50 protein-coding genes, 1 pseudogene and 1 riboswitch (1 of these 52 cut by a window edge) are annotated in these 57,671 nt (G+C 71.3%); of the genes and pseudogenes, 26 read left to right on the top strand and 25 right to left on the bottom strand.

All coding sequences use genetic code 11. From position 1 onward, the window contains the following. Positions 1-669, top strand: the end of a protein-coding gene (locus ACFP2T_RS07785) for an aminotransferase-like domain-containing protein (RefSeq protein ID WP_377419163.1). 675 nt of this gene lie to the left of the window's left edge; the window shows 669 of its 1,344 coding nt (coding positions 676-1,344); its start codon lies off the left edge, out of view; its stop codon occupies positions 667-669. Between the two features lie 69 nt (positions 670-738). On the opposite strand, the gene ACFP2T_RS07780 is transcribed toward ACFP2T_RS07785, so the two are convergent. The 15 genes from ACFP2T_RS07780 to ACFP2T_RS07710 form a co-directional block, all read right to left on the bottom strand. Next, positions 739-1,272, bottom strand: a complete 534-nt coding sequence (locus ACFP2T_RS07780; RefSeq protein WP_377419161.1) for a nuclear transport factor 2 family protein — start codon at positions 1,270-1,272, stop codon at positions 739-741. After that, complete coding sequence (locus ACFP2T_RS07775) at positions 1,269-1,742, bottom strand: Atu4866 domain-containing protein (protein ID WP_377419159.1); 474 nt, start codon at positions 1,740-1,742, stop codon at positions 1,269-1,271. The genes ACFP2T_RS07780 and ACFP2T_RS07775 overlap by 4 nt, the downstream gene beginning before the upstream one ends. Continuing rightward, positions 1,739-2,194 (bottom strand): MmyB family transcriptional regulator, encoded by a 456-nt coding sequence (locus tag ACFP2T_RS07770; protein ID WP_377419157.1) that lies wholly within the window; start codon positions 2,192-2,194, stop codon positions 1,739-1,741. The genes ACFP2T_RS07775 and ACFP2T_RS07770 overlap by 4 nt, the downstream gene beginning before the upstream one ends. A gap of 335 nt (positions 2,195-2,529) precedes the next feature. Then, positions 2,530-3,291 carry a GNAT family N-acetyltransferase gene (locus ACFP2T_RS07765; protein WP_377419155.1) on the bottom strand — a complete coding sequence of 254 codons (762 nt, stop codon included), beginning with the start codon at positions 3,289-3,291 and terminating at the stop codon, positions 2,530-2,532. 23 nt (positions 3,292-3,314) lie between these two features. After that, positions 3,315-4,043 (bottom strand): GntR family transcriptional regulator, encoded by a 729-nt coding sequence (locus ACFP2T_RS07760; protein ID WP_377419153.1) that lies wholly within the window; start codon positions 4,041-4,043, stop codon positions 3,315-3,317. Positions 4,044-4,194: 151 nt separating this feature from the next. Continuing rightward, positions 4,195-5,397 (bottom strand): dipeptidase, encoded by a 1,203-nt coding sequence (locus ACFP2T_RS07755; RefSeq protein WP_377419151.1) that lies wholly within the window; start codon positions 5,395-5,397, stop codon positions 4,195-4,197. A gap of 49 nt (positions 5,398-5,446) precedes the next feature. Continuing rightward, entirely contained in the window at positions 5,447-6,436 is a 990-nt protein-coding gene (locus ACFP2T_RS07750; RefSeq protein ID WP_377419149.1) for an ABC transporter ATP-binding protein, read from the bottom strand. Then, on the bottom strand, positions 6,423-7,412 hold the full coding sequence (locus ACFP2T_RS07745; RefSeq protein WP_377419146.1) for an ABC transporter ATP-binding protein: 990 nt from the start codon (positions 7,410-7,412) through the stop codon (positions 6,423-6,425). Before ACFP2T_RS07745 ends, ACFP2T_RS07750 begins: the two co-directional genes overlap by 14 nt. Further along, the gene (locus tag ACFP2T_RS07740; protein ID WP_377419144.1) at positions 7,412-8,281 is read right to left on the bottom strand and encodes an alpha/beta fold hydrolase; all 870 of its coding nucleotides are present in this window, start codon (positions 8,279-8,281) and stop codon (positions 7,412-7,414) included. The genes ACFP2T_RS07745 and ACFP2T_RS07740 overlap by 1 nt, the downstream gene beginning before the upstream one ends. Continuing rightward, a complete protein-coding gene (locus tag ACFP2T_RS07735; protein ID WP_377419141.1) occupies positions 8,278-9,453 on the bottom strand; it encodes a M24 family metallopeptidase in 1,176 nt (391 codons plus the stop codon). Before ACFP2T_RS07735 ends, ACFP2T_RS07740 begins: the two co-directional genes overlap by 4 nt. Before the next feature lie 3 nt (positions 9,454-9,456). Further along, complete coding sequence (locus tag ACFP2T_RS07730) at positions 9,457-10,350, bottom strand: ABC transporter permease (protein WP_377419138.1); 894 nt, start codon at positions 10,348-10,350, stop codon at positions 9,457-9,459. Continuing rightward, the gene (locus ACFP2T_RS07725; protein ID WP_377419134.1) at positions 10,347-11,300 is read right to left on the bottom strand and encodes an ABC transporter permease; all 954 of its coding nucleotides are present in this window, start codon (positions 11,298-11,300) and stop codon (positions 10,347-10,349) included. The genes ACFP2T_RS07730 and ACFP2T_RS07725 overlap by 4 nt, the downstream gene beginning before the upstream one ends. A gap of 31 nt (positions 11,301-11,331) precedes the next feature. After that, the gene (locus ACFP2T_RS07720; RefSeq protein ID WP_377419131.1) at positions 11,332-12,969 is read right to left on the bottom strand and encodes an ABC transporter substrate-binding protein; all 1,638 of its coding nucleotides are present in this window, start codon (positions 12,967-12,969) and stop codon (positions 11,332-11,334) included. Beyond that, positions 12,966-14,168, bottom strand: a complete 1,203-nt coding sequence (locus ACFP2T_RS07715; protein WP_377419129.1) for a dipeptidase — start codon at positions 14,166-14,168, stop codon at positions 12,966-12,968. Before ACFP2T_RS07715 ends, ACFP2T_RS07720 begins: the two co-directional genes overlap by 4 nt. A gap of 352 nt (positions 14,169-14,520) precedes the next feature. Further along, positions 14,521-15,591, bottom strand: coding sequence for a hypothetical protein (locus ACFP2T_RS07710; RefSeq protein WP_377419125.1), 1,071 nt, complete (start codon positions 15,589-15,591; stop codon positions 14,521-14,523). A gap of 218 nt (positions 15,592-15,809) precedes the next feature. Between ACFP2T_RS07710 and ACFP2T_RS07705 the strand changes: the two genes are divergently transcribed. Next, the gene (locus tag ACFP2T_RS07705) at positions 15,810-16,763 is read left to right on the top strand and encodes a GlxA family transcriptional regulator (protein ID WP_377419123.1); all 954 of its coding nucleotides are present in this window, start codon (positions 15,810-15,812) and stop codon (positions 16,761-16,763) included. 16 nt (positions 16,764-16,779) lie between these two features. Further along, entirely contained in the window at positions 16,780-17,403 is a 624-nt protein-coding gene (locus ACFP2T_RS07700) for a DJ-1/PfpI family protein (RefSeq protein ID WP_377419120.1), read from the top strand. Positions 17,404-17,475: 72 nt separating this feature from the next. On the opposite strand, the gene ACFP2T_RS07695 is transcribed toward ACFP2T_RS07700, so the two are convergent. Then, complete coding sequence (locus ACFP2T_RS07695) at positions 17,476-17,958, bottom strand: MarR family winged helix-turn-helix transcriptional regulator (protein WP_377419117.1); 483 nt, start codon at positions 17,956-17,958, stop codon at positions 17,476-17,478. Between the two features lie 87 nt (positions 17,959-18,045). Here ACFP2T_RS07695 and ACFP2T_RS07690 point away from each other — a divergent pair, with 87 nt between their 5' ends. The 3 genes from ACFP2T_RS07690 to ACFP2T_RS07680 all read left to right on the top strand — a co-directional run bounded on the left by ACFP2T_RS07690 (position 18,046) and on the right by ACFP2T_RS07680 (position 21,909). After that, the gene (locus ACFP2T_RS07690) at positions 18,046-18,444 is read left to right on the top strand and encodes a hypothetical protein (protein WP_377419114.1); all 399 of its coding nucleotides are present in this window, start codon (positions 18,046-18,048) and stop codon (positions 18,442-18,444) included. A gap of 85 nt (positions 18,445-18,529) precedes the next feature. Continuing rightward, positions 18,530-20,416 carry a dynamin family protein gene (locus ACFP2T_RS07685; protein ID WP_377419111.1) on the top strand — a complete coding sequence of 629 codons (1,887 nt, stop codon included), beginning with the start codon at positions 18,530-18,532 and terminating at the stop codon, positions 20,414-20,416. Further along, positions 20,413-21,909 (top strand): dynamin family protein, encoded by a 1,497-nt coding sequence (locus ACFP2T_RS07680; RefSeq protein WP_377419108.1) that lies wholly within the window; start codon positions 20,413-20,415, stop codon positions 21,907-21,909. Before ACFP2T_RS07685 ends, ACFP2T_RS07680 begins: the two co-directional genes overlap by 4 nt. Before the next feature lie 69 nt (positions 21,910-21,978). Here ACFP2T_RS07680 and ACFP2T_RS07675 read toward each other — a convergent pair whose 3' ends face one another. The 3 genes from ACFP2T_RS07675 to ACFP2T_RS07665 all read right to left on the bottom strand — a co-directional run bounded on the left by ACFP2T_RS07675 (position 21,979) and on the right by ACFP2T_RS07665 (position 27,221). Next, entirely contained in the window at positions 21,979-24,525 is a 2,547-nt protein-coding gene (locus ACFP2T_RS07675; protein ID WP_377419105.1) for an Hsp70 family protein, read from the bottom strand. 107 nt (positions 24,526-24,632) lie between these two features. Then, positions 24,633-25,694, bottom strand: a complete 1,062-nt coding sequence (locus ACFP2T_RS07670; protein ID WP_377419102.1) for a COG1470 family protein — start codon at positions 25,692-25,694, stop codon at positions 24,633-24,635. Positions 25,695-25,721: 27 nt separating this feature from the next. Further along, the gene (locus tag ACFP2T_RS07665; RefSeq protein WP_377419099.1) at positions 25,722-27,221 is read right to left on the bottom strand and encodes an NlpC/P60 family protein; all 1,500 of its coding nucleotides are present in this window, start codon (positions 27,219-27,221) and stop codon (positions 25,722-25,724) included. Between the two features lie 174 nt (positions 27,222-27,395). Between ACFP2T_RS07665 and ACFP2T_RS07660 the strand changes: the two genes are divergently transcribed. From ACFP2T_RS07660 to ACFP2T_RS07650, 3 genes are read left to right on the top strand one after another with little or no spacing between them, the layout of a single operon-like run. Next, a complete protein-coding gene (locus ACFP2T_RS07660; RefSeq protein WP_377419096.1) occupies positions 27,396-28,019 on the top strand; it encodes a response regulator transcription factor in 624 nt (207 codons plus the stop codon). A gap of 4 nt (positions 28,020-28,023) precedes the next feature. Continuing rightward, entirely contained in the window at positions 28,024-30,021 is a 1,998-nt protein-coding gene (locus tag ACFP2T_RS07655) for an ATP-binding protein (protein WP_377419093.1), read from the top strand. Further along, positions 30,002-30,580 carry a Pvc16 family protein gene (locus tag ACFP2T_RS07650; protein WP_377419090.1) on the top strand — a complete coding sequence of 193 codons (579 nt, stop codon included), beginning with the start codon at positions 30,002-30,004 and terminating at the stop codon, positions 30,578-30,580. Before ACFP2T_RS07655 ends, ACFP2T_RS07650 begins: the two co-directional genes overlap by 20 nt. Before the next feature lie 83 nt (positions 30,581-30,663). Here the strand turns inward: ACFP2T_RS07650 and ACFP2T_RS07645 are convergent, their stop codons facing one another. After that, on the bottom strand, positions 30,664-34,377 hold the full coding sequence (locus ACFP2T_RS07645) for an eCIS core domain-containing protein (RefSeq protein WP_377419087.1): 3,714 nt from the start codon (positions 34,375-34,377) through the stop codon (positions 30,664-30,666). Positions 34,378-34,575: 198 nt separating this feature from the next. Between ACFP2T_RS07645 and ACFP2T_RS07640 the strand changes: the two genes are divergently transcribed. From ACFP2T_RS07640 to ACFP2T_RS07575, 14 genes and pseudogenes are all read left to right on the top strand, one after another. Next, complete coding sequence (locus ACFP2T_RS07640) at positions 34,576-34,908, top strand: response regulator (RefSeq protein ID WP_377419084.1); 333 nt, start codon at positions 34,576-34,578, stop codon at positions 34,906-34,908. A gap of 18 nt (positions 34,909-34,926) precedes the next feature. Further along, positions 34,927-36,540, top strand: coding sequence for a phage tail sheath family protein (locus ACFP2T_RS07635; RefSeq protein WP_377419082.1), 1,614 nt, complete (start codon positions 34,927-34,929; stop codon positions 36,538-36,540). A gap of 15 nt (positions 36,541-36,555) precedes the next feature. Then, positions 36,556-36,987, top strand: coding sequence for a phage tail protein (locus ACFP2T_RS07630; RefSeq protein WP_377419079.1), 432 nt, complete (start codon positions 36,556-36,558; stop codon positions 36,985-36,987). Further along, the gene (locus ACFP2T_RS07625; RefSeq protein WP_377419077.1) at positions 36,984-37,340 is read left to right on the top strand and encodes a hypothetical protein; all 357 of its coding nucleotides are present in this window, start codon (positions 36,984-36,986) and stop codon (positions 37,338-37,340) included. Before ACFP2T_RS07630 ends, ACFP2T_RS07625 begins: the two co-directional genes overlap by 4 nt. Positions 37,341-37,357: 17 nt before the next feature. Beyond that, positions 37,358-37,507: pseudogene (locus tag ACFP2T_RS07620) on the top strand (DUF6760 family protein); the annotation flags it as partial. Further along, positions 37,500-37,958, top strand: coding sequence for a phage tail protein (locus ACFP2T_RS07615; protein ID WP_377419074.1), 459 nt, complete (start codon positions 37,500-37,502; stop codon positions 37,956-37,958). The pseudogene ACFP2T_RS07620 and the gene ACFP2T_RS07615, both read left to right, overlap by 8 nt. Then, on the top strand, positions 37,936-39,708 hold the full coding sequence (locus ACFP2T_RS07610) for an eCIS core domain-containing protein (RefSeq protein ID WP_377419071.1): 1,773 nt from the start codon (positions 37,936-37,938) through the stop codon (positions 39,706-39,708). Before ACFP2T_RS07615 ends, ACFP2T_RS07610 begins: the two co-directional genes overlap by 23 nt. Continuing rightward, positions 39,709-40,377 carry a CIS tube protein gene (locus ACFP2T_RS07605; RefSeq protein WP_377419068.1) on the top strand — a complete coding sequence of 223 codons (669 nt, stop codon included), beginning with the start codon at positions 39,709-39,711 and terminating at the stop codon, positions 40,375-40,377. Further along, positions 40,370-42,028: a VgrG-related protein gene (locus tag ACFP2T_RS07600; RefSeq protein ID WP_377419065.1), complete on the top strand. Its 1,659-nt coding sequence runs from the start codon at positions 40,370-40,372 to the stop codon at positions 42,026-42,028. The genes ACFP2T_RS07605 and ACFP2T_RS07600 overlap by 8 nt, the downstream gene beginning before the upstream one ends. Before the next feature lie 11 nt (positions 42,029-42,039). Further along, entirely contained in the window at positions 42,040-42,438 is a 399-nt protein-coding gene (locus tag ACFP2T_RS07595) for a PAAR domain-containing protein (protein ID WP_377419063.1), read from the top strand. Between the two features lie 43 nt (positions 42,439-42,481). Then, positions 42,482-42,886 (top strand): GPW/gp25 family protein, encoded by a 405-nt coding sequence (locus tag ACFP2T_RS07590; protein ID WP_377419060.1) that lies wholly within the window; start codon positions 42,482-42,484, stop codon positions 42,884-42,886. After that, positions 42,883-44,841 carry a putative baseplate assembly protein gene (locus tag ACFP2T_RS07585; RefSeq protein WP_377419057.1) on the top strand — a complete coding sequence of 653 codons (1,959 nt, stop codon included), beginning with the start codon at positions 42,883-42,885 and terminating at the stop codon, positions 44,839-44,841. Before ACFP2T_RS07590 ends, ACFP2T_RS07585 begins: the two co-directional genes overlap by 4 nt. Next, complete coding sequence (locus ACFP2T_RS07580; protein WP_377419054.1) at positions 44,838-45,410, top strand: phage tail protein; 573 nt, start codon at positions 44,838-44,840, stop codon at positions 45,408-45,410. Before ACFP2T_RS07585 ends, ACFP2T_RS07580 begins: the two co-directional genes overlap by 4 nt. Further along, on the top strand, positions 45,400-45,990 hold the full coding sequence (locus tag ACFP2T_RS07575; protein ID WP_377419051.1) for a TFIIB-type zinc ribbon-containing protein: 591 nt from the start codon (positions 45,400-45,402) through the stop codon (positions 45,988-45,990). Before ACFP2T_RS07580 ends, ACFP2T_RS07575 begins: the two co-directional genes overlap by 11 nt. Here the strand turns inward: ACFP2T_RS07575 and ACFP2T_RS07570 are convergent. Beyond that, complete coding sequence (locus ACFP2T_RS07570) at positions 45,971-47,368, bottom strand: COG1470 family protein (protein WP_377419048.1); 1,398 nt, start codon at positions 47,366-47,368, stop codon at positions 45,971-45,973. The genes ACFP2T_RS07575 and ACFP2T_RS07570 overlap by 20 nt on opposite strands. Positions 47,369-47,559: 191 nt before the next feature. Continuing rightward, complete coding sequence (locus ACFP2T_RS07565; RefSeq protein WP_377419045.1) at positions 47,560-49,188, bottom strand: condensation domain-containing protein; 1,629 nt, start codon at positions 49,186-49,188, stop codon at positions 47,560-47,562. A 346-nt stretch (positions 49,189-49,534) separates the two neighbouring features. Between ACFP2T_RS07565 and ACFP2T_RS07560 the strand changes: the two genes are divergently transcribed. After that, a complete protein-coding gene (locus tag ACFP2T_RS07560) occupies positions 49,535-50,188 on the top strand; it encodes a phosphatase PAP2 family protein (RefSeq protein ID WP_377419043.1) in 654 nt (217 codons plus the stop codon). A gap of 16 nt (positions 50,189-50,204) precedes the next feature. Here the strand turns inward: ACFP2T_RS07560 and ACFP2T_RS07555 are convergent, their stop codons facing one another. From ACFP2T_RS07555 to ACFP2T_RS07545, 3 genes are all read right to left on the bottom strand, one after another. Further along, the gene (locus tag ACFP2T_RS07555; protein ID WP_377419040.1) at positions 50,205-51,566 is read right to left on the bottom strand and encodes a diaminopimelate decarboxylase family protein; all 1,362 of its coding nucleotides are present in this window, start codon (positions 51,564-51,566) and stop codon (positions 50,205-50,207) included. Further along, complete coding sequence (locus ACFP2T_RS07550; RefSeq protein WP_377419038.1) at positions 51,563-51,958, bottom strand: Lrp/AsnC family transcriptional regulator; 396 nt, start codon at positions 51,956-51,958, stop codon at positions 51,563-51,565. The genes ACFP2T_RS07555 and ACFP2T_RS07550 overlap by 4 nt, the downstream gene beginning before the upstream one ends. Positions 51,959-52,625: 667 nt before the next feature. Continuing rightward, complete coding sequence (locus ACFP2T_RS07545) at positions 52,626-53,438, bottom strand: SDR family oxidoreductase (protein ID WP_377419036.1); 813 nt, start codon at positions 53,436-53,438, stop codon at positions 52,626-52,628. Positions 53,439-53,729: 291 nt separating this feature from the next. Beyond that, positions 53,730-53,966, top strand: a riboswitch (cobalamin riboswitch). Between the two features lie 199 nt (positions 53,967-54,165). On the opposite strand from ACFP2T_RS07545, the gene ACFP2T_RS07540 reads away from it, so the two are divergent. Further along, positions 54,166-56,553 (top strand): ribonucleoside-diphosphate reductase subunit alpha, encoded by a 2,388-nt coding sequence (locus ACFP2T_RS07540; RefSeq protein ID WP_377419935.1) that lies wholly within the window; start codon positions 54,166-54,168, stop codon positions 56,551-56,553. Positions 56,554-56,606: 53 nt separating this feature from the next. Then, positions 56,607-57,602, top strand: a complete 996-nt coding sequence (locus tag ACFP2T_RS07535; protein WP_377419933.1) for a ribonucleotide-diphosphate reductase subunit beta — start codon at positions 56,607-56,609, stop codon at positions 57,600-57,602. Positions 57,603-57,671 lie beyond the last annotated feature (69 nt).

Raw genomic sequence — 57,671 nt, 5'->3', positions numbered from 1 at the left:
GACGTCATCAGGTCGGCCGGCGCCGGGCTGGTGTACCTGACTCCGGACTTCCACAACCCGTCCGGCATGCTCATGCCGGACGACGTACGCGAGCAGATCGCCGCAATGGCCGAGCGCCTCGACGTTCCCGTGGTTGCCGACGAGACCATGCGCGAGCTCGATCTCCGGACACCGCCGCAGCCCGTGCCGCGCCTGCGTGGGGCCCGCGTCATCACGATCGGCTCCACGAGCAAGACCATCTGGGGTGGCCTACGCGTCGGCTGGATCCGGGCGCGGGCCAGCGATGTACGGGAGTTGATGCTCAACCCGATGCAGGGGAGTCTCACGCCACCGCCGCTGGAGCAACTGATCGCCGAAGAGCTGCTCGGCGACGTGGGCCAGATTCTCACGGACCGACTGGCCAGCCTGCGAACCCAGCGGGACCACCTCGTCCAGTTGCTCGCCGGACGGGACGAGTGGACTTTCGACGTGCCGCTCGGCGGGCTCGCCGTCTGGCTGCACCTGCGACACACCACCGGACCCGCCCTGGCGGCTGCGGCTAGGCGCCGTGGCCTGGCGCTGGCGTCCGGGCCCGAGTTCTCCGTCGACCGGACCCTGACCAGGTATCTGCGGCTGCCCTTCACCGCCGCTCCCGAGGTACTGACCCGGGCCGTGGCGCTCCTCGGCTGACCCGCCGCCCACCCGCCGGTTCGGCTAACGGTGCCGATCGTGGACCCTGCCACAACCGTCCCGAAGCAGTCAGTCCAGCTCGACGCGCTCGACCCGCTCCCGTACGGCGAGCATGTCCAGGAACGCGTGGCAGCGCACAACCTGGCCGCCCCGCAGCTGCCAGACCCAGCAGTACTCGTTGTGGTACGGGATGCCGTCGATCGCCGTCGCGTCGCCCACGAAGCGGACGATCACGATGTCACCCTCGGTCCACAGATCCTGAACGGTCATCACGAGCGGCGGCACCAGCCGGTCCATGACCGGTGACGATCCCTCGGCGAGGAACTCGGCCTTCGACGTGTAGGTGCGCCCGTTGACGATCGTCCAGTCGATGTCGTGGTGGAGGATTTCGTAGAGGTCGCCGCCCGCGTTCTGCTGCTCGAACGCCCGGAGCACGGCCGCCTTGTTCCGGCGTTCCCGGGCCGACTGGCCGGAAGCCGGCCCGCCGCCATCCTCGCGCGGTCCCGCCGAGGCGGGAGCGGTTCCGGCCAGCATCGTCAGCCCGCCGGTCAGCGCTGCCGTCATGAGTACCCGTCGGCTCTGCCCCGAAGTGCCGCTCGTCATCGTCGTCCCTCTTCCGCTCGTCGGTGCGCACCGCTGCCCTCGCGGTAGAAGACGTAACCCCCGTGGTGCAGGATGTCTCCGTCGAAGGTTCCGTCCGCGGTGAATCCGGTGTCGTCGATGTAATCGATCCTGTCGCCGATGATCCGGTAGGAACCCGTGTAGGCGCTCTGCCGGTCTCCGCGGGCCTCGTCGTAGCGGCCGTTCGGGAGTAGCTCCTGACGGATGTGCCCGTCGGAGGTCACCCACATTCCGAGGTACGGATGCGGTGACGCCCCCGCGGCCTCGGTCTGCGCTGTCCCCGGGGTCGGTGTGGGCGGTGTTCCGTTCGCGGGTGGCGCGGGATCCTGCAGGTGAGGCTGCGCGGCGTCGTCAGGAACGGCGGGTCGTCCGCTGTCCGGCCCCACGGAGCACGCGGCGAGGAGCACGGCGGCGCACGCGCCGCTGAGCACGACTCCGAGGCGGCCCCTCATGAGATCCTCCCGCGCGAGTCAGCCCGGCGTTCGGGTGCCGGCGCCGCGAGCGAGCCGAGCAGGCGCAGCGCGTCGGCGGTCCGGGTGCCCTGCTGGGCGTGGTACACGATCAGTTGCTGCCCTGGCGCGGAACGCACGTCGAAGGTCTGCATGCGGAGGGTGAGTTCGCCGACCTCGGGATGCAGCAGGACCTTTGCCGCGTCGGACTTGCCCCGCGCGTCCCGTCGCCGCCACAGGTCGGTGAACTCGCGGCTGTGCTCCGTGGCCGTCCGCAGTACCTCCTGGATCCGGGGATCGTGCGGCCAGGCACCCTCGAGGAACCGCAATGCCGCGACCGCGTTCGCCGCGGCCTTTTCCCAGTCCAGCCGCCCACCCTCGGGCAGCCCGACGTCGCCTGGCTGCATCTGTTCGCGCCGGCCCCGCAGGTAGTTGCCCAGTTTCGAAGTGGCCATGACGACCAGGCTAGGTCGCCGGTGCGCCGCGAGCCTGGTCCCAGCGCTCCCAGGTAGATCGAGGCCCGTCGTTCACACCGGCCCGAGCAACCCTCTGCTCCCCGCGCCGAACAGGCTCGGGCGCCGTTGGGCCCGAGCAACTGGTCGAACTGCGCGACGAGAGCAGTGGTCTGGTGGCCCATCGCATCCTCGACCTCTGCTGCTGCCGCAGCGCCCGCCTTCGGTTGTGAGCCATGTTCTTCTTCGGCGAGGCGACATGCTCACCGAAGGCCGTCTTCGTGTCCACTCACGACAGCGCGAAACAAGAGGCGAGAGAGCCGAAGGTTAAAACAAGACTAGCCGGCGGTGCGGTAGTGGTACCCGCGTACCTCGCTGAAGCCGGTCCGCTCGTACAGCCGGACCGCCGGCACGTTGCCGCGTTCCACCTGGAGATACATCCGGTCGGCCCGGTGTCCACCGGCCCACTTCGCGAGGGCGGCGAGCAGACTGCGGGCCGCACCCCTCCCACGTGCCTCGGGCAGGGTGGCCATACCGAACAGCCCCACCCAGCCGGTGTCGGCGACCGCGCGCCCCACCGCGACGATCTCACCGCCGACCATCGCAGCCGCGTACGCGCTCGGCCCGTCCACCCGGGTGAGCATGTCCCACTCGGCGGTGCGATCGCCGCCATGGTGACCGTGCACGGCGTGCCAGACATCGAACCAGTCACCGGTCGGGCGGTCGTCCAGTCGGATCCGCAGCGAGTTGGTCGGCGCCCCGCCCAGCACCCGGGCGGTCGGGGCCGCCCGCAACGACATCGGGCTCTCCGCGCGGTAGCCACGTTCGGCCAGGACGGCGTCGAGCCCTCGGGGGCATGCTCCCGCGCTGATCTGAAACCGCGCGGCCACGCCACGGTCGGCGTAGAACTTCTCCGCGCCGGCCACCCGGCGCACCAGTTCGTCCGGTCCGGCATCACCATGTGGCAGCACCGACCGCACCCACCAGGCACAGCCCGGGGCAGAACGTAGCCACCACCCGTCGACCTTCTCGATCTGCGTGGCCGGAAGCGCTCGCGCCGCTCTCTCCTGGAGGCCCCGCACCGCCTCCGGGTCGCTCATGCCCGCCAACCCCGACACTCCGACTACGCGCCCCGGGTGATCCGCAGGGTCAGCACGTCGGTCCGGACCATGATGTGGCCATGGAACAGGGCGGTATCCTCGGCGTTGTAGCCGATCTGGGTCGCGTTGACCAGTGGATGCCCGATCGGCACCCCGAGCCGGTCGACCGCCTCCTCGTCGGCGAGCATGGCGGCGAACTCGATCTCGGCTCGGCGTACCGGCATCCCGGTCGCGTCGGCCAGGAACTCGAACATGTCCAGGTCGATGCTGACCAGACCGGACGGGTCGAGGTGGCGGTCGCCGACGCTGAGCGGCAGGTGGTCCCGGATCCAGGCGGCGGCGACGCCGTCGACGGCGAAGAGCCGGTCGACCCGCCACACCGGCGAACCGACCGGCAGCCCGAGGATCTTGGCGCAGTCGTCCGGGCAGGAGGCCCGGCTCACGGCCGCGTCCTGGAGTGCGGGGCGGTGCCCGGAGGCGGTGATCCGGTCCCGCAGGGCGGTGACGTCGCCGATCGACACCGGCACCCGCTCGGCTGGCTCGCGGACGAAGGTGCCGACACCCCAGGTCCGGGTCAGTACGCCCTCGGCGGCGAGCTGGCCGAGGACCTCCCGTACGGTGGCCCGGCTGACCGCCAACCGGTCGGCCAGTTCCCGCTCGTTGGGCAGCTTGTCACCGGTCAGGAACTCGCTGCCGATCAGGTCGCGCAGCTGACCTTGCGCGGCCTGCAGCGCGGTTTCGCGCCGAGCCATCACTCTCACCTTCCCGCTCCACGCCGCCACCGTGTTCGAGTCGGCCGCTGGGGTGCGCCCTGACCGCCGAACTCGGCGTACGGAGTGTAGTAGTTGGACACCCGCCCGATCGATCTGCGCACGGGTGCCGTCGTCACGCCGGTACCCGCCGCTACCAGACCTGCTCCAGTACCCGGATGGTGTTGCCGCCGACGACCTTGGCGATCTCGTCGTCCGAGTAGTCGTGCTTGACGAGCCAGCCGACGATGTTGCCGAACGCCTCGCCCGGGTTCTCCACCCCGGAGACGTACTCCACCCGAGGGTGCTGCGGCTTGTTGCCGGAGTCGTGGCCGTAGTTGCCGGCGTACGTCTTGTGCACCCCGACGTGGTCGCCGAACATGGTGTCCGGGCCGAACGTCACGTGGTCGATGCCGACCAGGTCGACGCAGTAGCGGAAGTGGTCCATCACCGATTCGAGCGAGTGTTCCAGGTGGGCTTCCGACAGGGTGGTGTGCGGGGCGGCCTCGATGCCGATCACGCCACCCCGCTCGGCGCAGGCCCGGATCACGTCGTCCGGCTTCATCCGTGAGGTGTTCCAGACCGAGCGGGCCCCGGCGTGGGTGATGAAGACCGGTACCCGGCTGGCCTCGATGACGTCGAGGCAGGTCTGGTCGCCGGAGTGCGAGATGTCGATCGCGATGCCGAGCTTGTTCATCCGGTCCACGGCGCGCCGGCCGAAGTGGGTCAGCCCACCGTCCCGGGCCTCGGAGAGCCCACCGCCGAGCATGTTCGCCTGGCTGTACGCGATGCCGAGCTGCCGGACACCGAAGCCGTACAGGATGTCGATCCGGTCGAGTTCGTTCTCGATCGGGCTGCTGCACTCCAGCCCGGCGACCAGGGCGAGCCGGCCGTCCCGCTTCGCGGCCCGGATGTCGGCCAGCGAGGTGGCGAGCCGGACGAAGTCCTGCTTGTAGAGGTCGCTCATCCGCATCCCGAGGGCGTAGATGAGGTCGTTCCACTTCCAGCCGTTCTCGCTGGTCACGCAGGAGGCGCCGGCCATGAAGTTGTCGAAGACGGCGGTCAGGCCGGACCGGGCCAACCCCTCGTATCCGGTCCGCTGCCGGGCGGTCCGGTTGTAGGTGCGCAGTTCGCGGACGTCCTCGGGCAGGATGACCGGGTGTTCGTGCAGCGAGATCGCGATGTGCTCGGTCAGCAGCCGGGTGACCCGCTGCCGCTGCGCGTCGGTGAGCCCGAGGTCGTGTTCGGGCACCCGACCGACCTCCGCGGCCAGGTCGAAGACCCGGTAGTCGGCATGTGGCTCCAGGTACGAGTAGGACTTGTGGCCCTGGTACCGGGACGCGGGTTCTTGCAGCAAAGCTCTCTCCTTAATGCGGGACGGTAGTCGCTGGGTGCCGGGGGCGGCGTCAAGCGGCCAGCGGGTAGTGGCAGGCGACCGCGCGGTCGTCGCCGGCCAGCGGGGGCTCGGTGGTGGCACAGGTTTCCGTCGCCTGCCAGCAGCGGGTCCGGAAGCGGCAGCCGGACGGCGGGTCGACCGGACTCGGCGGGTCACCGACGAGCAGGATCCGCTTCCGGTCGCCCCGGCCCACCGGTTCCGGCACCGGCACCGCCGACAGCAGCGCCTTGGTGTACGGATGGGCCGGTGCGTCGTACAGCGTCGTCTCGGGGCCGCTCTCCACCAGTTTGCCGAGGTACATCACCGCGACCCGGTCGGAGATGTGCCGGACCACCGACAGGTCGTGGGCGATGAAGACGTACGCCACGCCCAGTTCCCGCTGGAGTCGTTCCAGCAGGTTCACCACCTGGGCCTGGACCGAGACGTCGAGCGCGGAGACCGGCTCGTCGCAGACGATCACGTCGGGTTGCAGGGCCAGCGCGCGGGCGATGCCGATCCGCTGGCGCTGCCCGCCGGAGAACTGGTGCGGATACCGGTCGAGGTGCACGCTCGGGTCGAGGCCGACCAGGTCGAGCAGTTCCCGGATCCGGTCCAGCCGGCGTTTGCGGTCCAGCGCGTCGGGATGGATCTCGAACGGCTGGAGCAGGATCTCCCGGATCGTCCGCCGGGGGTTCAGCGACGTGTACGGGTCCTGGAGCACGATCTGGATCCGCCGGCGCAGCGCCCGCAGGTCCCGACCCCGGGCCGCGTGCACCACCGCGTCGCCGAAGCGCACCTCGCCCGAGGTCGGTCGCTCCAGCCCGACCAGCATCCGGGCCAGCGTGCTCTTGCCGCAGCCGGACTCGCCGACCACCCCGAGGGTCTCGCCCCGGCGCAGCTCGAAGGAGACTCCGTCGACGGCCTTGACCACCCCGCCGGAGGTGAACGGAAGCCGACCCTTGACCGGGAAGTGCCGGACCAGGTTCTCGACCCGGAGTACCAGCTCGTCAGTGGCTGACATGCAGCAACTCCTCCCGGTGGTGGCAGGCGCTGGCGCGGCCGGCGGGCAGCGGTTCCAGCGCGGGCAGCGTGGCCCGGCAGACGTCGTCGGCCCGGGGACAGCGCAGGTGGAACGGGCAGCCGCTGGGCAGCCGGGCCGGGTTCGGCGGGCTGCCGGGAATGGCGTACAGCTCCTCGTCCCGCCGGTCGATCCGGGGCATCGAGGCGAGCAGACCCTCGGTGTACGGATGGGCCGGGCCGGCGAAGATCTGCTCCACGGTGGCCCGCTCGACGATCCGGCCGGCGTACATCACCGCGACGTCGTCGGCGACCTCGGCGACCACTCCCAGATCGTGGGTGATCAGCAGCAGTCCCATCCCGCTGTCCCGCTGGATCTCCGCGATCAGTTCCATCACCTGCGCCTGCACGGTCACGTCCAGCGCGGTGGTGGGCTCGTCGGCGATCAGCACGTCCGGCTCCAGCGCGATCGCCAACGCGATCATGATGCGCTGCCGCATCCCGCCGGAGAACTGGTGCGGATAGTCCCGGGCCCGGTCCTTGGCGGCCGGGATGTGCACCCGGTCGATCAGTTCGACCGCGCGTCGCCGGGCGTCGGACCGGGACATCTTCCGGCGGACCCGGAGCAGTTCGCTGAGCTGGTCGCCGACGGTGAAGACCGGGTTGAGTGCGGCCATCGCGTCCTGGAAGACCATCCCGATCTCCTCGCCGCTGACCCGGTCGCGCTGCTTCGGCGCGAGGGTGAGCAGCTCCCGTCCGCGTAGCCGGACCGATCCGGCGACCCGGGCGGGCGGCACGTCGAGGATGCCCATCACCGCCTGGGCGGTGACGCTCTTGCCCGAGCCGGACTCGCCGAGGATCGCCAGCGTCCGTCCGGACTCCAGCTCCAGCGACACCCCGTTGACCGCGTGCACGGTCGTCGCGTCGCCACCGGGCCCGGGGAAGCTGACCCGCAGGTCCTCGACCTCCAGCAGGGCCATTACCGGATCCCGGCCGAATCGAGGAAGTCCCGGACGGTCCGCTGGAACAGCTCCGGTTCCTCCAGTTGTGGCGAGTGGCCGGAGTGCTCGAAGACCACCAGCCGGGCGTCGGGGACCAGGTCGGCGATGACCTGAGAGGCGGCCACCGGGGTACGCCAGTCGTGCCGGCCGACGGTGACCAGGGTCGGGCAGGTGATCGTCGGCAGCTTCGGCTTGAGGTCGTACCTCGGCATGTTCTGGCCGAACGCGGCGTTGTGGGTCCGGTAGTGGAACCGGGTCGCGGCCAGTTTCGCCGCGTCCTTGGCCGGGTCGTGTTGGTGGTCGTAGAGCGGCAGGATCGCCTTCCAGTACTCCCGGAGCTGGTCGTTGCTCTCGAACCGGCCGGTGCCGATCCGGTCGATGGCCCACTGTGGAATGACGGTCCGGTCGGTGGTCTTCGCCCGCTCGACGGCGAGGTGGTCGTGCGCGGTGTCCGGTGCGGTGTCCCGCAGGACCAGCGCGGCGACCCGCTCGGGGTGCGCGATGGCGTATTCCAGGGCAATGAAGCCGCCGTACGAGCCGCCGGCCATCACGATCCGCTCGTAGCCGAAGTGCGCCCGGATGGCATCGGTGTCGGCGACCCACTGTTCGTGGGTGAACGGCTCGTCGTCGCTGGACTCACCGGAGCCCCGCGCGTCGAAGACGATCACCCGGAACCGGTCGGCGAACGGGCCGAACGAGCGCTTCGGCTCGGACCGGGAACCGAGTCCCGGCGCGCCGTGGTGCACGATCATGGCCGGCGCGTCCTCGGGGCCGAACGCCTCGACCACCAGCTCGGCGCCGTTGATGTTGAGCCGACCCGAAAAGTTCGTCGGACTTCCGATGGTCACCGGACCTCCTCGATGATGTTGGATGCGAGATCGCGCGGATAGCCGGTCAGCCGGCGCGGGCCGGTCTCCTCCACCAGGACGGTGTCGGAGATCCGGTAGCCGGCGTGGCCCGGGACGTACACCCCGGGCTCGCTGGAGAGCAGCATCCCGGGCTCCAGCACGGTGTGGTCGCCGTCCTCCACCCAGGGCGCCTCGTGGTTCTGCAACCCGATGCCGTGGCCCTGCCGGTGCCGGATGAAGTCGCCGAGCCCGTGCCCGCGCAGCACGTCGAGGCAGGTCCGGTTGACCTCGGCGCAGGTCCGGCCGGCCCGCATCGCCTGGGTGCCGACCTCCTGGGCCTCCCGGTCCGCCTCGTAGTAGCGCTGCTGTTCGGCGGTCGGCTCACCGACCACGAAGGTCCGTTCGCTCTCCACGAACCGGCTCGCCACCGCCGCGCCCAGGGACAGGATCAGGGTGTCGCCCGGCTGGATCCGTCGCCGGGTCGGCAGGCCGTGCGGCAGCGCCGAGTTCGGACCGGCGTAGACCAGCCCGCCGGCCAGCTTGGTGGTGTAGACGACGAGGTCGTAGTCGGCGTACATCCGGTCGGTGCCGTAGCCGATGACGTGCCGGGCGATCTCGTCCTCGCGGGGGAGTTCGGTGCCCCGGCGCAGCGCGTCGGCGATCAGTTCCCGTCCGGCACCGAGCATCTCGTCGCAGATCCGCGCCGCCGCCTCGTGGAACGGGATCTCCTCGGGGAACTTGCGGAGCCGCAGCTTGGCCACCGCGTCGGTGGTGACCAGCGTGCTGCCGCCGAGTGCCCGGGACAGCGCCCGGTACGCGCCGATCGACAGCCCGGCGCTCACCCCGATCTGCTTCGGCGCCCGGCCGGCCAGCGCCGCGCCGAGGGTCTGTTCGGCGGTCACCACCCCGGGGAACTCGAAGTAGCTCACCGTTTCGACGGTGACGCCCTGCTGGGCGGCGTACTCCTCGTCGAGGCGGGGGATCACCAGCAGTGGGTCACCCTCGCGGGGCATCCACAGGTAGACCGGCCGTTCGGTGGCGATGTAGAAGAAGCCGGAGAGGAACGCGACGTCGGCCGGGGTGGTGGCCAGGAAGCCGTCGAGGCCGCGTACGTCGAGCGCGTCGGTGAGCCGGGCGCGTACGGTCGAGTAGAAACTGTCGGGCAGACGCATCGGTCAGCCTCCGTTCCGGCGGGGGTCGCGGATGTCGTTGAAGCGCATGCCGGCCACCGTCGCGGCGAGTACCAGCAGCAGGATCGCCAGCGACGGGAAGAGGGTCTGCCACCAGGCGATGGCCACCACGCCGCTGCGCTGGGCGTTGAGCAGGATCCGCCCCCACGACCAGGCGTCCGGGTCGCCGAGGCCGAGGAAGCTCAGCCCGGCCTCGGAGATGACCGCCCGGGACGCGGTCAGCAGCACGCTGACCACGATCAGCGGTACCACCGCCGGCATGATCTCCCGGGTGACGATCCGCCATCCGCTGGCGCCGAGCACCCGGGCGCCGTCGATGTACGGCATCGCGGAGACGACCAGGCCCTGCGAGCGGATCAGTCGGGCCACCTCGGGCCAGGCGAAGACGCCGATGATCACGGTCAGCGTCCAGACGCTCGGGCTGACGATCGCGGCCAGCATGATCATCAGGGGCAGGGTGGGCAGCGCCAGCATCACGTCCGTGACCACGGTGCCGATCGCGTCGACCCGCCGGAAGTACGCCGAGGCGAGCCCGATCGCGGTGCCCAGCACGATCGCGATCAGCGAGGCGGCCACCCCGATCAGCAGGCTGGTCCTGGTCCCCCAGACCACCTGGGCGAAGATGTCCTGCCCGAGGTCGTCGGTGCCGAACCAGTGCCTGCCGGACGGCGCCCGCAGTACGTCGGCGCCCGTCCCGCCCGGCTCGTCGGCGATCAGCGGCGCGAAGACCGCGAGCAGCACCATCACCACCAGGACCAGGGCGGCGAGCAGCCCGGACGGCTGGCGCAGGAAGGTCCGCCACGCCGAGCGGGTACCGGGCCCGACCTCCTGGACCGGCACCGCCGCCGCGGCCGGCTCGGTCACCAGTGGGCTACTCATAGCCGGATCCGAGGGTTGAGTACCGCGTACAGCAGGTCGGTGAGCGCGTTGGCGACCACCACGGTGATGGCGAGCATGATGAACGCTCCTTGCAGGACGGGATAGTCGCGTTGCCCGACCGCCTCGTAGATCAGCCGGCCGACCCCGGGGTACGCGAACACGGTCTCGGTGAGCACCGCGCCGCCGACCAGCGTGCCGAGTTGCAGGCCCATCAGGGTCAGGGCCGGCAGGATCGCGTTGCGCAGGGCGTGTTTCCACAGTCGACGCCGGCCGGACAGGCCCCGGGCCCGGGCCGCCCGGATGTAGTCCTCACCGAGGACGTCGATCAGGTTGGTCCGCAGCGTCAGCGCGTACGGGCCGAGTTGCACCAGCACCAGCGACGCCACCGGAAGCACCAGGTGGTGCAGCAGGCTCAGGTACGCGGCCGCGCCCCGGGTGTCCGGGTCGATCGCACCGCCGATCGGGAACCAGCCGAGCTTGGCGCCCAGGTACACCAGCAGCAGCATCGCCACGCTGGGTACGAAGAGCGCGTGCCCGCCGATGCCGAAGCCCTGGAGCAGCTTGTCCGGCCAGCGGCCCCGGTGCGCCGCCGCGTGCACCCCGATCGGGATGCCGACGGCGATGGTGAGCAGGAACGCCACCCCGGCCAGCAGCAGGGTCCAGGGCAGCCGGTCGAGCAGGATGTCGGTGACGGGCTGGATCTGCCGGAACGAGATGCCGAAGTTGCCGTGCAGCAGTTCGCGCAGGTACGAGACGTACTGCTCCAGCAGCGGCTGGTCCAGGCCGTACGTCTTGAGCAGCGCCGCCCGCATCTCCGGCGTCATGTCCCCCTCGACCATGAGGGTCGTGGGGTCCCCCGGAAGTAACCGGAGCAGGAAGAACGTCGCGGTGATCGCTATCCAGATGGTCAGTACGGCCTTCAGTGCCCGGTTGAGCACGAAGCGTGCCACGGGGGACCCCTCCCTTCTCTCTAGTGGCCGGTCAGCCGACCGGCTTCACCTGGGCCAGCGAGTACGCGGTGACCATGCCGAGCAGGTCGGACGGCGATGCCACGAAGCCGCCGAACTTGCTGGCGTTGTAGGCGAACTGGAAGTTCTCCACGTACAGCGGGGTCAGGTACGCCTGCTCGTGCACCACCTTGTCGATGTTCTTGATCTTGGTGGCGAAGGCCGCCGGATCGGTGGTGCCCGCCGCGTCGTTGATCAGCTGGTCGATCTCGGGGGACTTGAGCAGGTTGTAGTTGATCCCACCCGGGTTGCTGGACAGGTACGTGCTGCGGAGCTGGTCCATCGGGTTGTCGAACACGCCCCACTGCGACGCGTCGATGTCGTACTTGCCGTCCTTGGTGCGGGACAGGAACGTGTTCCGCTCCACGCACTCGTTCTCCAGCTTGATTCCGGCCTTCGCCGCGCTCTCCCGGAACAGCTGCACCACCCGGGTGATGTTGGCGTTGGACTGGTCGCAGGCCACGCCCAGGTCCAGGCCGTCGAAGAGGCCGTCACCGTTGCCGTCTTTGTAGCCCGCCGCCGTCAGCTTGGCCTTCGCCCCGGCGGGGTCGAAGGGGTACGGCTGGATCTCGGTGTTGTCGTAGTCGGCGAAGATCGGCGAGATCGGGCCGGACATCTGCTGCGCGTCGCCCTGGAGCACCGAGGAGATGATCGACTTCGTGTCGATCGCCATCGACAGCGCCTGCCGGACCTCCTGCTTGGCCAGGTCCTTGTTGTTCATGTTGTAGGTCAGGTGGGCGAAGCCGAGCGCGCCGACCTTCGTCATCTTGATCTTCGAATCGTTCTCGAAGGTCTTCGCGGCGGACGCCGGGACCGGGGTGCCCATCAGGTCGATGTCGCCGTTGCGCAGCGCCAGCATCATCGTGTTGACGTCCGGGTAGAGCCGGTACTCGACCTTGCTGACCGCCGGCTTCCCGCCGGGCGCCAGCGGGTACTTGTCGTTGCGCTTCATCACGTACCGCTGGCCCTTGGTGGCGCTCTCCAGCACGAACGGTCCCGCGCCGACCCAGTTCGAGTCGTTGGGGAACTTCGACAGGTCACCGGCGCCCTCGAAGACGTGCTTCGGCACGATCGACATCCAGAACCCGACGCCCTCGGCGAACGGCGCGTACGGCTGGGAGAGGTTGAACTTGACCGTGGTGGCGTCCGGCGCCTCGATCGAGGTGACCCAGGTGAGCTTCGCGGCGACGTTGCCGAGCTTGTACTTCATGATCGACTCGGCGCTGAACTTGACGTCGTCGGCCACCACCGGCTTGCCGTCGGTCCAGGTGAAGTCGTCGCGCAGGTGGAACACGGCGGTCTTGCCGTCGTTCTCGTACGTGTAGTCCTTGGCCAGTTCCGGCGCCTTCTTGGCGTTCTCGTCGATCCGCAGCAGGTGCGGGTACATCGCGTTGAGAATCCAGGAGTCGGTCTTGCTCAGCGACTGGAGCGGGTTGAAGTTCGACACGTCCGTGGTGGTGCCGATCCGCAGCACCGTGTCGCCGGCGGCACCGTCGCCGGACGACCCGTTGTCCTCGTTGAGGCCGCACCCGGACAGGCCGAGCGCGGCCGCCGCGCCGAGCGCGACGGCGGCCCGCCAGCGACGGGCGCGGCCGTTGATTGACTTGCTCACCAAACCTCCCGAAGAACGCGAATGATGTTGCCGCCGATGACCTTGGCGATCTCGTCATCGGAGTAGTCGTGCTTCACCAGCCAGCCGACGATGTTGCTGAAACACTCGGCCGGGTTCTCCATCCCGGACACGTACGGCACCCGGGGGTGCGCGACCGCACCGTGCGCCTTGCCGATCGCCAGGTGCCCGGTGAAGGTGTCGTGCAGCCCGACGTGGTCACCGAAGTTGGTGTCCGGTCCGAACGCCACGTGGTCGATGCCGACCAGGTCGACGCAGTAGACGAAGTGGTCCATCACCGACTCGATCGAGTGGTGCGGATGCTCCTGCGACAGCGTGGTGTGCGGGGCGGCCTCGATGCCGATCACGCCACCCCGCTCGGCACAGGCCCGGATCACGTCGTCCGGCTTCATCCGGGGTGTGTTCCACACCGAGCGGGCTCCGGCGTGGGTGATGAAGACCGGTACCCGGCTCGCCTCGATGACGTCGAGCGAGGTCTGGTCGCCGGAGTGCGAGACGTCGATGGCGATGCCGAGCTTGTTCATCCGGTCGACGGCCCGCCGGCCGAAGTGCGTCAGCCCGCCGTCGCGCTCCTCGGACAGGCCCGAGCCGAGCATGTTCGCCTGGCTGTACGCGATGCCCATCTGGCGGACGCCGAAGCCGTACAGGATGTCGATCCGGTCCAGCTCGTTCTCGATCATCGTGGCCGCTTCCAGGCCGGCCACCAGGGCGAGCTGGCCGTTCCGCTTGGCGGTGAAGATCTCTTCCAGGGTGGTGGCCACCACGACGTAGTCCTGCTTGGCGACGTCGGCGAACCGCAGGCCGATGTCGTAGATGACGTCGTCCCACTTCCAGGCGGCCTCGCTGGTCACGCAGCCGGTGCCATTCATGAAGTTGTCGAACACCGCGGTCATGCCGGACCGGGCAAGTCCCTCGAAGCCGAAGGAGTTGCGTCCGGTGCGGTTGTAGTCACGTAGCTGCGTGACGTCGGCCGGCAGGATCTTCGGGTGTTCGTGCAGCGAGATCGCGGAGTGGTCGCGCAGCAGCCGGGATACCCGGTCGCGCTGGGCGTCGGTCAGGCCCAGATCGTGTTCGGGGACCCGACCGAGTTGGGGCGCGAGGTCGAACACCTTGAAGTCGACCTGCGGGGTCAGATAGTCAAACGACCGGTATCCCGCATAGCGGGAAGCACGTTCCTGCACTAGTCAGCTCACCTCGGGACGCTCAGAGGCATGAGGATGGAGGTCTGACCTCCTGCCTTTCCGGGACCGTACGCGAGGGCCGTACGGATTGGGAAGGTCTCGTGATCTGACCGTTATCAAGGTCGTTGTCGGCCAAGCGAGCGCGAAATGCGCTGGTAACGGGCTTGCCGTGGATCGGCCGGCCGCCGACGGACCGCCGGCCGCGCCTGCTCGACCCGGCCGCTGCCGTGCAAGATCGGCCGTCCGGAGGTCTGACCACTGCCATCCGGGGCCGAGATCTCAGCCGTTCGTCGACTCGTTTGCCGGGTCCGTCGACCAGATGATGGGAAAGCGCCGGCCGGGCGGCGGGCCGTCACGGCTCGACGCTCGACCGACCCTCCGGACGGGGTGCGGGGACCTCGGCCGGGCCGTCCGCGACCGCTGTTCGCGGATCCGTGGACCGCGCACGCCGGAGCCGCCAGTCCGCCAGGACGACCATGGCGATCGCCGCGACCGCGAAGGCGATGTCGCTGGCGAGTTCGGCGGCCGGCGAGACCTCCCGCCACGGATGCAGGACGAAACCGTGCCAGGCCCAGGTGAGCAGGGCGCCACCGGCCAGGGCCAGCCGGTGGCGCGGGGACCATCGGGGGCTGCGGGCCCACCGGGTGACGTACCAGATCATCAGGGCGACCACGGCGACCCCGAGCGCGACCCCGAGCCAGTTCTCGCCGATCCCCAGCAGGCTGGACAGGAGGAACGCGACCACCAGGACCCACCACGGCCGGGGTGGCGTCTTCGCCGCGGGGTCGGCCGGACGGCGGCGTACGACGAACGCGGCACCGACGAACACGACCGCGGCCGTCGCGGCGGCGGCGAGTTGCGGTCCGGTGGCGCCGAAGCCCTCGGTGGACCGCAGATCGTTGTAGATCATGAAGCCGCCGAGCAGGTACAGCCCGGCCGCCACCAACAGACCGGGGGTACGCAGCCAGGGCGCGTCGGCGCGGTCGGGCACCAGGGATTCGATGATCGCGATCGGCGTGCCGATGCTCCAGACGGCGTGCCCGCCGACGAACACCAGAAGGTAGTAGGCGCTCACGCCGAGGCCGGGTATCCGGGCCGGCGTTCCGAAGTCCTCGCCCATGTAGTCGGGGTTGAACAGCGACTGGTCGAACAGGCCGGCCTCGATGACGCCGTAGGCCAGCCCGAGCAGCAGGATCGTCGGCCATCCCCGCCCGGTGCGCCGGGCCAGTTCGCGGATCAGCAGGGCCCCGCCGCCGTACATCGGTACCAGAAAGACGATCAACGGGAGGTCGCGGACGGTGTGGCTGCCCACCAGGTACTCCGGCACCCAGGGCGCGAGCAGGGCGAGGCCGATGACCGGCAGCACGCGTCGCCAGAACCGTGGTCCGGGCGTCGGGCGGGGGAGCGGGGATGTCCGGGACATGCCGTCGATTCTGGGCCGGGTAGGGCGGCCGGCACAGTGCACCGGAGACTGGTGTGGCCCTACCAAGGTCTACGGTTCCGATCTACCGAGGTCGATCGCCGGCCGACCGGTCCGGGCGGCGGCGCCGGTATCCGGCCGCCTTCCTCCGGGGATGGATGGCGGAAATCGTCAGTAGCCTGTCATTGCTGCCAGAGCCGGTGCCCGGAAAAGATGGACGGGTGGACAGCCACCGCGTCGTTTTCGTCATCTTCCCGGGGTTCCAGATCCTCGACCTGACCGGCCCGCACGAGGTGTTCGCGCAGGCCGAACGGCTGGCGCCGGGGTACGAGTTGGAGACGGTGGCCGGGACCGCCGGTCCGGTCCGGGCCAGCGGCGGCCTCGGCATCACCCCCGGCGCCACGATCGAGGAGTGCGCCGGCGGCCGGATCGACACCCTGGTGGTGGTCGGCGGGCCGGGCCGGACGCAGGCCTCCGCCGACCGCCGGCTGATCGACTGGATCGGTGCCGCCGCCACCCGCTCCGGCCGGGTCGCCGCAGTGTGCAGCGGCGCGTTCCTGCTGGCCGAGGCCGGTCTGCTCGACGGCCGGCGGGCGGTCACCCACTGGGGAAGCTGCGCCGAACTGGCCCGGCGGTATCCGGCGGTGACGGTGGAGCCCGACCCCATCTTCGTGCACGACGACGGCGTCTGGACCTCCGCCGGGGTCACCGCGGGGATGGACCTCGCGCTCGCGCTGGTCGAGCAGGACCGGGGGGCCGAGACGTCCCGGGCCATCGCCCGTCGCCTCGTCATGTTCGTGCAGCGCCCCGGCGGGCAGTCCCAGTTCAGTACGCAACTGGCCGCACAGCGTCCGCTGCGTACCCCGCTGCGGCAGATCCAGGTGTGGATCGCCGACCACCTCGCCGAGGACCTGAGCGTGCCGGCCCTCGCCACCCGGGCCGGAATGAGCGAGCGGCACTTCGCCCGGATGTTCACCGCGCAGACCGGGCAGACCCCGGCCGCGTACGTGGAATCCGTCCGGGTCGAGGCTGCCCGACGACTGTTGGAGAGCACCGACGCCCCGGTCGGGGCGATCGCCCGGGGATGCGGCTTCGGCACCGTCGAGACCCTGCACCGCCGGTTCAAACGCACCCTCGGGGTCACCCCCGGCCAGTACCGCCACCACTTCGCCTGACCCTACGGAGCCCCCGATGCGCATCGTCATTCCACTCTTCGACCGGTTCACCGCGCTCGACGCGGTCGGCCCGTACGACGTACTCAAGCTCCTGCCCGGCGCCGAGGTGCTGTTCGCCGCGGCCAGCCTCGGGCCGGTCCGGAACAGCGCCGGCAGCCTCGCCCTCGTCGCCGACGCCACGCTGGCCGAGATCGACTCCTGTGACGTGCTGGTGGTGCCCGGCGGCCCCGGCGTCGACCGGCACGTCGACGGCGGACCGCTGCTGGACTGGATCCGTCGGATCCACGAGGGCACCCGGTGGACGACCTCGGTCTGCACCGGATCGCTGCTGCTGGCTGCCGCCGGACTGTTGCGCGGTCGTACCGCCACCACGCACTGGCGGCGGGCGGACGTCCTGGCCTCGTACGGTGCGACCTACACCCCGCAGCGGGTCGTCGGCGACGGCAAACTGATGACCGCCGCCGGAGTCTCCGCCGGGCTCGACATGGCCCTCACCCTCGCCGCGACCCTCGCCGACCGGACCACCGCCGAGGCGATCCAGCTCGCCATCGAGTACGACCCGCAGCCCCCCTTCGACGCCGGCTCCCCGGCGAAGGCGTCGCGGCAGGTGCGGGACCGGCTGGCGGCGGGACTGCGCTGAGCCGCGGGCCGAGGGTCCGGTTCACCGCCGGGCCGGCTCCTCCGCCGCAACCGCTTCGGGATGCCGACGTCGTCACCTGGTGGTGCCGTCGGCCCCGGGCGGGGGCAGCAGTTGCCGCAGCGCGTTGTCGAGGGCCTGGCGGATCTCCGGCGGAAGGTGCCCGAAGAGTTGCTGCCCCACCTGGCCGGCGATCTGCTGCGCCTCGCTCACCCGCTGCCGGCCCCGCGTGCTCAGATGGACGGCGTGGGCACGACGGTCCCCGGGTACGGGCCGGCGTTCGGCCAGGTCCTGCCGCTCGAGTTCGTCGACGATCCGGCCCAGCGATGACTTGTCGAGGTCGAGCAGGTCGGTGAGTTGACGCTGGGTGAGCGGCCCACGGCCGTCCAGTACGGCCATGGTGGCGAAGTGCCGCTCCTCGATCCCGAGCGGGCGCAGCGCGTCGTTGAGGAGCTTCTGGCAGCGCCGGTGCACCGTGCTGATCAGCATGCCGGTGGCGACGTCCCTGGGCAGGAAGGCCAGCGGGGACGCGTCGGATTCCGATCGTGCGGCGTTCATGCCTGGATCCTAGGGCGCGGGCAAGATACTCTCATGCGAGAAAGTCTCGCCCGGTCCTTCCTGGTGTGATTCGAGGAGACGTGTCCTGTGCGTGAAAGTGCGAGTGTCACCGTCCCGTCCGGCCCGTCAGATCGTCCGGAGGCAGCCCGTTCCCGGCGGGATCTGCCGACCATCCTGCTCGGGGTGCTGGTGCTGGAGCACCTGTACGCGCTGGTCACCCCGCCGTACGAACTGGGCGTCCCGCACGCCTTCCACCTCAGCTTCGGCATCGCGTACGCGTGGCTGGCGCTGGGATCGCGATTCGGGCAGGGCTGGCGCCGGGTGCTGTTGACCGTCCTGCTCGCCATCCAGTTCATCGGGAGGTTCTTCGTCTTCGTCCTGGTCACGGAAACCTGGATCAGGATGAGCCTGGTCCCGGGCGCACTGATCACCCTCGTCCTCGTCGCGCTGCTCTGGCGCCGACCGAAGGTTGTCCCGGCGCCGTAGGCTGACCCCAGCTATAGCGACGGCCGCTGTTGGGCCCCGGTCCATAGGTGGAGAGGATGGCGTCACGCGTGGTACGGAGGCGGTCGTGACCGCGGTGGTACGACCACGCGGTGACGCCGTCCGAAGCGGCGCGAGCCGTAGCGCCGCCGTCGCCCGGGTGATCGAGGATCTCGACCGGGCACGGGAACTGGCGTCCGGCGCGGACCGGCCGGACCTGGTCGGCCGGCTCGACCAGGCGAGGGCGCGGCTGCTGACCGAGGACGTGCCGGTGGCGGTGGTGGGGGAGTTCAAACAGGGCAAGAGCACGCTGATCAACGCCCTGCTCCGGACCGACGTCTGTCCGGTCGACTCGGACATCGTCACGGCGGTACCGACGATAGTGCGGTACGGCGTGCCACCCTCGGTCGTCGCCGTCCCCGAACCGACCGACGGCACGTCGGACCCCCAGCGGATCGAGGTGCCGTTCGACCGGCTGCGGGACTACGTGACCGAGGCCGGTCAGGATGCCGTACGGCTCCGCTCCGTCGAGGTCCGGCTGGACCGGTTGCTGCTCCGTCGTGGACTCTCCTTCATCGACACACCCGGGGTGGGCGGCCTGGAATCGGCACAGGGCAACCTCACCCTCGGTGCGCTGCCGCTCGCCCGTGCCGCGCTGTTCGTTACCGACGCCGGGGCGGAACTCACCGCGCCGGAGCTGAGCTTCCTCACCCGTACGGTCGAACGCTGCCCCCGGGTCGTCTGCGTCGTCACCAAGACCGACCTGCACGCGCAGTGGCGCCGCATCGTCGCACTCAACCAGGAACATCTCGCCCGGGCCGGGCTGACGTTGCCCGTGCTGCCGGTCTCGTCCTTCCTGCGACTGCGGGCAGCGGCCCGGAACAACGCGGCACTCAACACCGAGTCCGGCTTCCTGCCCCTGCTCGACCTGCTGCGCCGGGACATCCTCGCCGGCACCGAGGCCGCGACGGTGCGGGCCACCCGAGCGGACATCGCCTTCGTGGTTGCCCAGTTGCGTCACCAGGTCGGTGCGGAGCGGGCAGCCATCCAGCACCCGGAGGACGGGACCGCGCTCGCCGACCGGCTGACCGAGCAGGCCCGCCGGGGCCGACATCTCGCCGGCAGTTCGGCCTCCTGGCAGACCGCGCTCGGCGACGGCATCCAGGACCTCGGCACCGATGTGGACCACGACCTGCGGGAACGACTGCGCGGCATGCTGCGCCGGGGCGAGGAACTGCTGGACACCGAGGACCCGAAGGACAACTGGCGGGACTTCGAGGCATGGGCCAGCCGGGAAGCGGCGGCGGCTGCCGTGGACAACCTGTTCACCCTCGTCTCGCGTACCGAGCAACTGGCCCGCGACGTCGCGGAGCGGTTCGACCTGGAGTACGACGGCCTCGATCTCGACCTGCCCGCCCCGGCAGCGGCGTTGGCCAAGGTCGAAGTGGTCGACGTCCGGTTCGAACGGTCGTCCATCCGGCAGTTCCTCGGCGCCTTCACCGCCGCCCGGCTGGCGTACGGCGGCATGTTCATGGCCGGCGCCTTCGGCAGCCTGCTCGGGTTGACGGTAGCCGCCCCGATCGGGGTGGCCGTCGGCATGACCCTCGGCCGCAAACTGGTCCGCGACGAGCGGGAACGGCAGCTCGCGTACCGCCGCCAGCAGGCCAAACAGGAACTGCGCCGGTACGTCGACGAGGTCGGTTTCGTTCTGGGCAAGGACTGCCGGGACGCGATCCGGCGCACCCAACGCTTCCTGCGCGACGAGTTCACCGCCCGCGCCGCGCTCGCCGAGCGCTCCTCGGCGCAGGCCCTGTCGGCCGTCCGGCAGAACGCGGCCCTGCCGGACGACGAGCGGGCCCGGCGGGCGGAGCGGCTGGAGGAGCAGTGGCGCGACCTGGATCGAGCGGCTGAGCGGATCGCCGTGCCCGCAGGCCCGGTGGCGTCCCCGGAGCAGCGCCGGGGAGCGCCGACGTGAGCGGGGAACTGTCGCGGCGGGTCCGGGACCTGCTCGGCCGGGCCCACCGCGAGCTGCCGGATCCGGCGGCGAAGGAGGCGCTCGCCGGTGCGATCGGCCGACTGGACGAGCCACTGCGGGTGGCGATCGCCGGCAAGGTCAAGGCGGGCAAGTCGACGTTGCTCAACGCGATGGTCGGCGAGGAGTTGGCGCCGACCGACGCGGGTGAGTGCACCCGCGTCGTCACCTGGTACCGCGACGGCCCGTCGTACCGGGTGCTGCTGCACCTCGTCGACGGCCCACCCGAGCAGCGACCGTTCGACCGCGTGTCGGGCGCGATCCAGGTCGACCTCGGACGGCCGGCCGACCAGGTCAGGCAGCTCACCGTCGACGTGCCGAGCCGGCGGCTGCGCGAGCACACCCTGATCGACACCCCGGGAATCGCCTCGCTGTCGACGGAGGTGTCGCTGCGGACGCAGATGTTCCTGGCGGCCGACTCCGACCGGGTGGCCGAGGCCGACGCCGTGGTGTACCTGCTGCGCCACATGCACGGCAGCGACCTGCGCTTCCTGGAGTCGTTCCACGGCGACGAACTGGCCCGGGGCTCGCCGATCAACACGGTGGGCGTACTCTCCCGGGCCGACGAGATCGGCGACTGCCGGCTGGACGCGATGGAGGCGGCCGGCCGGGTCGCGACCCGTTACCAGGCCGACGAGCGGCTGCGCCGGCTGTGCCCGATCGTCGTACCGGTGGCGGGGCTGCTCGGCGCCGCCGCCGCGACGCTGCGCGAGGACGAGTTCCAGTCGCTGGCGACGATCGCCGCCGCCGGATTCGACGACGTACTCGAGCTGTTGCTCACCGCCGACCGGTTCGTCGGCACCACCACCTCGATCCCGGTCGCCGGACCGGCACGCCAGCGACTGCTGGCCCGGCTGGGACTCTTCGGTGTCCGGGTGGGCGTACAGCTCATCCGCGAGGGGACGGTCCGGGACGCCGGTGACCTGGCGCGGGAGTTGTCCGCCCGGAGCGGCCTGGACCGGCTGCGGGAGGTACTGGCGGCGCAGTTCCTCGGCCGGGGCCAGGTCCTGAAGGCGAGATCCGCGCTCGCCTCGCTCGACGCGGCCGTACGGTCGCAGCCGGCCGGTGTCGACACCGCAGCCCTGATCGCGGAGGCCGAGGAGATCCGGGCCGGGTTCCACGAGTTCGTGGAGGTCCGGCTCCTGCACCTGCTCCGGTCCGGCCGGCTACCCGGACGTCCCGACCAGCTCGCCGAGATGGAGCGGCTGCTGGGCGGGGCCGGTGGCGGCGCGGCGGAGCGGCTCGGGTTGACCGCCGACGCCGTGCCCGGACGGTTGGCTGTCGCCGCCGAGGAGGCACTGGGCCGGTGGCAGCGGCTCGCGGAGCATCCGCTCTCGGCCCGGGAGCTGCGTACGGCCGCACGGGCGACCGTACGCAGCTGCGAGGGACTCCTTGCCGGCCTGCGCCAGTCCGGATCGGCCGCCCCGGCCGGCTGACCTCCGGTCGGCCCGTGCGGCGCTGGCCGGTTCACCGGACCGGAGTCGGTTCACCGGACCGGAGGCGGTTCACCAGGCGGGGTGTCCCTCCCGACCGCCGGGAGTCGTCAGCCGGCGCAGGTCCTTCCCGTCCGGCCGGATGGCGTGGATCGTCGGGCTGTTCAACTGGCCCCGGGTGAACGCGATCCACTTGCCGTCCGGCGACCACGTCGGGTCCATGTCCCGCTCATCCCCGGTGGTGACCGCCCGGTTGCCCCGACCGTCACGGTTGATCACCCAGATGTTCGATCGTCCGTCCGCGGATCGGGTGTAGGCGATCCGCTTGCCGTCGGGGGACCAGGCCGGGTCCACCGTACGGGCGGCACCGGAGGTGAGCCGCTGCCACCGCGCCCCCGGCTCCACCGCCGAGACGAGGTAGAGATGCGCCTGACCGTCGCGGGAACTCCACGCCGCGAGCAGGTCGCCGGTCGGGTCCCAGGCCGGGTCGTCCTTGCCGTCGGTGGAGGTGGTCAGCTGGACCGGCCTCGACGACCCGACCGTGATGACGGCGAACTGGGGGATCCGGTTCACTTCGGTGACGAACACCAACCGCCGGCCGTCCGGCGCCCAGGAGACCCGTGACCCCGGTCGGATCCGGTCGATCACCTTCGTCGCACCGGAGCCGTCCGCGTTCATCGTCCACACCTGCCAGCTCGTGCCGGTACGCCGGGTGAACGCGAACCTGGTGCGGTCGGGCGACCACTGCGGCAGGATGTCGTGCCCGGCGACGGCAAGTGGAAGCCGTTCACCGGAGCCGGGCATCATGCGGTAGATCCCGGAGCGGCTCGCCGTCGGCCACTCGCCCCCCTCGTCCCGCCGGAAGAGGATCGGCTGGTCGACCGGGAAGGCGTTCGGGTCGACCGACGGCGACGGCGACGGTGTGGCCGAGCCGGTCGGCTGGCCGCTCGGCGGGCCGGAGCCGGACTGGGCGCCGGAGGGCGGTCCGTCGGACATCGCGAGGACGGCCACCACCGTTCCGGTGCCCGCGACCGCGGCCACGGCGGGAATTCCCAGCAGCAGCGCCCGGCGGCTGACCCGGGGCAGCCCGCTCGGCTTCCGCGCCGGGGCCCACGGCCCGGTCGGCGCCGGCGGGGTCGCGGTGGCACGCCCCTCCCGGTAGGTGATCGGCGCCGTCCCGGTGGGCGGACCCGTCGCCGTCCCCTTCGCCACCGGCACCGAGGCGGTGCCCACCAGCGTCGACGCGTCCGGTGCCGGGACCGGCGGGATGGCGCCGCCGGGCGTGACCGGGGCCGTCGCCGCCGTGCCGGTGGCGCCCGGCGTGGCCTGCGCCGCCGGCACGGTGCTGTGCGGTGTGGTCGGCGTGGTGCTGCGGGGTGTGGTCGGCGCCGGTGGCGCGGTGGCGCTGCCCGCCGCGACCGCCGCCGCCAGGGCAGCGGCCGCCGGTGCCGACGCCCTGCCTTCGGACGGATGGGGGCTGGTCGGCTGGGCCGGGCCGGCGGCCGGGGTGACCCGCCCGGTCGGCGGACCGCCCGGGAAGGACCCGTCGAACGCGGTGGCAGCGGGCCCGGCGACCCGCGCCGCGCCGAGGGCGATGCTGTGCTCGGGATGCGGATCGAGGACGACCGGACGCCCGAACTCGGTGCCGAGCAGCTGCCCCACCAGCGGAATCCGGGACGAGCCGCCGGCGAGCAGTACCGACTTGACCTCGGCCGGGGTGACCTCCGCCGAACGCAACGCCCGACGCATCGCCCCGAGCGTGTCGGAAAGCGCGGGGGCGATCATCGCCTCGAACTCGGAGCGGTTGAGCCGGATCCGGGTGTGCAGGCCGGGCAGCGCGACGGGGATCATCACCTCGGTGTCGAAGGTCAGCCCCTCCTTCGCCTCGACGCAGTCGCGCCGGAGCCGGGCCAGCGCCGTGGTCGTCTCCTCGTCGTCCGGGTCGAGCCCGTCGAGGTGGCTGCCGAGGGTCGCGACGACGTGACCGAACACCGCCTCGTCGAAGTCGATCCCGCCGAGCTGCTCGATCCCCTCCGGCTTGCCGAGCAGGGTGAACCCGGTGGTGGTCTTGCGCAGTACGGCGGCGTCGAAGGTGCCGCCGCCGAGGTCGTACACCGCCACGACCTCGCCCGGCTGGACCCGCTCGCCAGCGGCGTACTGGATGGCGGCGGCCTCCGGTTCCGACCGCAGGCGTACGCCTTCCAGCTCAGCGAGCTGAATCGCCTGCTCGAGGAGCTCCCGCTTGTACGGGCCCCAGTTCGCCGGATGGGTCACGGTCACGTCGTCCGGCGGCCCGTCCTGGAGCCGCCCGACGATCGCGTACACCTCCTTGAGCAGGCGGGCGGTGAGCGCGTGCGCGGAGTACGGTGCGCCGCCGACGAGGATCGGCACCGGGTCGCCCACCCGGCGCTTGAACTCCCGGGCCAACCGGCCCAGGTCGGCGGCGCCGCGACGCTCGGCGGCCTCACCGACCAGCACCTCCCCGTCGGCGCGGATGTAGACCAGGGACGGGATCTCCGGCCGCCGGCCGCCCAACCGGACCACGTCGACCCGGTCACCGACCCGGACAGCCGCCGCCGTATATGTGGTGCCGAGATCGACACCGAGCCCGTAGCCCACTGCCCCCTCCCGTCGTCGGCCTGAGGTGGTACCCACCGTAGGGGGCGTGGTCGAGGATGGACATAGCCGTACGGGCGGCCAGAGGTGCACCACCGGGCGGCAGGACGTCAGGACACGACGTCACACTTCGGCGCGACGGCCCGGTACCGGTCGCAGTAGGCGCGGGTCGCGTCGACGGTGTCGAGGCCGTCCTGCAACAGCACCCACAGCCCGCCCTGACCGTCGGCCACCACGTCCGACGTCGTGCTGTCGACCAGTCGTACCGGCATCCCGGCGGCGGTGAGCCGGGTCAGGGCGGCCTCGGCGGCGGTGCGTCCGCCCTCGCCGTCCTGCTGCGGGAACACGTCGACCAGCGCGTACGGCCGGGTCACCGGGGTGGCCGGTGCGGCGGTGGCGACGGCCTGCTCCGACCCCCGGCCCGGCAGGTCGATCCGTCCGCCGAGCAGTACGGCGGCACCGGCGACCAGCACCAGCAGCACCGTCACCAGCACGGCGGCGGGCCTTCGGCCGAGTCGGGGTGCCGCGCTGTCGTCCTGCTCGACAGTGGCCAGCGCCGGCACCCGGTCCTCGGCGTCGGCGTCGTGGCAGGTCACCGAGAGGACGTACCGGGTCGGCGATCCGACCAACGCCGTCCGGGGTCGGACCTGGAGCCGGGCGGTGGCGCCCTGGCCGCCGGGGATGCTCAGCACCCCCGGTTCGACCTGGACCCGGCCGGCGGGGAACAGTCGCGCGTCGAGCCGCAGCGACAGCGCCGTGTCTGCCTGGTTGACCAGTGACAGGACGTAGGGGACTCCGCCCCGGCGGTCCGCCTCCCGGGACAGGGTGGCGTCCAGCCGTCGCGGCGCGGTCACCGTGACGAGGCCGGTGGCCCGCCCGGCCGGTACGCCCGCACGCAGGTCGTCGGCCTGCACGGTGAACGGCAGCACGGTCGCGGCCGGTGGGACCTCGGCCGGCGGCCGGAGGCCGATGTCGACCGTCGACGTGTCGCCCGGGGCGAGCACCACGGTCGGCTCGTCGATCCGGGCCCAGGCCCCGGCGCGGCTCGCCAGCACGGTCAGCCGTACCGAGACCGGGGCGGCGGAGAGGTTGCGCAGTTCGACGCGTACCCGGGTCTCCGTGCCCGGTACGAGGGCGACGGGGGTCTGCGGGAGGATGATCTCCACGTCCATCGACGTCGTCTTCCTTCGGTCCGGCGCTCAGCCGAGCGGGGTGGTGGGGCCGAGCGGACCGGTCGTCGCGTCGTCCCGGCCGAGCGTGCTCGCGGGCCCACCGTCCTGGTCGAGCGGGCCGGGAGTGGTCAGCGGGGTGACGCGGGCGTCCAGGGCGTTCGCGTGGCTCTGGTACTCCAGGGCGTCGCCGAATCCGTCCGCGTCACTGTCGGCGAGCGCCGGATTCAGGCCGAGCGCCCGCTCCAGCTCGTCGTCGAGCCCGTCGCGGTCCGAGTCGAGCTGGTCGGCGGCGAAGCTGCCGTCCAGGTGGCCGTCGGAGTTGCTGTCCGGTGAGGTGGGATCGAGCCCACGGGCGAGTTCGAAGGCGTCGTTGAGCCGGTCCCCGTCGGTGTCGCCCTGGCGTGGATCGGTCTTGGCGGTGACCATCTCGTAGCTGTCGGAGAGGTTGTCACCGTCGGTGTCGGCGCGCATCGGGTCGAGGCCCATCCGCCGTTCCAGCGCGTCGGTGAGCGCGTCCTGGTCGGTGTCGGCGCCACCGAGTTCCGGTGGTTCGACGATCGCGGGCGCAGCCGCGGGCGCCGGCTCCGGTTCGGGCACTTTCGCGGCGGTGCCGTCGGAGATGCCGGGGACCAGCGCGGCGTAGGTGAACCGGTTGCCGGCGTCGAACTCGCCGACGTCCTTGTTCGGGTTGCGGGCCTCGACCGTCTTTCCGTTGCCGAGACTGATCGCGACGTGGGCGCCCGGGGTACGCCCGTCACCGGCTCGGGGTTCGCGATTGAAGTGGAACAGCAGCGCACCGGGGGTGTTCTTGGCCTGTTCCACCGGAATCAGCAGCCCACGCTGCTTCAGGTGCAGATACTGCGCGGTCGCCCCGTCCGGGATCGTCACCCCCGCCTGGTGTGCCGCCCACTGGGTCAGCTCCGAACAGTCGAACGTGTCCGGGTCGGCATCCTTCAGCTTGGCCTCGGCCCCGAAGACGTACTGGTCGCCGACCTGGTCCCGGGCCACCTCCAGGAACCGGTCGAGGGCGGGGTTTCCGGCCGACGACGCGGAGGTCGACGGCTCCGCCGCCAGGGTCGCCGGTGAGCTGCCCGAACCATCGTCCGTCGACGGTTCGGCGGCCACCCGGTGCTTGTAGCCCCGGGTGCCGGTCCACATCCCGAGTCCCGTTCCGTCGCCGTACGCCACCGCCGCCCGCTCCGCCTCGTCCCGGTAGCGCAGGTACCGGGCGCCGGTGCCACCATGCGTGACGGTCCACGGAGAGACGTCGTTGCCGTGCCGGGACACCTCGTACGCGGCGCGGGCGTTCTGTAGCGGGTCGTAGAGGTCGTACCGCTTCGCCAGCCCCGGGTGGGCCCGCGCGTTGATCTGCCACAGGCCCCGGGAGTCCTCGCCGTAGGGATTGTGCGCCCGGCTGTTGCCGCCCGACTCGGCCAGCGCGACGGCGGTCATCGTCGCCGACTCGTCGGGAGAGAATCCGGCCCGCCGAGCGAAACTGTAGATCTGCTCCGCAGAGTACCTGGGCATGACACGAGGGTAGGACGGTGGCACCAGCCGGCATAGCCCTGACGACAGGGGCCGGGAACCACCGGCCACTGCGGACAGAAATCCGACAGGGCATCCGGACGACAGGCCAATGGTCATGAAGATCGGTTAGGCCGCATCATGGCTGCGCGGAGCGGACCTTTTCCGGGGGTGGTGATGGTGCAGACACAGAGGCCACCGTCGGTGTGGGTCGACAACGGCCATGCCATCGTCCGTCGCGGCATGGTCGCCTGCCTCCAACAGGCCGGGTTCGTGGTCCGGGGGGAGAGCGCAGCGCTGGTGCCGACGCCCACAGTGGACCGTATCGACGTGTTGCTCTTCGAATCGGAGGGGACGGCGTTGCGCCGGGCCGTGCGGCTCGCGGCGGGCCGTCCGACCGGGCTCGTCGCCACCATCCGGGTCGCGACCGAGCAGCAGGTCCGGGAGATCGTCGACGCCGGGGTCGCGGCGGTGCTACCGCATGACACGCTCACCCCGGAATCCCTGGTCGCGAGCGTACGCGCGGTGGTGGCGGGCGCCGTGACCCTGCCCGGTGACCTGCTGGCCCGGCTGCTGACCCACGTCATGCAGACCGCCAACCTCGGGCCGACCGGGCTCAACCCCCGGGAGCGATCCGTGCTGCGGCTGCTCGCCGAGGGCCTGGACACCAGGGGCATCGCCGAGGACCTCTGCTTCTCCGAGCGGACCGTCAAGAACGTCGTGCACGACGTACTCACCAAGTTGAACTGCCGGACCCGCGCGCAGGCGGTCGCCCTCGCGACGCGCGAGGGCGCGATCTAGCCGGATGGCAACCCGGGCCGATCCCGCGACCGTGCTGGCCGACGTCCTGTTGCAGCGCGAGGCACTGGTCTGCCGGCTGGCCGAGGGACGGCCGCCGCGCGACTTCGCCGGCATGTTCGTCGGACCGGACGACCTGGACCGGATCCTGGCCACCCTGCCCGGCCTGGACGGGCCGGCGCCGGAGCTGACCGCCGCGGTCCGCGAACGGACCGAACCGGAGCTGGTACGCGCCCGCGCGGCGTTCCGGGCCGCGCTCGACGGCGACTCCCCGTTCGCCGCGCTGGTCCGGGCGGCCCGGCTGACGCCGCCGGACGCGGAGGTGCTGGCCCTGCTCGACGCGGTCGAGACGAGCCCGGCCCGGCAGCGGCTGGTCGCCTACCTTCAGGACTCGGTGCAACTGCCGCAACTGACCATCGCCACCCTGGTCCGGATCTTCGCGGACCCGGAGCACCCCGCCGAGCGGTGCGTGGCGCCGGAGTCTCCGCTGCGGCGGGCCGAACTTGTCGAGGTCGCCACCACCGGGCCGTGGGCGACCCGGGCCTGCTGGCTGGCTACCCGGGTGGTCTGGCACCTCCGTGGCGATTCGTCGCCCGACGTCGACCTGCCGGCCGGCACCGTCCGCCGCCCCGGCGACCGCGACGGCGTGACCTCCGCGAACGGGGTGCTGCCGGACGGTGCGGCCGGGGACGCCGGTCCGGATCTGCTGCTGGTGCACGGTGGCGACCGGGAGAGCCGGCTGCGGATGGTCGAACGGCGCTGGCCCGGCCGGGGACTGCTGATCTGTGCGATGCCGGCCAGCACCGCCGGGTGGGCGGCGGTGGTCCGCGAGGCGACGCTCGGCAACCTGGTCGTCGTACTCTCCTCGGACGCGCCGCCCGACGCGGCCGGCGCCGACGTGCTGGCCCGGAGCACCCACCTGGCCTGGGTGATCTCGTCCGCCGGGGAACTGCCGCTGGAGTCGCTGCCGGCCCGGCCCTGGCAGGAGCTGCGGGTGGCCAGCGGCGAGGCCGACCCGGAGGACTGGCGGCAGGTGCTCGGCACGGATCCCGATCCGGCCTACCGGCTCAGCCGGGGACAGCTCCGGCTGGTTGCCGCCGCCCGGCGCGACACGGCCGGGCCGCTCGGACCGGCGGTACGGCGGCTGGCCGGCGGATACCTGGAGAAGCTGGCGGTCCGGATCCGCCCCCGCCGCACCTGGGACGACCTGGTGTTGCCCACCGACGACGCGCGGCAGTTGCGCGAGTTGGCCGCCCGGCACCGCCGGCGGGGCGTCGTGTACGGCGACTGGCGCTTCCCGCCGCTGCCGTCGACCGGGATCGTGGCGCTGTTCTCCGGCGCCTCCGGCACCGGCAAGACGCTCGCCGCCGAGGTCGTCGCCGGTGACCTCGGGCTGGACCTGTACAAGGTGGACCTCTCCTCGGTGGTGAGCAAGTACATCGGTGAAACCGAGAAAAACCTGGAACGGATCTTCGTCGCGGCGGGCGCCGGTGACCTGGTGCTCTTCTTCGACGAGGCGGACGCGCTGTTCGGCAAGCGCTCGGAGGTCTCCGACGCCCGCGACCGGTACGCCAACATCGAGGTGGCGTACCTGTTGCAGCGGCTGGAAAGCTACGACGGCCTGGTGGTTCTCGCCACCAACCTGCAACGCAACATCGACCAGGCGTTCCTGCGCCGGATCTCCGTCGCCGTCGACTTCGTCCTGCCCGAGGAGCCGCAGCGGCGGGCGATCTGGGAGCGGTCCTTCCCGTCGACCGCCCCGGTCGCCGACCTCGACCTGGACTTCGTGGCCCGGCAGTTCAAGATCTCCGGCGGGCTGATCCACAATGCCGCCCTCGGCGCCGCGTTCCTCGCCGCCGAGGAGGAGGACGTCATCACGATGCGGCACGTGATCCTCGCGATCAAGCGCGAGTTCCAGAAGCTCGGCCGGCTGCGTACCGAGGCGGAGTTCGAGCGCTACTTCGACCTGGTGAATCGAGACGCCGATGCTGCACCAACTCGATGAGTCGATCGAGACGTTCCTGCGCGCCGCCGTACCGCTGCCGGCCCGGGACGTCGACGTCGCGTTCGAGGCGCCGGACGGTGACTGGGCCGCCCGGGTCTCCCGCCCCACGGTGAACCTCTACCTCTGGGACGTACGCCCCAACCTCGACGAGCGGAACTTCGGCGAGGAACTCGTCGAGGGCGACGACGGCAAGCGGTACCGCCGCGACCCGCTGCCCCGGGTGGACTGCCGCTACCTGGTGACCGCCTGGACATCCGAGGTACGCGACGAGCACTCGTTGCTCGGCTCGGTGCTGGCGGCGCTGCTGCTGTATCCGGTGATCGAGGCCGAACACCTGCGGGGGGTGCTGGCCACCGTACGGCCGGTGCCGTCGCTCAGCCTGCGCAGCGGCGACGGATCGGAGAACTCGGACTTCTGGTCGGCGCTCGGCGGTCAGCTCAAGCCCGGTCTCGACCTGGTCGTCACGGCCACCGTGGACGCCGCCGCGATGACCGCCGTCGGTCCCGAGGTGGCCGGCATCGACGTCCGCGCCGTCCCGGGTCTGCGGCCACCGGTGTAATCGGTAGCGGTCGCACCCCTGCCCGATCCACATGCTCGTCAACCACCTCAGCGGTGGCGTGCCGAGCGGCCGTCCCGGCGGCGTCAGTTCGGCAGATCCGCGTATTCAACCTGGTGCGGTTCGACATCGCCTGCGATGACCTCTACGTTCCCTGCGAACAGGCGGTGGAATTGTGCGACGGCAAACGCGCATGATTCGCACATCACGAAGTTGGTACTCAGGTGAACGGTTCCGTGAACATTGGGGTAGACCTCATCGTTACGTACAGAGTCAGTCGATGGGGCTTCGTCGCGCTTGGCGAACTTCTGCGCCACATATTCGAGGATCTTCAGTTCGGAGTCGGTGTGCCTCGGGATACCTCTCGGCGCTTCGCCTGTTCGCGGTGTACGTCGTGAATCAATTACCAGAGTGCTGAAGAAGATGTTCTTTCCCAGCTCATAGTCTTCCGCCGTCAGGTTCTCGTTGTTCCGCCACAACGGTTGGTTCAGGCCAGTTCCGCTGACGGCGGCCACCGTGCCGCGCTCTCCATTGACCTGGTACCAGGCGGCAGCCACGTTCTTGCCGAAGGGTCTCCCGATCACCCGCCACTGGACTTGGAACACTAGTTCCTTGATTAATTCTGATATCTGGTTCAGCAGAACTTGCAGATGTTGCGGGTTTGGCTGTGGACCGATCATTTCGACCTGGTGGAGGAGGACGGCGATCTGACTGGCCAGCCCCTGGGCTTTCGCCTGCTTCGGCGGGTGGACCACCGACATGATCGTGGCGACGAGTTGGGCGATCGGCTGGGGTGTGCTCGAAACCATCAAGGGTCGGGGCCCGGTGCCATCGGGCAGGTGGATCTTGTGGCCGAAGCCTTCGATGTCGAAGGGTGATTCAACCCCGCCCTGGTTTTCCTGTCCGGCTGTTTTGTCGTCCCCGGCCGAGCCCAGCCCGAGCGCGGCGAGGGCGGCCTGGCCGAGGCGTTTGGCCTGCTCGAAGAGCCAGGTGAGGGCCTGGTCGACCAGCTCACGCAGGCCCTGGATGATCTCGACGACCTTCTCCGGTACGTTGCCGAGCCCGACCTGGTTGGCGAGGAACCCGATCGCCACCGGTACGGCGTTCGCCAGCCCACGTTCGATCTTGGCGGCACCGGGGGCGATGCTGCCGGCGGCGACGGCGGCGAGCGTGGAGACGTAGTCGTTGACGATCTCCAGGATGTCGCGGAGGTACTCGATCGCCGACTGCACCGCGTTGAAGAACGCGATCGCGCTGTTCACCACCGCCATCACGCCGGTCGGGTCGAGCATCGAGAGGAGCTTGGCGGCGGCCTTGTCGATGATCTCGCTGACGATCCAGTCCTTGGCCATGCCGAGCAGGGTGTCCCAGAGGTTGCCGAGCTGGCTCTCAACGTGCTTCCAGAGGGCGGCGACGCCGCCCTCCTGGACGTCCTTGATGAACGTCCAGACCCCGGTGAGGGTGTCGATCGCACCACGGATCTTCCGGACGTTGTCCTCGCCGATCTGCTCGCCGAGCTTCTTCCACAGCAGTTCCGCGGTGATGCCGAGGACCTGCAACACCAGGTCGAGAATGGAACCGAGCGAGTAGTCCGCCGGCTTGGTGATGCCGAGCTGGCCGAGCCCCCGGAACAGCCAGGACGCGAGGCCGTCGAGCAGGTACGTCAGCACGTGGTCGAAGAAGCCGGAGATGCCCGCCTTGAGGGCCTCCAACATGTTGACCAGGAAGCCGACCGGGTCCCGCTGGATGTCGTCGATCGCCTGCATGGCGTTGCTGATGATGCTGCCGAGCAGGTCCGACGGGAAGTTCATCAGCCTGAGGATCAGCTCGATGACGACCTTCATGACCTCGGCGACGAACTCGACGATCCGGGCCAGCGGCTCGCCGAACTTCTCCAGCACCCGGACGAACGCGCCGACCGGGTTGAGCAGGTCCTCCAGGGTCAGCATGTTCCAGACGCCGAGGAAGGTGTTGGTGATCAGGTCGAGCGAGATGCCCAGCCGGGCCATCGCGCCCTCGATCCGGGCCCCCGCCTCGGCGATCACCCCCGCCTCGGCGAGCTGCTGGTACGTCGCCTCGCCGTTCGGCAGCAGCGCGATGAAGCCGCCGATCAGGTTGGCCGCGGTGCGTGGCACCGCCTCGTGGGTGAACGGGTTCTCCCCGAGGATGACGGTGAGCAGCCGGAACCCGGGAAGCTTGTGTGCCTCGCCGCTGAGCCAGCCGAGCAGCGCGTTCTTGATGATCCGCAGTACGGCGGCGACGACGTCGGTGGCGAAGGCGGCGACCCGCTGTACCAGGCCGACGGCGTCCCGGGCCAGCTTGCTCAGGTTCTCCGGCAGGTTCGCGATGTTTGCCGGCTGGATGGCGGCCCAGCCCGCCTCGAACAGCGCGCCGAGTTCGGCGACCAGCGACAGGAACCGGGCGACCTGGGTGTCGATCCAGTCGGCGGTCTGTTGCAGCGTGCCGCGCTCCTGCATCTGCGCGACCGTGTCCTGCTTGCCGATCAGGGTGAGGAAGTCGGTGAGGATCTCGACGGTGGTCGCCTCGACCGGGGTGCCGCGCAGCGGGTCGTAGTGGATGACCTTCTTGGCCAGCGCCCAGACCGGGGTGTCCGCCAGGTACGTCTCGGCCAGCCCGACGGCCGCCTCGCGGATCATCTGGAGCACCGTGTCGACCAGCGACCGGGCGAAGGCCAGCGCGTCGGAGAAGAGCGCGTCGATGTACCGGGCGATGATGGCCTGGTTGGCGTCGAGGCCGTTGAGGACGTCTATCTCGTCCCAGGCCCGGTCGATATCGCCGCTGATCCTCGCCAGGGTCAGGTTGTGCTCGACCAGCCCCCGGTCGACCAGGGCGAAGGCGTCCTGCAGGATCTCCAGCTCGAGCAGCTTGTCGGCGATGTGGTTGCCGAACGGCACCAGCCCGATCACGCCCCGGACCAGGTTCTCCGGCGTCCGCTCCACGGCCCGGTCGGCGATCGGGTCGTAGCCGGCGACGACCGTGAGCATGTCGTAGCCGGGCAGGGAACGGGCGTACGAGCGGGCGGCGTCGGCGATGAAGTCGGGCAGCAGGCCGTCCGACGAGCGGTGGACCCAGTCCCGGTAGACGTTCACCGCCTGCTGCTGTACGACGTGGGTGGCCTCGTGCGCCATCAGCGCCACGTCGCTCGGTGACTCGCCGGGGCCGAGGAAGATGTGGTTGCCGAAGGTGAACGCCCGGGCATGCAGTGAAACAGCAGCGTCCTGTGCCGCCGGGCCGGCGTGTACCTGCACTCCACCGAGCGCCACCCCGAGGTGCGACTCGATCCGCTCGCGCACCTCCGGCGGCAGCGGATCGCCCCCGCCGGGGTCGCGGATCAGCGACTCCAGCGCGGGGGAGACGCCGGTGCCCGGGCCGTCTCCGGAGGCACCGTCCGAGGCAGCGGTCGACACCGGCGCGCGCGCCACCGACAGGGTGCTGGCCGGGGCGTAGCTGCCGGGCCCGGCGGCCACCCGGGCCGCCATCGCGTCGGCCTCGCGCTCCATCGGGTCGCCCGGCTGGCTCACCGAGAGCTTGGCCTGGGCGAACCCGGCGCCGAACCGACTCAGCGCCCCGCCGCCGGCACCGGAGAGCAGCGCCAGGCCGGCACCACCGCCGGCATGTCCGCCGCTGGGTCCGCCGGTGACCAGCCGCCGGATCGCGGCGTTGCCGCCGTACGAGACCGGGACAGGACCTCCGGGTACGCGCCTGGCCTGGACGGTCGCCGTCGCGTGCTGCCGGACCGGCTCGGCGGCCGACATGTCCTCTCGGGTGAACTGCTTCACCCCGAACCGCCCTCCACCGTGGACGCTTGCCGGCCACCGTGCGGGCGGCCCCGGTCCGGTCCAGCATCGACCGGACGACGGGCCGGCGGCAAGCACCCTTTCCCTCGGGTGCACGTTCGGCTGCCCGGCTGCACCTTCCGGCGGAGGCGGGCGGGGCACAGTCTCGTCGGTGTGATCCCCGGGCCGGTGGAGGTGACCATGACGCGCGTGTTGGTGGGCGACTTCGGCGCCCTGCACCGGCTCGGCTTCGAGGAGATCCTCCGCGTCGACGGCATCGAACTGGTGCAGGCCGACGCCGCCGACGTGGTCGGCCGACTCGTCGAGGCGTTGCCCGACGTCGTCGTGCTCGACCTCGACCAGCACGAGACCCCGGAACTCGTCCGGCAGATCGTGCACGACTTCCCGACCGTGAAGGTCGTGGCCTGCTCGTCGGAGCAGCCGATGATGCGCGTCTTCCCGCCGTTGCACTACGGCGAGTCCTACACCAGCGATCTCGACCCCGCGCTGTTGACCAGCGCGATCCAGGCCTGACAGCGAGGAGTGGTACCCGTGGCCGCGTCCTACGGAGCACCGGGCGTCTACATCGAGGAGCAGCCCAGCGGCTCGATGCCGATCGAGGGGGTCGGCACCGCCGTCGCGGCGTTCGTCGGCTTCACCGAGCGGTACGACGTCGACCAGGGCGACCCGACCGACCCGGACGGGGTGAAGCCGCAGCTCGTCACGAGTTGGCCCCAGTACGAACGGATCTACGGCGGATTCGTCGCCGGGGCGATGCTTCCGCACGCCGTCCGTGGCTACTTCGACAACGGCGGCAGCGCCTGCTACATCGTCCGGATTCCCGGTGGCAACGGTGCGGCGAACGGCCACGGCCGGCTGACCCTGCCGACGGCGAACCGGCCCGAGGTGGGCAGCCTGGACGTCTCGGTGCTGCGCCCCGGTTCGCGGATCGAGGTGGAGGTGGTGCCGCCGGGCGGTGCCGGGTCGGACGCTGGCGCGGCGGACGGCGGTCAGGACTACACCCTGCGGGTGTACGAGGACGGCGCGCTGCGCGAGGAGATCGACGGCCTCCAGTTCACCGCCAAGACGCCGCGCGCCCTGGAGCGGACGGTCAACGACCGGTCGGAGTACATCCGGGTGGAGATGAAGCCGGCCCAGGGTGTCCCGCTGGCGGAGCGGGTGCCGGCGGCCGGCCGGTACCCGGTGGAGACTCCCGCCCCGGTGACGACCGACGTGACCCCGGCCGACCTGGAGGGCTCGGTCGCCGAGCGGACCGGTTACCAGGGCCTGGCGATCGCCGACAACGTCACGATCGTCGCGATCCCGGATCTGGTCACCGTCGCGACCGGCGAGGACGGCAGCGTCGACGAGGAGACCTACCTCGCCGTACAGAAGCAGCTCGTCGACTGGTGCGAGACGAGTCGTACCCGGATGGCGGTGCTGGACCCGCCTCCCGGGCTGAACGCGACACGGGTGCTGGAGTGGCGGTCCCGGCTGGGCCGCGACTCGGCCTTCGCGGCGCTGTACTACCCGAACGTGGTGGTGACCAACCCGCTGGCCCGACCGGGCGCGACCAACGGCGAGCGGTTCCTCACCGTGCCGGCCGCCGGTCACGTCGCCGGTGTCTGGGCCCGGACGGACGGTGCGCGCGGGGTGTGGAAGGCACCGGCCAACGAGACGGTACGCGGCATCGTCCGGTTGGAGACCGAGGTGACCACGGGCGAGCAGGACCTGCTCAACCCCGAGGGGATCAACTGCATCCGGTCCTTCGGCAGCTACGGCACGAAGATCTGGGGTGCCCGCACCCTCGCCAAGACCGATCCGAGCTGGCGGTACATCAACGTCCGCCGGTTGTTCAACTACGTCGAGGAGTCGATTCGCCGGGGTACCCAGTGGGCGGTCTTCGAGCCGAACGACCGCGACCTGTGGGAGCGGGTGAAGCGCAACATCTCGTCGTTCCTGCGGGGACTGTGGATGCAGGGCGCGCTCGTCGGCACCACAGCCGACCAGGCGTTCTTCGTCCTCTGCGACGAGAGCAACAATCCGGCGTCCTCGACCGACGAGGGCAAGCTCATCGTCGAGATCGGCATCGCACCGGTGAAGCCGGCCGAGTTCGTGATCTTCCGCGTCAGCCAGTGGCAGGGCGGCGGCGCGACCAGCGAGTGATGGGAGGAGTCGAGGATGCCGGACCTTATGACGACCTTCAGCTTCGTGCTGGAGATCGACGGCGTGGAGATGGCCAGCTTCCGCAAGTGCTCGGGAGTCGAATCGGAGACCGAGACGATCGAGTACAAGGAGGCCACCAAGGAGGGAAGGATGATCATCCGCAAGGTCCCCGGCGCGATGAAGTGGAGCGACATCACGCTGGAGCGACGCATCGACGAGTCGAAGGCGCTGTGGGAGTGGCGCAAGCTCGTCGAGGAGGGTGACATCGACGCGGCCCGGCGGGACGGCTCCATCGTCATCAAGAACTCGAAGAAGACCGAGGTGGCGCGCTGGAACTTCGAGCGCGGCTGGGTCTCCAAGTGGACCGGTGCCGAGTTGGACGCCGGCGGCAGTGAGATCGCCACCGAGAAGGTCACCATCACGCACGAAGGGCTGCGCCGGGCATGAGCCTGCGCACGGAGTACCCGTTCACCCTGCCGAAGGGGTTCGTCGACGAGCACGGCAGGCTGCACCGCACCGGCACGATGCGGCTCGCCTGCGCCCGGGACGAGATCGAACCGCTGCGCGACCCACGGGTGAAGGAGAACGACGCGTACGCCACCGTCATCGTCCTGGCCCGGGTGGTCACCGAACTCGGCGAGGTCCCCCGGGTGAGCACGAAGACGATCGAGTCGTTGTTCGTCAGCGACTTCAGCTATCTCCAGGACCTCTACCGGATCATCAACTTCCAGGATCCGAGCATCCTCGAGGCGATGGAGCCGGGCACCCCTTTCCCCTCGGCGTCGGTGGAGGTGGGCTAGGGCACTACGCGCAGGACGAGTTGTGGCAGGAGATCGCCTACCTCGCGTATCACCTGCACTGGGACCTGGATCGCCTGCTGGACCTGGAGCACGGTGACCGGATCCGGTTGATGCAGGAGGTGGGCGGCTTGAACGAGCGTGCGTGGCAAGGAGTGCAAGGTGGCTAAGGCGCACACCGCCGACCCGCCCTTCGTCGGCAGGTTCGTGTTCACCGTCGACGGCATCACGATCGGTGCCTTCACCGAGGTGTCCGGCCTGTCCGTACAGCTCGAGGTCGAGGAGTTCGCCGAGGGCGGGCAGAACGCGTACACGCACCGGCTGCTCGGCCGGATGAAGTGGCCCAACCTGGTGCTCAAGCGGGGAATCACCGACAGCGACGCGCTCTTCGCCTGGCTCGCCGAATGCTCCGGGGAGGGACTGACCCGCAAGGGCAACAAGGTGGTGCCGCGCGACGGCGAGGTCAGCGTCGTCGACGGCAAGGGCAGTCCGGTACGCCGGTGGCACTTCACCGGCGCCAAGCCGGTCAAGTGGAGCGGGCCACGGTTCGCCGCCTCCTCCCGGGAACTCGCGGTGGAGGAACTGGAGGTGTGTCATCTTGGCTTCCGTACCAAGCCCTGATCCGCCGCATCGGCGTACCCTCCGTACCCGGGCCGGTCTTGCGCTCGGCCGCTGGCTGCGCCGTACCCCCCTGCTCCGCCGCGCCCCGTCCGAGACGGTCGCCCCGGCCCTGGTCGGCTCGCTGTCGATCCGGCCCCCCTGGGCGCTGCTCACCCGGCTGCGCCTGTGGCGTCGGCGACCGGGTCGACCCGCCGAGACGACGACCGGCCCGTACCCGCCGGAGCTTCCCGGCGTTCCCGGCCCCGGCGCACTGGCGCGCGTCGCCCGTGCGCACCGCCCCGACCCGCTGCGCCTGCACCGGAACCGTCGCCCGCCGATCGGCCACCGGCCCGGCCCGAACCGGCCGGAGCCGCTAATCGTGCGGGCCGACCTCGACCTGCCGGTGGCGCCGGTGCTCCGTACCCCGGTCGGCGTCGGATCGCCGGAGCCGCCGGCACCCGGGTCCGCCGACGGCCCGGTGGGTCCGGTCCGGCATCGGCCGGTGCCGGCGCCCGGGCCCACCCCGGCGTCTCCGCGTCCTCCCCTCGGCCGGCAACCGGTCGCGGCACACGGGCCGGGCGTCGCGCCGGGCAGCATGCTCGCGGCTGCCTTCCGCCGCGATGCTCTTCCTCGGACGGCGGCCGATGGCGTGGCCCACCGGTCATCGCCCGGCGGTGCGGCCCACCGGTCACCGGCCGGCGTTCCCGGCCCTGGCCGGCTCGCCGGCATCGCGGCCGGCCAGGCGGCCGCGCTGGTCACCCGGCCGCCGGCCGGTCCGTCGGTACGGCCCCCGTACTCCGCCAGTGAACTGCCGGTGCTCGGTGCCGGAGTGGCCGCGCCGGGCACCATGCCCGACCCGACCGGGGCCGTCCAGGTCACCGCCCCGCCCCGCCCCGCCTTCGCGTCCGCCCCGCCCGGCACGGTCACCCGGGCCGCCGTCGGTGCCGGCAGCACCGGCGGTGGCACGCCCCGGCAGCGGTGGGAGAGTGCGGTCGCCGCGCATCCGCTGGAGGCGCCCCGCCCACTGCCGTCCGCCCTGCACGCCCTCGCCCGGTCGATCACCGGACGGTCCGGCACGCCCCGCTTCACGACCGGCCCCGCCACCCGGCACGCCCTGGCCGCCGCCGGTGCGCTCGGCGCGACCACCGGCTCCGTCGTCCACCTGGCCGCCGTGCCGACGGGCAGGGCCGCGGCCGCGGTGTTGGCGCACGAACTCGCGCACACCCGCCAGCCGGTGCGCCGGCCACGGTTCCTCCTCGCCGGCGGTGCCGGCCTGCTCGACGACGACGAACGGCAGGCGGTCGCGACCGGCCGGGACCTGCTCGCCGGAAACCTCCCCGACGCCGCCGGGGACACCATCGCGGCCGGGATCGTCGACCGGCTGCCGGTCGGTGGTGGCCTCGGCGCCGTACGGGAACTCGTCACCCAGACCACGCACGCGGTGATCGAGGCGATGCCCCAGCTTCCGGGTGCCGTACCCGGGATGGACGCGGGACCGGCCGGGGCGTACGCCGGCCTGCCGACGGTATCCGGGCCGCTCGGCCCGGGTGCGGAAGGTCCGGTGCCGGGCGACCCGGCTCGGCCGGACGGTAACGGCGGGTCGACCGGCGGCTCGACGCCCGCCGGAGGTGGTACGCCGGCCGGTGCCGCCGCGGGGGGCACGCCGTCGCCCGACACCCCGCTGGATCCGGATCGGGTGGTGGAGATCGTCGAGGAGCGGCTGCTGCGGGAGATCGAGCGCCGTGGCGGACGCTGGGCGGGGGTGTTCTAGGTGGCGGGGCCGGAGAAGGCGTACCTGCGCAGCGAGAGCGGTGTCGAGATCAGGTGTCTGTTCAATCCCGCCGAGCTGACCATCGCCAAGGCGAACAGCTGGAAGCCCTCGGAGGCCAAGGGCCGGAACGCGCCCGAGATGCGGTTCCAGGGCGGCCAGTCCGGCACCCTGTCGCTCAACCTGATGCTGGACACCACCGACACCGGCACCGACGTCGCCGTGCACACCAACGCCCTGCTCGACCTGATGAAGGTCGACGAGAACCTGGCCGGTTCCGATCCGCAGACCAACAGCGCCCGGCCGCCGTGGGTGAAGTTCCACTGGGGCAAGCTGCACTCGTTCAAGGCGATCGTCGAGCGGATGCAGGTGAAGTTCACCTACTTCGCCAGTGACGGGATGCCATTGCGGGCAAAGGCCGAACTGCTCCTGCGGCAGTACCACGACGAGGAGATCCGGCCGCTCCAGAACCCGACCTCGCACACGCCGACCCTGCACAGCGTCCACCGGGTGGTGCGGGGCGAGACCCTGGACCGGATCGCCGCGTCGCACTACGCGGATCCGAGCCGGTGGCGGCTCATCGCCGAGGCCAACGGCGTCGTCGACCCGCTCGCCGTACCGGCCGGGTCGCTGCTGGTGATCCCCGAGCTGCCGGTGCGGCGCCGTGGCTGACCAGGGGCGGCGACTGGACGGGGTGGTGCTGACCATCGACGGGCGGCCCCTCGCCACCGACCTGTACGGGCGACTGACCCTGGCCCGGGTCGAGGAGTCGGTGCATCTCCCCGACTACTTCGCCCTGCACTTCGACGACCCCCACTTCGAACTGTTCGATCGGGGCACGTTCACCCTCGGCACCCGCGTCGAGATCGCGTTCCGGGCCGAGGGCGACCCGGTGGTGGTCACCACCGGAGAGGTGACGGCGGTCGCCGTGCAGCCGGGTGTCACCGGCCGCCACGAGCTGGTCCTCAGCGGTCTCGACCTGACCCACCGGCTGGCCCGGGGCCCGAAATCGCGCAGCTTCCAACGGGTCACCGACGCCGACATCGCCACCCGGATCGCCGGGGAGTACGGCCTGGAACCGAACGTGGACGGCACGGGTGAGGTACTCGAGCACGTGCTCCAGGCCGGCGAGAGCGACTACGCGTTCCTGCGCCGCCGGGCCGCGCGAATCGGATTCGACTTCTGGATCAGCGACCGGACCTTCCACTTCAAGCGCGGACCGCGCGGCAGCGGCACGCCGCCGGTGCTGCGCTGGGGCGGCAACCTGCACAGCTTCACCGTGCGGTTCGCCTCCGCCGAGCACTGCGACGAGGTGGAGGTCCGGGGCTGGGATCCGCTGGCGAAGCAGGCGGTGATCGGCCGGGCCAGCGAGGGTGATCCGGGTACCGACGCACCGGCCGCCACCGAGCTGACGGCGGCGGCGCGGCGCAGCTTCGGTCGGGTGACCCGTTCGGCGGGCCAGTTCCCGGTCGCCGACCAGGCCGAGGCGGCCGCGCTGGCGCGGTCGTTCCTGTTGCGTACCTCGGCCGGCGGGGTGGTGCTGCGGGGTGAGGCGGCGGGGGACCCGTTGCTGGGCGCGGGGGCCGAGGTCCGGGTCGAGCAGGTCGGGCAGCGCCTCGCCGGCCGCTACCGGGTCACCAGCGTCGAGCACAGTTACGGCGCCAACCGTCCCTATCGGACCCGGTTCGTCTGCGGCGGCAAGGACGCGGCGGCACTGGCCGACCTCGCCGGTGGTACCGGCTCCGCCGACGGGTCGGCCCGTGGCTGGGGTGGCCTGGTCACCGGCATCGTCACCAACAACGACGATCCCGAGCGGCTCGGACGGGTCAAGGTCACCTTCCCCACCCTCTCCGCCGACGACGAGAGCACCTGGGCCCGGGTCGCCGCGCCCGGTGCCGGGCCGGGGCGGGGGCTGCAATGGCTGCCCGAGGTCGACGACGAGGTCCTGGTCGGGTTCGAGTTCGGCGACCTGGCCCGGCCGGTCGTGCTCGGTGGGGTGTGGAGTCGGCAGGACCAGCCGCCGCAGCCGGACGTCGTCAGTGGGGGAGTGGTCGCGGCCCGGGTGCTGGCCAGCCGCGCCGACTCGCGGTTGACGTTGACCGACGATCCCACCCCGGCGGTCGAGCTGACCCTGGCCGGCGGCAGTTGCGCACTGCATCTCGAACAGGCCGAGTCCAGCCTCACCGGTGACCAGAAGCTCGTCGTCTCCGCGACCCAGGTGGAGATCCGGGCCACCCAGAAGTTGCAGCTCAGCGGGGCACAGGTGGAGATCAACGCCAGCGGCCCGCTGGTGCTGTCGGGCAAGCCGATCAAGCTGAACTAGGGGAGGACGAGATGGCGCAGCCGGCCGCCCGGCAGAACGATCCGGTCACCGGAACGGACCTGCACATCCTGCTGGTCCCCTCGCCAGGTGGGCCGGTGCCGACGCCGACCCCGCTGCCCTTCTCCGGCCGGCTCGTCTCGGGACTCTCCCCGGACGTGCTGATCAACGGGCTGCCGGCCGCGGTCGCCGGCAGCATGGCGCAGAACCTGCCGCCGCACCTGCCGCCGCCCGGCACCTCGTTCAGCAAGCCGCCGACCAACCAGGGCCGGGTCGTCACCGGTTCGGTCACGGTCCTGGTCAACGGGAAGCCGTTGGCCCGGCTCGGTGACCCGGTGCTGACCTGCAACGACCCGGCTGACCTCCCGGCCGGCACGATCGCCGCCGGCTCGACGGACGTGCTGGTCGGATGAGCGGGCGGAGCGAGAGGCCATGAGCGGGGCGCGGGCAGGGGCCATGAGCGGCGACTTCATCGGTCGGGGATGGGGCTTTCCCGCCACGATCTCACGCTCCGGAGCGGTACGACTCGTCGGCGGCGCCGAAGAGATCGACGCGGCGATCCGGATGATCCTGTCGACCGTCCCGGGCGAACGGGTGATGCGCCCCGAGTTCGGCTGCGCGATCTGGGATCTCGTCTTCGCCCCGCTCACCGCGGGCACCCTCGGCCTGATCGAGCAGGTGGTCCGGGAGGCGATCGAGCGGTGGGAGCCGCGGATCGTGCTGGACCGGGTCGAGGCGGTGGCCGACCAGGTGAAGGGCAGCGTCCTCATCGAACTCGACTACCGGATGCGCGCGACGAACGACCGGCGCAACCTCGTCTTCCCCTTCTACACGATCCCGACCGAGGAGCGCGATTCGTGAGCCTTCCCGCCCCGAACCTCGACGACCGGCGATTCCAGGACATCGTCGACGAGGCCAAGCGCCGAATTCCTCGACACTGTCCGGAGTGGACCGACCACAACGTCTCCGACCCGGGCGTCGCGCTGGTGGAACTCTTCGCCTGGATGACGGAGATGACCCTGTACCGGCTCAACCAGGTGCCGGACCGGCTCTACGTCAAGTTCCTCGAACTCGTCGGAGTCGAGCTCTTCTCGGCCGTACCGGCCCGGGTCGACCTGCTGTTCACGCTCACCGCGCCGCGTACGGAACCGGTCCGGGTGGCCGCCGGGACGCAGGTGAGCACCGAACGCAGCGGCGACGAGGACCCGCTCGTCTTCCTCACCGACGAGGACCTGCGGATCGTGCCTCCGGAACTGGTCGCCTGCCTCATCCAGAGCGAGGGCCGGTTCGAAGACCACTGGGACGACCTGCGGCGGGACGGTTCGGCCGTACGCCTGTTTCCCACCCTGCGTCCGGACGAGGCCGTCTACTTCGGGTTCGCTTCCTCCGCCGGGGCGAACCTGATCCGGCTCGACGTGACGACCGGGCCGGAAGGCGCGGGTGTCGACCCCCGGCGACCGCCCCGGGTCTGGGAGGCATGGGACGGCCGCGACTGGCGTCCGGTGCGGATCCTCGACGACACCAGCGCCGGGTTCAACACCCCGGGCCAGGTCACCCTGCTGGTGCCGCCCCGGCACGAGACCCTCGCCCTGGGCACCCGCCGGGCCCACTGGCTGCGCTGCCGGCTGGTCCGGCCGGAGCCCGGCCAGCCCGGCTACACCAACCCGCCCGAGCTGGAGTCGCTCACCGTGGTCGCCCTCGGCGGGTCCGCCTCGGCCCACCACGCCGAGCCGGCCCCGGCGGAACTGGTCGGCGTCAGCGACGGCCGACCCGGTCAGGTCTTCCAGGTACGCCGGATTCCGGTCCTGCCCCGCCGGCCCGGCGAGACCGTCCGCGTGGTGCTGCCCCGCCACGACCGCTCCACCGAGCCCGAGGAGCAGGAGTGGACGGAGGTGGCCGACCTGGCCGACGCCACCGTCGACGACCGCGTGTTCACCTGGTCCGGGGCGACCGGCGAGATCCGGTTCGGCCCTCAGGTGCTGGACCGGGAGGGTCGGGTGTGGCAGCACGGGGCGGTTCCGCCGATCGACGCCCAGGTCGTGGTGACCGGTTACCGCTTCGGTGGGGGCCGGCGGGGCAACGTCCCGGCTGGCCGGTTGACCGTGCTGCACACGTCGATCCCCTTCGTCGCGTCGGTGACCAACCTCGATCCGAGCACCGGCGGGGTGGACGCGGAGACGGTGGAGAACGCGAAGGTGCGCGGGCCGCTGCTGCTCCGGGGCGGTCGGCGGGCGGTCACCGCGGAGGACATCGAGCGGCTCACCCTGGACGCGGCGCCGGCCGTCGCCCGGGCGCGTTGCCTGCCGCCCGAGCGTCCCGGTGAGCCGGCCCGGCTGCTCGTCGTACCCCGGGTGGACGTGGCGCCCGAGTCGCTCGGGCTCGACGATCTCGCCGTACCGGCCGAGCTGGAGGAGCAGATCAAGGCGTACCTCGAACCACGCCGCCTGCTCACCATGCGGATCCGGATCCAGACCCCTCGCTACCAGGGCGTGAAGGTGGTCGCCGAGGTCCGGGCCGGGCCCGGGGTGCGCACCGAGACGGTACGCGAGCGCGCCGAGCAGGCACTGTACGCGTTCCTGAATCCACTCACCGGCGGGCCCGGTGGCCAGGGCTGGCCGTTCGGAGTGGACCTGCGGCTGGGCGACGCGTACTCGGTGCTGCACGACGCGTTCGGTGTGCAGGGCGTGGAGGCGGTCCATTTCTTCCCCGTCGACCTGCGCCGTCAGGAGACCCTGGACCAGGTCGACCAGCGGGTACGGCTCATTCCCGAGGCACTGTTCATGTCCTTCCAGCATCGGGTGGTGGTGCAGCAGTGAGCGGATGGCTGGCCGCCCAGCTGCCGAGGGTGCTCGCCGCCGACCCCGTCGTCCACGGCTTCGTGTCGGCCTTCGAGGAGATCGCGGACTCGGTGCGTGATCGGATCGACAGCGTCGAGCACCAGCTCGACGTCGGGTTGGCGAGCCCGGAGATGCTGCACTTCCTGGCCTCGTGGCTGGGGCTCGAACTGGAGCCGACCGACCCGCCGGAGTATCAGCGGGAACTGGTCCGGGAGGTGGGCCAGCTACTCGGCTGGCGGGGCACCCGGTACGGCATCGAGGGATTGCTCACCGCCGCGACCGGGTCCCGGGTGCTGGTGTCCGACGGCGGCGGCGTCTACGGGCAGCACGACGACATTCCGCCCCCCGATCCGACGGTGACGGTACGTCTCGACCACACGGGTCAGCTCACCGAACGGCAGGTGCACGGCATCCTGGAGGCGGAACTGCCGCTGGGCGCGGAGTTGCGGCTCGACGTACGTTTTCCGGCTCGTGGCGAAGCGGGGTCGGGCGGCGGGCGTACCCGTGGTTCCGGCGGCGCGACGGGAGGTGGCGCCGGTGGCCGGTGACTACGGCGTCGGGCCGGCCCCGGCGACCTGCCCCGACTGCGGTGGGCCGGTACGACCGGACCGGGAGCGGCTCTGTCCGCGCTGTGGCTATCCGCTGATGTTCCTGCGGCACGATCCGGAGCCCGAGGCGCGGGTGGTGGCCCGTGCACCGGGGGAACGGGACGACGCGACGGCGATCTTCCCTCCGCCCGGTACGCCGGCCCGGCAGACACCCGGCACCGTCCGGCGGCCAGCCCGACCGGGTGAGGTCGCCTGTCCCAGTTGCGGGTACGGCAACCCGCACAGCCGGGTCCGATGTCAGCGGTGCGGCCGGGAGTTGCGCGTCGTGCACCCCGTCGTGGTGATGCCGCCACCGTTGCCACCGGCGCCGCCGCCGTTCCGGGCCCCGCCCCGGTACGGGCTGATCGCCCTCGTCAGTACGCTGCTCATCGCGCTCCTCGTGCTCCTCGCGTTGATGCTCATCCGGTCGGACGTGTTCCAGAAGAGCGCGGCCGGGCAGCCCACCGCGACCATCACGGGTTCGGTCGGGTTCGAGCCGGCAGGAAACTGGCGGGCGGGGGTCAACCCGGGACGGGCGTGAACCGGAGCCGTTCGACGGCGGCCGGCGGAGGCTCGGCGGTGAGATCGGCCGGCAGGCCCCGGATCAACAGGTAGTCGATTCCGCCGTGCCGGCCGTCGTCGGCGGCGGTCAGGCCGTCCTGGATGGACCGGGACAGGTCACGGTAGACCACCTCCAACCGGCGCTTGCCGTCGCCGGCGAGTACCACCTCGGCCGCGGCGGCCGGGACGACGAATCTGACCTGTACCGGTACGAAGTTGCACGCGCTGGGATCGTCGGCCTGGGCGCCGGTGAGGAACCATCCACCGGAGCCGTCGCCGCGCACCGCCACGGCGGTGGCCGTGAGACATTCGGCGGGGCCGTCCCGGTCCGGTAGACCGCTGAGCAGGATGCCGTCGGACCGGAACGCGTCGCTGGGAACGATGCCGCCGCCGGTGTCGGCGAACGGGCGGGTCAGGTCGATCTCCCGTTCGCGGGGCGGCTCGGCGCCGGTCACCGTCGGCGTGGCGCCCGTGGTCGGGGTTCCGCCCATGGTCGGCGTGCCGCTCGGAGCACTCGGGGCCGGCGTGGCGGACGGGGACTGGGCGGGGTTGCCGCCGGCCGTGGGCGCGGTGCCGCCGCCGGCCAGCGGGGTTGGCGTCGTGGCGGCCGGAGTGTCCGGGCGCGCGATGACCGCGGCGAGCACCACGGCGGCGGCCAGCACGAGCACGCCGCCCGCCATTCCGGCGACGCGGGTCAGCCGGGAGGCGAATCGGGGTCGCTGGACGAAGGTCGCCCCGGTGTGTGCGACCACGCCGACACCGCTGGCTTCGATGCGCAGCGCACGTTGCTTCTCCCGGTTCCACGGGATGGGCGCCTTCACCGACAGGAGGGCCCGGACGGTGGTGCCGAGCGGCAGGTCCACCGTGGGCGGCTGGAACTGTGCGAGCACCCGGCGTTCGGGGTCGGTGGCGGCCAGCCGTAGCCGCAGTGGCGTGTTGCCGGCATTGGTGAGCGCGACGTCGTACCGGGCGGTCCGGCCTCCGGTCGCGACCTCCGGCTCGATCCGGATCGCCACCTGGTCGACCGGGGCGATCGTCAACGGCAGTTCCTCGCAGCAGGAGACGTCGTCGCGGTAGCGGGAGCGGAGGAGCACGCCGAGGACGTGGGAGCCGGCCGGGGCCGGCGGGTCCCTGCGTACCTCGAAGGTGATCGACGCGGTGCCGGTCTCGCCGGGACGGAGCTTGGTCACGTCCGGCTCCGTGCGGGCGCGCCAGCCGTCGGGCAGGCCCAGGGTGTCGACGACGTAGTGCTCGACCACGTCGCTGGTGTTGCTTACCGTCACCTCGATGACGGGTGCGTCGCCGGGCGCCACGTCCAGCCGGTCGGGCGACAACGTCACCCGGAGCGGTAAGGCCATGCTGCCTCCTTCGGCTGCGGGTTCCGCACCAGCGACCCTCGTCCGAAGAAATCCTCGCACCGGCCCGCAACAGGGGCAACGACGACGGAGTCGGTCTTCCGGCACCGACCAGTCAGTCCGGATCGGCACCGGGAAGGCCGGGTCCGGTACGGTCGCCGGCCGGCCGGCGGGCAGAGCGCGGAGGCGCAGAACTACACCGCTGGGCCGTACTCACGATCAGGCAGGGCCACGTCGGACAGTGGACGCTCCGGATCGGTGGCGAACTGGACGAGCAGGACCGTCAGCTGGGCGAGCAGGTGTTCGACCGTTGCCGGCCGGACCCGGCGTCGGTCGTACGTGGTGTGCAGGCCGAGCCGTTCACCCGGTACGACGAGCAGGGTGAGCGGGTGGTGCGACGACGACCACCGGCCCTCGAAGCGCATTGACAGGGTCGACGCGTCGGCCGTACCGGTGAACAGGTCGTTGTCGACCGGGTAGTTCTCGAAGTCGACCAACGTCTCGAACAGTGGCGAACCGGGAGGCGTCCCGGTCCAGGACTGGATCCGGTCCAGCGGCACATGGTCGAACGGGCGGGACAGCGCCTGATGCTGTTGCAGTTGTCGTAGCCAGGCGCCGACGGGCTGCTCGGGCTGGATTCTCACCCGGACCGGCAGCGTGTTGACGAGCGGCCCGACCATGTTCTGCGACTCCTCGGCCTCCACCCGTCGGCCGGACACCGTCGCGCCGAAGACGACGTCGGTCTCCCCGCTGTGCGCCGCCAGCAGCCGGGCCCAGCATCCGTGCAGCACGGTCTCCAGGGTGACCCGCTGCTGACGGGCGGTCTCGTGCAGCCGTGCGGTGTCGTCGCCGCCCACTTCGACGCGGTGCTCGGCGAACGGGTCGTCCACCGCGGACGTGCTCTTGGGACCGACCGCGTCGGCCGGGCCGAACACGTCCGCCGGCCCCGGCGCGCCCGTGGGCCCGGGGACGTCCACCAGCCCGGACCTGTCACCCGGCCAGAACCGGCCGCTCGGCCCGGGCGCCTCCCCCGGCCGGGGCACCTCCACCGGCCGGGGCACGTCCATCGGCCGGGGCACCTCCGTCGCGCCGGACACCGCCGTCGACCCGGAGACGTGAGGCGCACCGAACTCGTCCGCCGGCCCGTCCGGCTGGTCGGTCGGGAGTGGAGTCGGTGCGGACCGTCCGGCCAGTTCGGTGCGCCAGAACCCCTCCGCGCCGGTGAGGTCCCGGCTGGCCAACCAGGCGACATGGTCCCGGAACGGTGCCGGAGTCGGCAGTCCGGACTCGCGGTCCTCGATCACCGCCCGATACTCCTCCAGTGCCTCCCGGAGCAGGATCGGGCAGCTCCATCCGTCGATGACCAGATGATGCGCGGTCCACACGAACAGGTGCTCGGTTTCGGACACCCGGAGCAGGGCGAACCGGGACAGCGGCGGAGCGGTCAGCGCGAACCCCCGGGCCCGGTCGGCCGCGAGGAACTCCGCCAGGCCACGCCGGCGCTGGCAGGCCCGGATGGTCCGCAGATCGTCGACGTACCACTCCGGCGCCGGTGCCGTCGGCACGACCACCTGCACCGGCTCCTCGAGCCCCTGCCAGACGAACCCGGTCCGCAACGTGGCGTGTCGGGCGATCACCCGGTTCCAGGCGAGCTGGAAGTCGGCCACCCGCAGCCGCCCGCGGACGATGAGCCGTACCTGTTCGAGATAGCTCGTCGGGCTCGGGTTCCGGCCCGGGCCCGGTTCGGCGAGAGCCTGGCGGAGGACGCCACGTTGGACCGGCGAGAGTGGATAGCTCTGCTCGACGTCCACCTGACTGGTCACCTCGGTACCCCCGGCGTTCGGACAGCAAGTGGCGCAACCGGGTCAGGGTGTACCCGCAGCGTGATGACAAGTGAAAGCCTCATGTGGGCAGCGACAACTCCCTGTCCGATCGACTGCCGATAAGGAGCCGGCGACTCGTGGCACGGTGGGACCGCTCCTTCGACGCCGAGTGTCGCCGACGTTACCAGGGGTGGTGCGTTGCTGTCTCGCTCCTATGTCCGGGTCGGCGTGTACGGGTCGTCCCGGTCGCCGGTCCGGCGCCCGGAGGGATCAGGGTCGGTAGATGGGGGAGATCTCAGGGCATCGAGGGAGGCGGGCCCGTCGACGCGTCGCCCAGACTGTCCGCATGCTTACGTGCACCGATCCGGCGCGGGCCCGCCCACCGGCCGGTCGGCGCCGGTCCGTGATCGTGGCGGGCATGGCCGCCGTGGCCGCCGTGATGGTGGCCGGCGGACTGATCCGCGACCGGGTGCCACCGCTGGACGCCTGGATCCTGACGAACCTGTACGCCCCGGCCGACGGGGATCTCGCCGGTCTGGCGACAGTGGCCAGTGGCGCGGGCACCCTGGCGGCCCTGGCGATGCTGCTGATCGCTCTCGGTCAGCTGGTCCTGCGCGGTCGGCGGCGGGCGGTGGGGTACGCCACCCGGCACCTGGTTCTGCTGGTCGGCTGCCTCACCCCGATGCTGCTGCAGGCGGTGTTCCAACGGCCGGGGCCACCCGTCGCCGCGACGGACTGGACGTATCCGAGCGGGCACGCCGTCGTCGTGACCGCCGCCGCCCTCACCACGGTGCTGGTGTCCCGACCACTGACCCGGGGCTGGCGGGTGCCGATGGCGACGACGGCGGTCACCGCCGTACTGCTCGTGTCGGCCAGTCGGGTGCTGTTGGGCGAGCACTACCTCGTCGACGTCGTGGCCGCCGTGGTGGTGACGGTCGGCGTCGGGCTGCTGCTCGCGGCGGCGCTGCGGTTGTGGCCAACGGGCCGCGCCGCCGCCTGACGAGTCTCCGTCCGGTTCAGGCCGCTTTCCGTTGGTCCGCTTTCCGTTCGTCCGCTTCCCGTTCGTCCACGTCACGCAGCAGCATGTCGTCCGAGGACTCCCGACGTACCAGGGTGGTGATCCGCCCGTCCCGGACGCTCAGCAGCGGCGGGCGGCCGACCAGGTGGTAGTTGGAGGCGCGGGAGTGGTGGTACGCCCCGGATCCGGCCACCGCGAGCAGGTCGCCCGGATGTACGTCGGCCGGCAGCGTCAGCGCCGGGACGATCACGTCGTCGGCGTCGTTGTGCCGGCCGACGACGGTGGCCCGCACCGGCTGGGCACAGGTGGTCCGTCCGAACAGCACGGCGCTGTGCCGGCCGCCGCAGAGCGCACCCGACGGGCAGTCGGTCATGCCGCCGTCGACGGCGACGAGGATGTGCCCGTCCGGGCCCTTGTTCACCGACACCACGTGGTAGAGCGTGATACCGGCCCGCGACACGATGGCCCGACCCGGTGACACCGTCAACTGCGGAACCGGGAGATCGTGCCGGTCCGCGGCCAGCCGCAACACGGACCGGATCCGGCCGGCGAAGGCGGCCAGCGCGAGGCTCGGGTCGCCGCCCGAGTAGGCGACCGCATGGCCACCGCCGAGGTTCAACTCCGTCGGCTCGACGCCGTGCCGGGCCCGCATCTCGGCGAGGAACTCCAGCACGCCGCGCACCTCGCGCTCGTACACGCTGAACCGGCTGACCTGGTGACCGACCGAACAGTCCACACCGACCAGGGCCAGCCGGGGCTGGGCGACGATCCGGGCCACGGCGGTCGCCGCCTCACCCGAGGCGATCCGCAGCCCGAACCGGCAGTCGGCGCCCTCGGCCGGCTCCGTGCCGCCGAGCACCCGCAGCAGGACCCGCTGGCCCTGCGGCGCGGTCGCCGCCAGCCGGGTGATCTCGCCGAGCGACTCGACGACGATCGTGCCGACCCGGCCGGCGTACGCGGCCTCGAGGTCCTCCGGCGTCTTCGCGCTGCCGTACAGGACGATCCTGTCGGCCGGAAATCCGGCGGCCAGGGCGACCCGGAGTTCGCCTGCGGAGCCGACGTAGAGTCGCAGACCCTCGGCGGCGAGCCAACGCGCGATGCCCCGGCTGAGCAGGGCCTTCGCGGTGTACGCGACGCCGTCGCGGCCGAACGCGGTCAGGTAGTCGCGGCACCGCTGCCGTACGTCGGCCTCGTCGAGCACGTACGTCGGTGTTCCGTGCCCGGCCACCACGGCCGTCATCGCGACCCCGCCGATGGTCAGGTCGCCGTGCTCGCCCCAGGCTGCCGTCGCCGGCCACACCTCGGTCAACGGCACCCGCAGTGAGGAGCGCAACGACGGGATGATGTCCGACAGGGTCATCGTCCGGCCCCCGTTCCGATCGGAAGGTCTCCGAGCCGGCGGTCCCGCGATGCCGACCGTCGCCGGACCACGGTTCCGGACTGTTTCGTCGAGCGCGCCCGTACCGGAAGTGGTTCGGTCGGGCGCTGCCCTGCCGCGCCGATCACGAGGTGAGTGCTGGTGGCGCTCGCTCCGCCCCGGATCCGCATGGTGGTGATCAGCCGGTCCAGTTCGGGCAGGTCCCGACACGAGACGTGCAGTACGAGGTCGATGTCACCGACGACCTGCCAGGCGGCCCTGACGGACGGCTCGCCGGTCAGGAACCGCCGGAACCCCGCCCGGTCGGGTCCGGGTAACCGGACGAACACCAGGGCCTGGACGGCGGAGAGCGACTCCGGTTCATTCGTTGTCACGAGACCGACGGTGGCGCGCCGGACGGCGATCCGCCAGCACCGTTGACGGGCCCGATACGGCTGCGACGCTTTCCCGCACGCGGCCCATACGCCGCCCGCTCGTCCGGGCTCCGGCACCCTGTCCCGGGGTCGCCAGCTCCGGAAACGGACCCGTCGCGACCTCGGCTTCGACCCCGGCGCCGTCGGGGTGTGAAGAATCCGGCCGCCGCCGTAGTGAACGCGTCAACCAGGGTTGGCCGACGGCGCCGCCGTGGTTGACATCGAGCGGACACATTCGTTCTGCGGGGGTGAGGTGTGTGTGATGGCTGCCGATTCCGATGGTCTTTCCGGACAGGTCGCCGACCGTGCGCCGACCGGGATCAGCGTCGCGATCGGCAGCGTGCTGATCGTGGTCGCCGCGGTTGCGGCCGCGGCGCTGTTCCCGGCGGGCGAGGTCGCGGGCCGGTTGGTCGTGATGGCCGTCGTCGTGGCCGGATACGCGGCGCTCGTCCCGGACTTATGGGCCGTAATGTCCGTTTCCGGGCTGTCTGTTCCTGTTTTCATCGGATTTCTTGCCAACCGATTCGGCGAGCTGACGACCCGACACGGTGACCTCTGGTGGTACGCGTTGACGATCGGCGTCGCCACCGTGCTCGGAATCGGGTACCGGCGGGTCCGGAGTGCCGCGCTAATCCACCCGGCCGCCCCCGTCGGCGAGGTAGTCGTGCCAGGTGATCCGTCCCCGGTTTCCGGTCGCGCTCGTGAGCGCCCCGGTGCGAAAGGCCCGACCCAGCCGGCCCGGCACGGGTAGCCGGAGCACCGGTCGGCGGACCTGCCGGACGGTGAGCCAGTCCCGGAGTCCTTCGGCGAAACCGACCACCACCGGCCCGGCGAACTCCTCGATCGCGCCGCCGGGGGCGGCCGTCACCCGCCGCACGAGGTGCGCGGCGACGTCGCGTACGTCCACCGGTTGCCCGACGATCTCCGGATCGACCGGCAGGACGGGCAACCGGGCCAGCTTGGTCATCGCCTCGTCCAGCAGGTCGTGGAACTGGGTGACCCGGAGCACCGTCCAGGGCACCGGCCCGGCCGCCACGATCGCCTCGGCCTCGACCTTGGCCTTGAAGTACGGCCACGGCACGCGGTCGGCGCCGACGATCGACAGGTACACCAGGTGCCGTACCCCGGCCCGGCCGGCGGCCTCGACCAGCCGGCGGGTGCCGTCCACGTCCACCCGCCGGGTGTAGCCCCGCTGGTACGGCGCAGACGCCAGATGGACGACGGTGTCGATGTCGCCGACCGCCGTGCCGAGACCCTCGCCGCTCGCCAGGTCAACCCGCGCCCAGTCGATCCGGCCCGGGTCGATCCGGCCCGGGTCGATTCCGGGACCGCCCGCCGGTGCGGTGCGACTCGTCGCCCGGACGGCATGCCCGGCGCGCACCAGTTCGGGGGTCAGCACCCGGCCGAGGCGCCCGGTCGCTCCCGTGATCAGGATGTTCATCGCTTCTCCCCGTCTCCTGCCCGCCCGGTCGGCCCGGTCCGACCCGACGGCCCGGTCGACGACGTCGGCGACTCTTCGTGGTTCCACCCAGGGCAGACGGGACAAGCCCGCGCGATGTGACCGACGACGGCGACGTACGGGTGACCGACCCGTCCCGACGGGACGGTCCGGTCGCCCCGTTCCGGGCGTCGGGACCGGTCGACCCTCCGGGGTCGTCCGATCGCCCCTGCCGTGACGTTGTCGACACGCCGACACGACATCTTGGGTGTGACTTTCCGAGCGTCCCTATATATGGTGTTGACCGCAGCTGGTTCGGCCGCCGTCATCCGTTGGCGGTCGAGGCAAGAGGGAACCCGGTGCAAGTCCGGGACTGCCCCGCAGCGGTGAGTGGGAACGACCGCCGTCATCACGCACTGGGTTCGTCCGGCCAGAAGCCGGGCCGCCCGGGAAGCGACGGCCAGTAGGAGAACACGGGCTCGTCCGTGCCTGCCCGCGAGTCCGAAGACCTGCCAGCGCGCCGCGTACGGACCCGTGCGCGGCGGTTCGAGGCCGCGCGGGACGGCCGACGCCACCGACGTACGCCGCCGCGTGCCCGTCGGCGTCCTCCGCGTGCCCCCGGACCGAACCGGACCGAGCTCGCGAGGAGAGAGTTGTGACGGTCACCGAGGTCCTGCCGGTCGATTCCGGAGCGGGGGACGACACCAGCACCGCGCCCCGGCGTCCCCAGATGCGGGTGCGTAAACGTAACGGCGACACCGAGCCGGTCGACGTCAACAAGATCGTCCGGGCGGTGGAACGCTGGGCGGACGACCTGACCGACGTCGACCCGCTGCGGGTCGCGACCCGGACCATCAGCGGCCTGTACGACGGTGCCAGCACCGCCGAACTGGATCGGCTGTCCATCCAGACCGCCGCCGGGATGATCGGTGAGGAGCCGCAGTACTCCCGGTTGGCCGCCCGGCTGCTGGCCGGGTACATCGACAAGGAGGTCCGGGGTCAGGGCATCGCCTCGTTCAGCCAGGCGATCGGGCTCGGTCACCAGCACGGGCTGATCGGTGACGAGACGGCGGAGTTCGTCCGGCTCAACGCCCGCAAGCTCGACGACGCCGTCGATCCGGACGCCGACCGGCGGTTCGAGTACTTCGGACTCCGTACGGTCTACGACCGGTACCTGTTGCGGCATCCGACCGACCGGCTCGTGGTGGAGACGCCGCAGTACTGGCTGCTGCGGGTGGCCTGTGGCCTGTCCCGTACGGCGGGCGAGGCGATCGGCCTCTACCGGCTGATGGCGTCGCTCGCGTACCTGCCCAGTTCGCCGACGCTGTTCAACTCCGGCACCCGGCACACTCAGATGTCGTCCTGTTACCTGGTCGACTCGCCGCGCGACGAACTCACCTCGATCTACGAGCGGTACGCCCAGGTGGCGCACCTGTCGAAGTTCGCCGGAGGGATCGGCATCGCCTGGTCCCGGGTGCGCTCGCGCGGCGCGCTGATCCGGGGCACCAACGGTCAGTCCAACGGGATCGTGCCGTTCCTGCGCACTCTGGACTCGTCGGTGGCGGCGGTCAACCAGGGCGGCCGGCGCAAGGGCGCGGCCTGCGCCTACCTGGAGCCGTGGCATCCCGACATCGAGGAGTTCCTGCAACTGCGGGACAACACGGGCGAGGATGCCCGGCGTACCCACAATCTGAACCTGGCCAACTGGATCCCGGACGAGTTCATGCGACGGGTCGAGGCGGACGGGACGTGGTCACTGTTCGATCCGGACGAGGTGCCGGAACTGCCCGACCTGTGGGGCGAGGCGTTCGACGCGGCGTACCGGGCGGCCGAGGAACAGGGCCGGTACGTGCGCCAGGTCAAGGCCCGGGACCTGTACGGCCGGATGATGCGCACGCTGGCCCAGACCGGAAACGGCTGGATGACCTTCAAGGACACGTCCAACCGGCTGTGCAACCAGACCGCCGAGCCGGGCAACGTCGTGCACCTGTCCAACCTCTGCACGGAGATCATCGAGGTGTCCAGCGACACCGAGACCGCCGTGTGCAATCTCGGCTCGATCAACCTGGCCGCCCACCTGCTGACCGCCACCGGTGCCGACGGGGCCGACGACGGCATCGACTGGGCGCGGCTGCGCGACACCGTCCGGACCGCCGTGACGTTCCTCGACCGGGTGATCGACATCAACTACTACCCGAGTACGGAGGCAGCGGCGAGCAATCCGCGCTGGCGCCCGGTCGGGCTCGGCGTGATGGGGCTCCAGGACGTCTTCTTCGCACTCCGGATGCCCTTCGACTCGGCACCGGCGGTGGAACTGTCGACCAGGATCGCCGAGGAGATCTACCTGACCGCCCTGGAGACCTCGGCCGACCTGGCCGAGCGGTTCGGTGCGCATCCGGCGTACCCGTCGACCCGGGCGGCGGCCGGTCAGCTCCAGCCAGACCTGTGGGGCGTTTCCGGCACCCAGTCGGAGCGTTGGGCCGCGCTGCGGCAGCGGATCGCGGCGCACGGCCTACGCAACTCCCTGCTGGTGGCGATCGCCCCCACCGCCACCATCGCCTCGATCGCCGGCTGCTACGAGTGCATCGAGCCGCAGGTGTCCAACCTGTTCAAGCGGGAAACGCTCAGCGGCGAGTTCCTCCAGATCAACGCCGCCCTGGTAGCGGAGTTGAAGGCACGTGGATTGTGGACCGAACAGATCCGGACCGCGATCAAGCGGGCCGACGGCTCGGTGCAGGGCATCGAGGAGCTTCCGGCGGAACTGCGCGAGCTGTTCCGTACGGCCTGGGAGCTGCCGCAACGGGCGTTGATCGACCTGGCCGCCGCTCGGGCTCCATACGTGGACCAGTCGCAGTCGCTCAACCTCTTCATAGCGGCGCCGGACATCGGACGGCTCAGCTCGATGTACCTGTACGCCTGGAAGTCCGGCCTGAAGACCACCTACTACCTGCGCTCCCGCCCCGCCACCCGCATCCAGCAGGCCACCGTCGGCCTGGGTGTAAGGAAGGGCCCCTTGTTATCGCTTTCTGTTGTAGAAGGGCCCCTTCCTAACACCTCGGACGACGAGGTGCTGGCGTGTTCGTTGGAGAACCCCGAGGCATGCGAGGCCTGCCAGTGAGCGCGATCGACGAGGGTGCGACCGGCCAGGGCACCGCTGGGCGTACGGCGCCGATGCTGCTCGATCCCGGGATGGACCTGACGCTGCGGCCGATGCGGTACCCGCACTTCTTCGACCGGTTCCGGGACGCGATCAAGAACACCTGGACGGTCGAGGAGGTCGACCTGCACTCCGACCTGGCCGACCTGGACCGGCTCTCCCCGGCGGAGCGGCACCTGGTCAGCCGGCTGGTGGCGTTCTTCGCCACCGGCGACACGATCGTCGCCAACAATCTGGTGCTCAACCTCTATCAGCACGTCAACTCGCCGGAGGGGCGGCTCTACCTGTCCCGGCAGCTGTTCGAGGAGGCGGTGCACGTCCAGTTCTACCTCAACCTCCTCGACACGTACGTGCCGGACGAGGGGGAGCGGTTCGCCGCGTTCGCCGCGGTCGAGAACATCCCGTCGATCCGGCGGAAGGCCGAGTTCTGCTTCCGCTGGATCGACTCGGTCTTCGATCTTCGAGAGTTGAAGACCCGGGACGACCGGCGGGCGTTCCTGCTGAACCTGATCTGTTTCGCCGCCTGCATCGAGGGGCTGTTCTTCTACGGCGCCTTCGCGTACGTCTACTTTCTCCGCTCGCGGGGGCTGCTGCACGGGCTCGCCTCCGGCACCAACTGGGTGTTCCGGGACGAGTCCATGCACATGGCGTTCGCCTTCGACGTGGTGGAGACGGTACGTCGGGAGGAGCCGGAGCTGTTCGACGACGAGTTGGCCGGGCAGGTCCGGGAGATGCTGGCCGAGGCGGTGGAGTGCGAGGTGCAGTTCGCCGAGGACCTGCTGGAACAGGGAGTTTCCGGGCTGTCCCTGCCGGACATGCGGGAGTACCTCCAGTACGTGGCGGACCGCCGGCTGGCCCAGCTCGACATCGCCCCGCTCTACGGGTCGGCCAACCCGTTCGCCTTCATGGAGTTGCAGGACGTGCAGGAACTGTCGAACTTCTTCGAGCGGCGGGTGTCGGCGTACCAGGTCGGGGTGGGTGGCACGGTCCGGTTCGACGACGACTTCTGATCCCGGCGACGGCGGTACGGGGTGGAGCAGGCCATGCCATCGCCGTCCGGCGGGTCGACCTTCCCGGTC

The organism is Plantactinospora solaniradicis (genome assembly GCF_042658085.1).
GTDB lineage: Bacteria > Actinomycetota > Actinomycetes > Mycobacteriales > Micromonosporaceae > Plantactinospora > Plantactinospora solaniradicis.
This window is presented reverse-complemented; position numbering and strand designations above follow the sequence as displayed.

Bases quoted from the DNA above. Each gene is read 5' to 3' on its own strand.
- ACFP2T_RS07780 (WP_377419161.1), bottom strand. From the start codon at position 1,272: ATGACGAGCGGCACTTCGGGGCAGAGCCGACGGGTACTCATGACGGCA.
- ACFP2T_RS07775 (WP_377419159.1), bottom strand. From the start codon at position 1,742: ATGAGGGGCCGCCTCGGAGTCGTGCTCAGCGGCGCGTGCGCCGCCGTG.
- ACFP2T_RS07770 (WP_377419157.1), bottom strand. From the start codon at position 2,194: ATGGCCACTTCGAAACTGGGCAACTACCTGCGGGGCCGGCGCGAACAG.
- ACFP2T_RS07765 (WP_377419155.1), bottom strand. From the start codon at position 3,291: ATGAGCGACCCGGAGGCGGTGCGGGGCCTCCAGGAGAGAGCGGCGCGA.
- ACFP2T_RS07760 (WP_377419153.1), bottom strand. From the start codon at position 4,043: ATGGCTCGGCGCGAAACCGCGCTGCAGGCCGCGCAAGGTCAGCTGCGC.
- ACFP2T_RS07750 (WP_377419149.1), bottom strand. From the start codon at position 6,436: ATGTCAGCCACTGACGAGCTGGTACTCCGGGTCGAGAACCTGGTCCGG.
- ACFP2T_RS07745 (WP_377419146.1), bottom strand. From the start codon at position 7,412: ATGGCCCTGCTGGAGGTCGAGGACCTGCGGGTCAGCTTCCCCGGGCCC.
- ACFP2T_RS07735 (WP_377419141.1), bottom strand. From the start codon at position 9,453: ATGCGTCTGCCCGACAGTTTCTACTCGACCGTACGCGCCCGGCTCACC.
- ACFP2T_RS07730 (WP_377419138.1), bottom strand. From the start codon at position 10,350: ATGAGTAGCCCACTGGTGACCGAGCCGGCCGCGGCGGCGGTGCCGGTC.
- ACFP2T_RS07710 (WP_377419125.1), bottom strand. From the start codon at position 15,591: ATGTCCCGGACATCCCCGCTCCCCCGCCCGACGCCCGGACCACGGTTC.
- ACFP2T_RS07700 (WP_377419120.1), top strand. From the start codon at position 16,780: ATGCGCATCGTCATTCCACTCTTCGACCGGTTCACCGCGCTCGACGCG.
- ACFP2T_RS07695 (WP_377419117.1), bottom strand. From the start codon at position 17,958: ATGAACGCCGCACGATCGGAATCCGACGCGTCCCCGCTGGCCTTCCTG.
- ACFP2T_RS07670 (WP_377419102.1), bottom strand. From the start codon at position 25,694: ATGGACGTGGAGATCATCCTCCCGCAGACCCCCGTCGCCCTCGTACCG.
- ACFP2T_RS07665 (WP_377419099.1), bottom strand. From the start codon at position 27,221: ATGCCCAGGTACTCTGCGGAGCAGATCTACAGTTTCGCTCGGCGGGCC.
- ACFP2T_RS07660 (WP_377419096.1), top strand. From the start codon at position 27,396: ATGGTGCAGACACAGAGGCCACCGTCGGTGTGGGTCGACAACGGCCAT.
- ACFP2T_RS07655 (WP_377419093.1), top strand. From the start codon at position 28,024: ATGGCAACCCGGGCCGATCCCGCGACCGTGCTGGCCGACGTCCTGTTG.
- ACFP2T_RS07650 (WP_377419090.1), top strand. From the start codon at position 30,002: ATGCTGCACCAACTCGATGAGTCGATCGAGACGTTCCTGCGCGCCGCC.
- ACFP2T_RS07640 (WP_377419084.1), top strand. From the start codon at position 34,576: ATGACGCGCGTGTTGGTGGGCGACTTCGGCGCCCTGCACCGGCTCGGC.
- ACFP2T_RS07630 (WP_377419079.1), top strand. From the start codon at position 36,556: ATGCCGGACCTTATGACGACCTTCAGCTTCGTGCTGGAGATCGACGGC.
- ACFP2T_RS07625 (WP_377419077.1), top strand. From the start codon at position 36,984: ATGAGCCTGCGCACGGAGTACCCGTTCACCCTGCCGAAGGGGTTCGTC.
- ACFP2T_RS07595 (WP_377419063.1), top strand. From the start codon at position 42,040: ATGGCGCAGCCGGCCGCCCGGCAGAACGATCCGGTCACCGGAACGGAC.
- ACFP2T_RS07590 (WP_377419060.1), top strand. From the start codon at position 42,482: ATGAGCGGCGACTTCATCGGTCGGGGATGGGGCTTTCCCGCCACGATC.
- ACFP2T_RS07570 (WP_377419048.1), bottom strand. From the start codon at position 47,368: ATGGCCTTACCGCTCCGGGTGACGTTGTCGCCCGACCGGCTGGACGTG.
- ACFP2T_RS07560 (WP_377419043.1), top strand. From the start codon at position 49,535: ATGCTTACGTGCACCGATCCGGCGCGGGCCCGCCCACCGGCCGGTCGG.
- ACFP2T_RS07555 (WP_377419040.1), bottom strand. From the start codon at position 51,566: ATGACCCTGTCGGACATCATCCCGTCGTTGCGCTCCTCACTGCGGGTG.
- ACFP2T_RS07545 (WP_377419036.1), bottom strand. From the start codon at position 53,438: ATGAACATCCTGATCACGGGAGCGACCGGGCGCCTCGGCCGGGTGCTG.
- ACFP2T_RS07540 (WP_377419935.1), top strand. From the start codon at position 54,166: ATGCGGGTGCGTAAACGTAACGGCGACACCGAGCCGGTCGACGTCAAC.
- ACFP2T_RS07535 (WP_377419933.1), top strand. From the start codon at position 56,607: ATGCTGCTCGATCCCGGGATGGACCTGACGCTGCGGCCGATGCGGTAC.